The organism is Saccharopolyspora indica (genome assembly GCF_027853965.1).
Lineage (GTDB): Bacteria > Actinomycetota > Actinomycetes > Mycobacteriales > Pseudonocardiaceae > Saccharopolyspora > Saccharopolyspora indica.
In genome coordinates, this window is record NZ_JAQGLB010000002.1 from 511,110 (window position 1) to 567,997 (window position 56,888).

General features: G+C 70.0%; 53 protein-coding genes (2 of these 53 cut by a window edge). 26 read left to right on the forward strand and 27 right to left on the reverse strand.

Translation table 11 applies throughout. The annotated features are described in order from the left end of the window. From dapA to OU416_RS06290, 3 genes are all read left to right on the forward strand, one after another. Positions 1-871, forward strand: the 3' portion of a protein-coding gene (gene dapA, locus OU416_RS06280; RefSeq protein WP_270925855.1) for a 4-hydroxy-tetrahydrodipicolinate synthase. 62 nt of this gene lie to the left of the window's left edge; the window shows 871 of its 933 coding nt (coding positions 63-933); its start codon lies beyond the left edge, outside the window; it ends in the stop codon at positions 869-871. A gap of 7 nt (positions 872-878) precedes the next feature. Further along, complete coding sequence (locus OU416_RS06285; RefSeq protein WP_270925856.1) at positions 879-2,603, forward strand: ribonuclease J; 1,725 nt, start codon at positions 879-881, stop codon at positions 2,601-2,603. A 260-nt stretch (positions 2,604-2,863) separates the two neighbouring features. Then, positions 2,864-3,103 (forward strand): hypothetical protein, encoded by a 240-nt coding sequence (locus OU416_RS06290; RefSeq protein ID WP_270925857.1) that lies wholly within the window; start codon positions 2,864-2,866, stop codon positions 3,101-3,103. A 76-nt stretch (positions 3,104-3,179) separates the two neighbouring features. Here the strand turns inward: OU416_RS06290 and OU416_RS06295 are convergent, their stop codons facing one another. From OU416_RS06295 to OU416_RS06315, 5 genes are all read right to left on the reverse strand, one after another. After that, the gene (locus OU416_RS06295) at positions 3,180-5,072 is read right to left on the reverse strand and encodes a DUF2075 domain-containing protein (RefSeq protein ID WP_270925858.1); all 1,893 of its coding nucleotides are present in this window, start codon (positions 5,070-5,072) and stop codon (positions 3,180-3,182) included. A 199-nt stretch (positions 5,073-5,271) separates the two neighbouring features. Next, the gene (locus OU416_RS06300; RefSeq protein WP_270925859.1) at positions 5,272-6,096 is read right to left on the reverse strand and encodes an ESX secretion-associated protein EspG; all 825 of its coding nucleotides are present in this window, start codon (positions 6,094-6,096) and stop codon (positions 5,272-5,274) included. A gap of 2 nt (positions 6,097-6,098) precedes the next feature. Further along, positions 6,099-7,385, reverse strand: coding sequence for a hypothetical protein (locus tag OU416_RS06305; protein ID WP_270925860.1), 1,287 nt, complete (start codon positions 7,383-7,385; stop codon positions 6,099-6,101). Between the two features lie 18 nt (positions 7,386-7,403). After that, on the reverse strand, positions 7,404-7,967 hold the full coding sequence (locus OU416_RS06310) for a DUF3558 domain-containing protein (protein WP_270925861.1): 564 nt from the start codon (positions 7,965-7,967) through the stop codon (positions 7,404-7,406). Positions 7,968-7,994: 27 nt separating this feature from the next. Then, a complete protein-coding gene (locus OU416_RS06315) occupies positions 7,995-8,321 on the reverse strand; it encodes a hypothetical protein (protein ID WP_270925862.1) in 327 nt (108 codons plus the stop codon). Positions 8,322-8,785: 464 nt separating this feature from the next. On the opposite strand from OU416_RS06315, the gene OU416_RS06320 reads away from it, so the two are divergent. After that, complete coding sequence (locus OU416_RS06320) at positions 8,786-10,576, forward strand: hypothetical protein (protein WP_270925863.1); 1,791 nt, start codon at positions 8,786-8,788, stop codon at positions 10,574-10,576. 31 nt (positions 10,577-10,607) lie between these two features. Here OU416_RS06320 and OU416_RS06325 read toward each other — a convergent pair whose 3' ends face one another. Next, on the reverse strand, positions 10,608-11,468 hold the full coding sequence (locus tag OU416_RS06325; RefSeq protein ID WP_270925864.1) for a helix-turn-helix transcriptional regulator: 861 nt from the start codon (positions 11,466-11,468) through the stop codon (positions 10,608-10,610). 86 nt (positions 11,469-11,554) lie between these two features. Here OU416_RS06325 and OU416_RS06330 point away from each other — a divergent pair, with 86 nt between their 5' ends. Further along, a complete protein-coding gene (locus tag OU416_RS06330) occupies positions 11,555-12,313 on the forward strand; it encodes an SDR family oxidoreductase (RefSeq protein ID WP_270925865.1) in 759 nt (252 codons plus the stop codon). Between the two features lie 77 nt (positions 12,314-12,390). Continuing rightward, positions 12,391-12,600, forward strand: coding sequence for a tautomerase family protein (locus OU416_RS06335; RefSeq protein WP_270925866.1), 210 nt, complete (start codon positions 12,391-12,393; stop codon positions 12,598-12,600). Positions 12,601-12,660: 60 nt separating this feature from the next. Here the strand turns inward: OU416_RS06335 and OU416_RS06340 are convergent, their stop codons facing one another. The 3 genes from OU416_RS06340 to OU416_RS06350 all read right to left on the reverse strand — a co-directional run bounded on the left by OU416_RS06340 (position 12,661) and on the right by OU416_RS06350 (position 16,226). Continuing rightward, the gene (locus OU416_RS06340) at positions 12,661-14,208 is read right to left on the reverse strand and encodes an alpha/beta hydrolase (RefSeq protein ID WP_270926084.1); all 1,548 of its coding nucleotides are present in this window, start codon (positions 14,206-14,208) and stop codon (positions 12,661-12,663) included. 375 nt (positions 14,209-14,583) lie between these two features. Continuing rightward, positions 14,584-15,231, reverse strand: coding sequence for an HNH endonuclease family protein (locus tag OU416_RS06345; protein WP_372907159.1), 648 nt, complete (start codon positions 15,229-15,231; stop codon positions 14,584-14,586). 158 nt (positions 15,232-15,389) lie between these two features. Continuing rightward, positions 15,390-16,226: a lysophospholipid acyltransferase family protein gene (locus tag OU416_RS06350; protein ID WP_270925867.1), complete on the reverse strand. Its 837-nt coding sequence runs from the start codon at positions 16,224-16,226 to the stop codon at positions 15,390-15,392. Positions 16,227-16,347: 121 nt separating this feature from the next. On the opposite strand from OU416_RS06350, the gene OU416_RS06355 reads away from it, so the two are divergent. Together OU416_RS06355 and OU416_RS06360 are read left to right on the forward strand one after the other, a co-directional pair. After that, positions 16,348-18,834, forward strand: a complete 2,487-nt coding sequence (locus OU416_RS06355) for a DNA translocase FtsK (RefSeq protein ID WP_270925868.1) — start codon at positions 16,348-16,350, stop codon at positions 18,832-18,834. 221 nt (positions 18,835-19,055) lie between these two features. Continuing rightward, the gene (locus OU416_RS06360; RefSeq protein WP_270925869.1) at positions 19,056-20,312 is read left to right on the forward strand and encodes a sialidase family protein; all 1,257 of its coding nucleotides are present in this window, start codon (positions 19,056-19,058) and stop codon (positions 20,310-20,312) included. A gap of 17 nt (positions 20,313-20,329) precedes the next feature. On the opposite strand, the gene OU416_RS06365 is transcribed toward OU416_RS06360, so the two are convergent. From OU416_RS06365 to OU416_RS06380, 4 genes are all read right to left on the reverse strand, one after another. Next, positions 20,330-20,866, reverse strand: coding sequence for a hypothetical protein (locus tag OU416_RS06365; protein WP_270925870.1), 537 nt, complete (start codon positions 20,864-20,866; stop codon positions 20,330-20,332). 180 nt (positions 20,867-21,046) lie between these two features. Then, complete coding sequence (locus tag OU416_RS06370; RefSeq protein ID WP_270925871.1) at positions 21,047-22,261, reverse strand: alpha-hydroxy acid oxidase; 1,215 nt, start codon at positions 22,259-22,261, stop codon at positions 21,047-21,049. 103 nt (positions 22,262-22,364) lie between these two features. Next, positions 22,365-22,934 carry a phospholipase gene (locus OU416_RS06375; RefSeq protein WP_270925872.1) on the reverse strand — a complete coding sequence of 190 codons (570 nt, stop codon included), beginning with the start codon at positions 22,932-22,934 and terminating at the stop codon, positions 22,365-22,367. A gap of 142 nt (positions 22,935-23,076) precedes the next feature. Then, positions 23,077-23,433, reverse strand: coding sequence for a YbbD family protein (locus tag OU416_RS06380; protein WP_270925873.1), 357 nt, complete (start codon positions 23,431-23,433; stop codon positions 23,077-23,079). Positions 23,434-23,741: 308 nt separating this feature from the next. On the opposite strand from OU416_RS06380, the gene OU416_RS06385 reads away from it, so the two are divergent. Together OU416_RS06385 and OU416_RS06390 are read left to right on the forward strand one after the other, a co-directional pair. Continuing rightward, positions 23,742-25,064, forward strand: coding sequence for an AAA family ATPase (locus tag OU416_RS06385; RefSeq protein WP_270925874.1), 1,323 nt, complete (start codon positions 23,742-23,744; stop codon positions 25,062-25,064). 76 nt (positions 25,065-25,140) lie between these two features. Then, complete coding sequence (locus OU416_RS06390) at positions 25,141-25,671, forward strand: RloB family protein (protein ID WP_270925875.1); 531 nt, start codon at positions 25,141-25,143, stop codon at positions 25,669-25,671. Here the strand turns inward: OU416_RS06390 and OU416_RS06395 are convergent. Further along, positions 25,658-26,188 (reverse strand): amino-acid N-acetyltransferase, encoded by a 531-nt coding sequence (locus tag OU416_RS06395; protein ID WP_270925876.1) that lies wholly within the window; start codon positions 26,186-26,188, stop codon positions 25,658-25,660. The genes OU416_RS06390 and OU416_RS06395 overlap by 14 nt on opposite strands. Positions 26,189-26,222: 34 nt before the next feature. Further along, a complete protein-coding gene (locus tag OU416_RS06400) occupies positions 26,223-26,732 on the reverse strand; it encodes an amino-acid N-acetyltransferase (protein ID WP_270925877.1) in 510 nt (169 codons plus the stop codon). 138 nt (positions 26,733-26,870) lie between these two features. Here OU416_RS06400 and rimO point away from each other — a divergent pair, with 138 nt between their 5' ends. The 7 genes from rimO to OU416_RS06435 all read left to right on the forward strand — a co-directional run bounded on the left by rimO (position 26,871) and on the right by OU416_RS06435 (position 33,438). Beyond that, positions 26,871-28,310: a 30S ribosomal protein S12 methylthiotransferase RimO gene (rimO, locus tag OU416_RS06405; RefSeq protein WP_270925878.1), complete on the forward strand. Its 1,440-nt coding sequence runs from the start codon at positions 26,871-26,873 to the stop codon at positions 28,308-28,310. Further along, on the forward strand, positions 28,307-28,921 hold the full coding sequence (gene pgsA, locus OU416_RS06410; protein ID WP_270925879.1) for a CDP-diacylglycerol--glycerol-3-phosphate 3-phosphatidyltransferase: 615 nt from the start codon (positions 28,307-28,309) through the stop codon (positions 28,919-28,921). The genes rimO and pgsA overlap by 4 nt, the downstream gene beginning before the upstream one ends. Next, the gene (locus OU416_RS06415) at positions 28,918-29,409 is read left to right on the forward strand and encodes a CinA family protein (RefSeq protein ID WP_270925880.1); all 492 of its coding nucleotides are present in this window, start codon (positions 28,918-28,920) and stop codon (positions 29,407-29,409) included. Before pgsA ends, OU416_RS06415 begins: the two co-directional genes overlap by 4 nt. A 182-nt stretch (positions 29,410-29,591) precedes the next feature. Continuing rightward, positions 29,592-30,026 carry a helix-turn-helix domain-containing protein gene (locus OU416_RS06420; RefSeq protein WP_270925881.1) on the forward strand — a complete coding sequence of 145 codons (435 nt, stop codon included), beginning with the start codon at positions 29,592-29,594 and terminating at the stop codon, positions 30,024-30,026. 308 nt (positions 30,027-30,334) lie between these two features. After that, positions 30,335-31,168: a PspA/IM30 family protein gene (locus OU416_RS06425; RefSeq protein WP_270925882.1), complete on the forward strand. Its 834-nt coding sequence runs from the start codon at positions 30,335-30,337 to the stop codon at positions 31,166-31,168. Between the two features lie 11 nt (positions 31,169-31,179). Continuing rightward, entirely contained in the window at positions 31,180-31,998 is an 819-nt protein-coding gene (pspM, locus tag OU416_RS06430) for a phage shock envelope stress response protein PspM (protein WP_270925883.1), read from the forward strand. 162 nt (positions 31,999-32,160) lie between these two features. Further along, positions 32,161-33,438, forward strand: coding sequence for a uracil-xanthine permease family protein (locus OU416_RS06435; protein WP_270925884.1), 1,278 nt, complete (start codon positions 32,161-32,163; stop codon positions 33,436-33,438). Positions 33,439-33,459: 21 nt separating this feature from the next. Here the strand turns inward: OU416_RS06435 and OU416_RS06440 are convergent, their stop codons facing one another. Both OU416_RS06440 and OU416_RS06445 read right to left on the reverse strand, forming a co-directional pair. After that, positions 33,460-34,095 (reverse strand): LysE family translocator, encoded by a 636-nt coding sequence (locus OU416_RS06440; protein WP_270925885.1) that lies wholly within the window; start codon positions 34,093-34,095, stop codon positions 33,460-33,462. A gap of 151 nt (positions 34,096-34,246) precedes the next feature. Beyond that, a complete protein-coding gene (locus OU416_RS06445) occupies positions 34,247-35,071 on the reverse strand; it encodes a ParA family protein (RefSeq protein WP_270925886.1) in 825 nt (274 codons plus the stop codon). 226 nt (positions 35,072-35,297) lie between these two features. On the opposite strand from OU416_RS06445, the gene OU416_RS06450 reads away from it, so the two are divergent. Both OU416_RS06450 and OU416_RS06455 read left to right on the forward strand, forming a co-directional pair. After that, entirely contained in the window at positions 35,298-36,023 is a 726-nt protein-coding gene (locus OU416_RS06450) for a class I SAM-dependent methyltransferase (protein WP_270925887.1), read from the forward strand. Positions 36,024-36,319: 296 nt separating this feature from the next. Next, complete coding sequence (locus tag OU416_RS06455; RefSeq protein WP_093146483.1) at positions 36,320-36,736, forward strand: DUF3040 domain-containing protein; 417 nt, start codon at positions 36,320-36,322, stop codon at positions 36,734-36,736. Between the two features lie 231 nt (positions 36,737-36,967). On the opposite strand, the gene OU416_RS06460 is transcribed toward OU416_RS06455, so the two are convergent. From OU416_RS06460 to OU416_RS06470, 3 genes are read right to left on the reverse strand one after another with little or no spacing between them, the layout of a single operon-like run. Continuing rightward, positions 36,968-39,211, reverse strand: coding sequence for a transglutaminase TgpA family protein (locus OU416_RS06460; RefSeq protein ID WP_270925888.1), 2,244 nt, complete (start codon positions 39,209-39,211; stop codon positions 36,968-36,970). Continuing rightward, positions 39,208-40,455, reverse strand: coding sequence for a DUF58 domain-containing protein (locus OU416_RS06465; protein ID WP_270925889.1), 1,248 nt, complete (start codon positions 40,453-40,455; stop codon positions 39,208-39,210). The genes OU416_RS06460 and OU416_RS06465 overlap by 4 nt, the downstream gene beginning before the upstream one ends. 2 nt (positions 40,456-40,457) lie before the next feature. Continuing rightward, positions 40,458-41,468 carry an AAA family ATPase gene (locus OU416_RS06470; RefSeq protein ID WP_270926086.1) on the reverse strand — a complete coding sequence of 337 codons (1,011 nt, stop codon included), beginning with the start codon at positions 41,466-41,468 and terminating at the stop codon, positions 40,458-40,460. Between the two features lie 604 nt (positions 41,469-42,072). Here OU416_RS06470 and mraZ point away from each other — a divergent pair. The 4 genes from mraZ (at position 42,073) to OU416_RS06490 (ending at position 46,653) form a co-directional block, all read left to right on the forward strand. Next, positions 42,073-42,504 carry a division/cell wall cluster transcriptional repressor MraZ gene (gene mraZ, locus OU416_RS06475; protein ID WP_093344926.1) on the forward strand — a complete coding sequence of 144 codons (432 nt, stop codon included), beginning with the start codon at positions 42,073-42,075 and terminating at the stop codon, positions 42,502-42,504. A 295-nt stretch (positions 42,505-42,799) separates the two neighbouring features. After that, positions 42,800-43,786, forward strand: a complete 987-nt coding sequence (gene rsmH / locus OU416_RS06480; RefSeq protein WP_270925890.1) for a 16S rRNA (cytosine(1402)-N(4))-methyltransferase RsmH — start codon at positions 42,800-42,802, stop codon at positions 43,784-43,786. A 291-nt stretch (positions 43,787-44,077) separates the two neighbouring features. Further along, positions 44,078-44,794 carry an FtsB family cell division protein gene (locus OU416_RS06485; RefSeq protein WP_270925891.1) on the forward strand — a complete coding sequence of 239 codons (717 nt, stop codon included), beginning with the start codon at positions 44,078-44,080 and terminating at the stop codon, positions 44,792-44,794. Then, positions 44,794-46,653: a peptidoglycan D,D-transpeptidase FtsI family protein gene (locus tag OU416_RS06490; protein ID WP_270925892.1), complete on the forward strand. Its 1,860-nt coding sequence runs from the start codon at positions 44,794-44,796 to the stop codon at positions 46,651-46,653. The genes OU416_RS06485 and OU416_RS06490 overlap by 1 nt, the downstream gene beginning before the upstream one ends. A gap of 61 nt (positions 46,654-46,714) precedes the next feature. Here OU416_RS06490 and OU416_RS06495 read toward each other — a convergent pair whose 3' ends face one another. Then, on the reverse strand, positions 46,715-48,025 hold the full coding sequence (locus OU416_RS06495; RefSeq protein WP_270925893.1) for an MFS transporter: 1,311 nt from the start codon (positions 48,023-48,025) through the stop codon (positions 46,715-46,717). A 201-nt stretch (positions 48,026-48,226) separates the two neighbouring features. Between OU416_RS06495 and OU416_RS06500 the strand changes: the two genes are divergently transcribed. Continuing rightward, complete coding sequence (locus OU416_RS06500; protein ID WP_270925894.1) at positions 48,227-49,939, forward strand: IlvD/Edd family dehydratase; 1,713 nt, start codon at positions 48,227-48,229, stop codon at positions 49,937-49,939. Positions 49,940-50,036: 97 nt separating this feature from the next. Here the strand turns inward: OU416_RS06500 and OU416_RS06505 are convergent, their stop codons facing one another. The 6 genes from OU416_RS06505 to OU416_RS06530 all read right to left on the reverse strand — a co-directional run bounded on the left by OU416_RS06505 (position 50,037) and on the right by OU416_RS06530 (position 54,430). Then, positions 50,037-50,531 carry a CHAP domain-containing protein gene (locus tag OU416_RS06505; RefSeq protein WP_270925895.1) on the reverse strand — a complete coding sequence of 165 codons (495 nt, stop codon included), beginning with the start codon at positions 50,529-50,531 and terminating at the stop codon, positions 50,037-50,039. 166 nt (positions 50,532-50,697) lie between these two features. Next, on the reverse strand, positions 50,698-51,816 hold the full coding sequence (locus OU416_RS06510; protein ID WP_270925896.1) for a hypothetical protein: 1,119 nt from the start codon (positions 51,814-51,816) through the stop codon (positions 50,698-50,700). After that, positions 51,809-52,189, reverse strand: a complete 381-nt coding sequence (locus tag OU416_RS06515) for a hypothetical protein (RefSeq protein WP_270925897.1) — start codon at positions 52,187-52,189, stop codon at positions 51,809-51,811. Before OU416_RS06515 ends, OU416_RS06510 begins: the two co-directional genes overlap by 8 nt. A 2-nt stretch (positions 52,190-52,191) precedes the next feature. After that, positions 52,192-53,526 (reverse strand): WXG100 family type VII secretion target, encoded by a 1,335-nt coding sequence (locus tag OU416_RS06520; RefSeq protein WP_270925898.1) that lies wholly within the window; start codon positions 53,524-53,526, stop codon positions 52,192-52,194. Between the two features lie 4 nt (positions 53,527-53,530). Further along, complete coding sequence (locus OU416_RS06525) at positions 53,531-53,851, reverse strand: type VII secretion target (protein ID WP_270925899.1); 321 nt, start codon at positions 53,849-53,851, stop codon at positions 53,531-53,533. A gap of 9 nt (positions 53,852-53,860) precedes the next feature. Continuing rightward, positions 53,861-54,430: a YbaB/EbfC family nucleoid-associated protein gene (locus OU416_RS06530; RefSeq protein WP_270925900.1), complete on the reverse strand. Its 570-nt coding sequence runs from the start codon at positions 54,428-54,430 to the stop codon at positions 53,861-53,863. Positions 54,431-54,556: 126 nt separating this feature from the next. Between OU416_RS06530 and OU416_RS06535 the strand changes: the two genes are divergently transcribed. Both OU416_RS06535 and OU416_RS06540 read left to right on the forward strand, forming a co-directional pair. After that, complete coding sequence (locus tag OU416_RS06535; RefSeq protein WP_270925901.1) at positions 54,557-56,197, forward strand: UDP-N-acetylmuramoyl-L-alanyl-D-glutamate--2,6-diaminopimelate ligase; 1,641 nt, start codon at positions 54,557-54,559, stop codon at positions 56,195-56,197. A gap of 69 nt (positions 56,198-56,266) precedes the next feature. Continuing rightward, on the forward strand, positions 56,267-56,888 hold the beginning of the coding sequence (locus tag OU416_RS06540; RefSeq protein WP_270925902.1) for a UDP-N-acetylmuramoyl-tripeptide--D-alanyl-D-alanine ligase. 845 nt of this gene lie beyond the right edge of the window; only the first 622 of its 1,467 coding nucleotides appear in the window; its start codon is at positions 56,267-56,269; the stop codon falls past the right edge of the window.

Here is a 56,888-nt window from a genome sequence, read left to right on the forward strand (position 1 = left end):
CACGCCGTTCGACGAGGACGGGAAGCTCGATCTCAAACTCGCCCAGGAACTGGCGACGTACCTGGTGGACAGCGTCGGCAACGACGGGTTGGTCGTCAACGGCACCACCGGCGAGAGCCCCACGACCAGCGACCACGAGAAGGAGCAGCTGCTGCGCGCCGTGGTCGAGGCGGTCGGGGACCGCGCGACCGTCGTGGCCGGTGCCGGCACCAACAACACCGAGCACTCCACCGAGCTCGCCCGCGCTGCGGAGCGCGCCGGTGCGCACGGTCTGCTGGTGGTCACGCCCTACTACTCGCGGCCGCCGCAGGAGGGTCTGTTCCAGCACTTCTGGACGGTCGCCGACGCCACCGAGCTGCCCGTGATGCTCTACGACATCCCGCCGCGCTCGGTCGTGCCGATCCAGGTCGACACCCTCAAGCGGCTCGCCGAGCACCCGCGGATCAAGGCGGTCAAGGACTCCAAGCACGACCTGCTGGCGGGCAGCGAGGTCCTGGCCTCCACCGACCTCGCGTACTACTCCGGCGAGGACCCGCTGAACCTGCCGTGGCTGTCGGTCGGCGCGGTCGGCTTCGTCAGCGTGATCGGGCACGTCGTGGGCGACCGGCTGCGCGCGATGCTGGACGCCTACGAGGCCGGTGACATCAACGGCGCCAGGGAGATCCACAACGGACTGCTGCCGGTGTACCGGTCGATGAACTTCGTCGGCGGCGTCATCTTCTCGAAGACGGCGCTGCGGCTGTGCGGCTACGAGACGGGGCAGCCGCGGTTGCCGCTTCCGGCCGCTACCGAGGAGCAGGTGCGGTTGATCACCAGTGACCTGTGGGATGCTGGCCTGGTATTGGTCAATCCGGACGCCGCACAGAGGTGAACCAGCGTTGAGCGCAAAGGCGACAGCCACCGAGTACCACCCGGTGACGCCGATTTCTTCGGCCCCACCATCCCCGTTGGCCGAGGGTGGGCTGCGAGTCGTTGCGCTCGGCGGCATCGGCGAGGTCGGCCGCAACATGACCGTCTTCGAGTACGGCGGCAAGCTGCTGATCGTCGACTGCGGCGTGCTGTTCCCCGAGGACGACGCGCCCGGCGTCGACCTGATCCTGCCGGACTTCGGGGCGATCGAGAACCGGCTCGATGACATCGACGCGCTGGTGCTCACGCACGGCCACGAGGACCACATCGGTGCGGTGCCGTTCCTGCTGCGGCTGCGCCCGGACCTGCCGGTGGTGGGCTCGAAGTTCACCCTCGCGCTGCTGGCGGCGAAGTGCCGCGAGCACCGGCTGAGCCCGGTGCTGGTCGAGGTCACCGAGGGCCAGCGCAGCCAGCACGGCGCCTTCGACCTGGAGTTCTTCGCGGTCAACCACTCCATCCCGGACGCGCTGGCGGTGGCCATCCGCACGCCGGCCGGAGTGGCCCTGCACACCGGTGACATCAAGCTGGACCAGCTGCCGCTGGACGGCAGGCTGACCGACCTGGCCGGGTTCTCCCGGCTCGGCGACGAGGGCGTGGACCTGTTCCTGGTCGACTCCACGAACGCCGAGGTGCCCGGGTTCGTCACCCCGGAGCGCGAGATCGGGCCGGTGCTGGACCGGGTGATCGGCAAGGCGACCCAGCGGGTGATCGTGGCCTGCTTCGCCAGCCACGTGCACCGCGTTCAGCAGGTGCTGGACGTCGCCGAGGCGCACGGCCGCAAGGTCTGCTTCGTCGGGCGCTCGATGGTGCGCAACATGGGCATCGCGGCGGACCTGGGCATGCTGAACGTGCCGGAGGGCCTGCTGGTCGACCTCTCCGATGCGCTGGAGATGCCCGAGCACGAGGTCGCGTTCGTCTCGACCGGTTCGCAGGGCGAGCCGCTGTCCGCGCTGTCCCGGATGGCGCGCGGCGAGCACAAGCAGATCAGCATCCGCGCCGGTGACACGGTGGTGCTGGCCAGCTCGCTGATCCCCGGCAACGAGACCGCGGTGTTCGGCGTGGTCAACGGCCTGGTGCGGTTGGGCGCGCAGGTGGTGCACCAGGGCCACGCGAAGGTGCACGTGTCCGGGCACGCCTCGGCCGGTGAGCTGCTGTACCTCTACAACGCGGTGCGGCCGAGCAACGTGATGCCGGTGCACGGCGAGTGGCGCCACCTGCGGGCGAACGCCGAGCTCGCACGGCTGACCGGCGTGCCAGCGGACCGCGTGGTGATCGCCGAGGACGGTGTCGTGGTCGACCTGCTCGACGGGATCGCCAGCATCGCCGGGCGGGTGGAGGTCGGGCACGTCTACGTCGACGGGCTGTCCGTCGGCGACGTGGGCGAGTCGACGCTGTCCGACCGCCTGGTGCTGGGCGAGGGCGGGTTCATCGCGATCACCGTCGCGGTGGAGGCCGCGACGGGCCGCGCCGTGTCGTCGCCGACGATCTCCGGCCGCGGCTTCTCCGACGACCCGAAGGCGCTGGACGACGTGGTGCCGCTGGTGGAGATGGAGCTGGCCCGCACCGAGGCGGAGGGCATCACCGACACCCACCGGATCGCGCAGGCGGTGCGCCGGGTGGTCGGCCGCTGGGTGGCGGAGAAGTACCGCAGGCGCCCGATGATCGTGCCCAACGTGCTTCCGGTCGGCCCCTGATCCTGCCGGACGTGCTCCCGATCGGAGTCTGATTCGCTCACTCGTCCGAGGGGTGAATTCGGCTCGTTGATCCGAATTATCCGATTACTCCGCGTTGCGCGAATCGCCACCGGGTGGTCTGCGATCCACTTTGGAGGGACACGGCAGGCCCCGGTGGAGATCGGCTGCCAGGGTGGATGACGCCGGTGCGGGAGGTGCCCACCCCGACGTGGGACCAGCGGACCGGCGGAACCACCAAATCGGAGGATTGGGGTCTTCAGGTGCGTACTTCGACTCGGCTTCTCGGTGCTGCGGCTGCAACTGCTGCCCTGCTGGCGATCGGTTCCCCGGCCTTCGCCGACAGCTACGACAACGACGGGATCAACCTGCTGAACGGCAACAACGTCAGCCTCCTGCCGATCCAGCTGTGCGGCAACAACGTGGGCGTGCTCGCCCTGGTGGCCCCGATCGGCTCGCCGCAGGTGAACTACTGCGTCAACGCCCCGATCGTGGAAGGCTGACACCAGCCTCACGCACACCAGAAGGGCCGACCTCCAACCGGAGGCCGGCCCTTCTGCTGTGCGGTGCGGAACCCGCTCAGCGCGTGATCTGCTCGAGGTACTCCTGCGTTTCGGCGTCCGTGGAGTGGACGCAGACTCCGTTCATGCCCCGGGTGAGGAGCACCTTGTAGGTGTTGCGGATGAGCCCGGCGAAGTGGAGGTCATCGGCCTTCCGGACGGCGGGGTCGCGGGAGTGGTCCCGGCGGGCCACCCATTGCCCGTCGCGGCGGACGAAGTCGGGACCGATGATGACTCCGGCCCAGTCGTACTCGAACCCCTGCGCGGTGTAGATGCAGCCGACCTGCCCGAACCCGCGCGGATCCGAAGCCCAGAAGTAGGACTCTGGTGCGTCGGGGACGCGCTTCTTCGGTTTGGCGTTCCAGGGGCGTTTCCAGTCGTGGATCACGACGTCGTCCACCAGGCGTTTGCCGGTGGACGTCTTGGCGGGGTCGCTCCAGGGCCAGCAATAGCCTGCAGCGATGCGAGCGGTGCCGCCGTGCGTGGCTTGCTGCGCGTGCAGCCACGCTTCCATCGCCCGAGGGGAAGCGGCGCTGGTGACGACGAAGTCGTCGTCGGTAGGCGAGGCGAGCTGGGTCCATTCCACCGGGGCGGCCTGTTCCAGTCCGAGGAGCCGGGACACCCACACGTCGTAGGCCGTGGAGCCGCCGCAGCGGAACTGGCCTTCGAGGCGGACGAGCTCGACTTCGCAGCCCTTCGACTTCGCCGACGCGGTGATCTCCTCCAGCGATCCCATTTCTCCGGGCCGCACGTTCTGATGCTCGTCGAGGAGGAACACCGGCACCGATGCGACGTCGATCAGCTCGTCGATCTGGCGGCCGGCCGCTGCACGCACGTCCTTCTTGGTGAAGCGGTTGACGCTGGTTTCGCGGATCCGGTGGGCTTCGTCACAGATCAGGACGTCGAGTTCGCGAGGTTCGGAGTCGACGTAGTTGTTGAAGTACTTGAACAGGCCCTGCACGCGGGTGTTGCGGCTGCCCGCGATCTTCCGGAGCGTTTGGGTGAAAGCGCTGGAGCCGGTGGCGTGGTGAACGGTGCGGCCTTGCCGGGCGAGTTCGCCGACGAGGCTGAGCGCGATGACGCTCTTCCCGGAACCGGGGCCGCCGAGGACGATCACAGCGGTGCGGGTGCTGGCGGCACGAGCGTTCCGCACCGCCCGCATGACCGTCTCGAAAGCGATCTTCTGCTCGTCGAGCAGGACGAACTGCTCTCGTTCCTGAATCTCCTTGGCCGCGACGTTGAGCAGCGGTTTGGACGGGGCGTGGTGGAAGTTCAAGAACTCGTCGGCGGCACCGCGAGCGGCTTCGCGATCGCCTGACCGGTCGAGGACGGTCCGCAGGTGATCGACCAGCTCGCCGCGGTCGTCGAGCGTGAACAGGCGGCCGTATCCGTTCGAGGTGTGGTCGCGCAGTGCGGCGACCCCCGAGCTGCGCGCGTTGTGCAGGTAGGCGATGCCGTGGACGGCGTGGGGCCTCGCCGCGAGGGCTGGTGTCGAGTCGACGAGGTAGTCGCAGTAGCGGCGAACCTGTTCGACGGGGTGCAGGACCGGATCTGGCCCGTAGGCGGCGATGCGAACGAGGTCGCCGAGCGCTTCTTCGACGCGGGACCACTGCTTCAGCTCGACCAGCACGTAGCTGGGATCACCGGTCTTCGGGTGCGTTCCGCAGAGCACGACGTCGACCCGCCGAGGGCTGTGCGGAAGTTTTTGCTCCAGCAGCACTTCCACGTGGCTGAGCCCGGCATCGGCCAGATCGGCGAGCAGCACGGGGAGGCTGCGCTGCCAGGACCGCACTTCCGAAACCGCCACCCGGGATTCGAGCTGGAACTTGGCCTGCTCGTTGAGGAGCAGGTGCAACCGGTCGGCTTTCGCCTCGTCGAGCAACTCCGCCGCACTCCGGCGAACGAGCGCCACTTCCAACCCCCACTGGGCACGCGTGATCCACGCGCGGGTGGGGGCAGCGACGGAGTGATTGCTCCGGTGCCCGTCGGGCCGCGATCTTTCCGGACAAGGCTAGTCGGTCGGTCGTGGCCGAGGTGGCCAGGGTTGGAGGATCGTGAGTGCTTCGGGTTGCTAGGGCGTCCCGAAGCACTCACGACCCTGGAGCTGGAGCTCAGATCCGCGCTGCGGGCCTGGTCAGCACCTTGATCATCTCGTCGATGGCGGAGCTGAGCTTGCGGCTGTCGGCGGGGGCGAGCGTGTACCACTCGCGGCCGTCGCGGCCGGGTTTGCGCTGGGCCAGGAAGCAGCCCGCTTCGGTGGCGAAGAACTGGACGTTGAACGGCAGCGTGTGCATCCGGCGCACCTTCTGGTCGTACGCGCGGACGGTGAACAGCCCTTCCAGGGTTCGCTTCGCGGAGAAGGCCTGCGCCAGGGTCTTCGCGTCGTTGCCGCGAATCCCGTTGGCGGACAACGCGGAACCGAAGGTCCCCTCGCCGCTGCTCATGCGCTTGCCCGCCCGGTCCAGCTGCTCGTAGGGCACCGAAACCGAGACGCCCTCGCCCGCGGTGATCGGGCCGAGCAGGTTCACCGCGTTGCCGGCCGGGCCCCCGTGCTCGTGGCGCTTGATCCGGATGTCCCGCAAGGCGTTCTGCGCGTCGCCATCGGCCTGGTAGGCCTGGATCGTGCTGCGACCGTGCTCCACCAGCACGGCGTTGAAGCTCTCACCCTCCCGGGAGTTGACCGCGACCCCGACCGCCAGCGGCGGCCGGGCCAGCAGCTGGATGGCGTCCTCCAGGAACGGGTGGAGTTCACCGCCGTCGAGCAGGCCCTGCTGAGCCAGCTGGTGCCGCCCGCGTTCGGCCGCCGCGCGACGATCGTCGTCGGTGGCCTCGACGGGCAACCAGCCGACCCGCAGCAGCGGGTGCAGCTGCAGGTCGAACTCGGTGCAGAGGTAGCTCGCGGCGGTGGGGGAAAGGCTGAGTTCGCGTCCTGCCACGTTCAGCGTCCCCCGTTGGACTGGTCGCCGAAGACTGGGGGCGCGACCTTGTCCATGTCATTGGTGAAGACGTCGTCCTGCTCCTGCAGCCAGCCGGGACGCTCGTGCTCCTGGTCCTCCTCGCCCTGCTTGCCGCGTGCGGCGCCACCAGCGCCGCCCATGCCACCGGCAGCACCGCGCCCACCGGCGCCCGCTGCGCCGGGACCACTGGCGCCCGAGCCGGAGCCCATGCCGCCACCGAGGCTGCCCGCGCCCGCGCGCCCACCGGCGCCGAGCTGGTTGCCGCCACCGGCGCCGCCACCGCGGCCCATGCCGCCGCCGGGACCACCGCCAGGACCGCGGCCCCCACCGGGACCGCCGTTCGGCGACGGAGCCCAGCGACCGTTGTAGGGGTTCTGCCGTTCCCACGCGCCGGTCTGCGGGTTCTGCCGGTAGAGCGTCCCGTCCGGCCCGCGGACGACCCCGGGCGGAAGACCCTGCCCCTGCCCCGGAGTCGGCGTCGCCCACACCGGCGAGGTGCCAGCCGGAGGAGCGGAAGGAGTGGGGGAGTAGGACGGCGTCGGAGTCGGTGCCGAAGCCCACGAAGAGGAAGTGCCCGCCGGGGCGGAGGTGACCCCGCTGCCGCTGGTGTAACCGGACGGGGTGTTCGAGTAACCGCTGGGGGTGCTCGGGTACGGAGTCGAGTTCTGCGGCGGCGGAGGCGGCGGCTGGTCTTCCGGCTTGAACTCCGGCATCCGCGCGATCGCACCCTCGGTCTGCGACTTGTAACGAGTCATGGCGTCGGTGGCCTGCTGATTGGTCTCAGCGAAGGCCTGCTGCCGGTCTTCGTAGTCGCTCATCCACCCCGTGATCGGGTTGGAGTCGAGGCCCCAGTCCTCGACCCATCCCTTCTCCGGCGGATCGAGAATGGCTTCCTTGCCGCTGGGCAGCGTCTCGCCCTGGGCGGGCAACGCGGTGAAGGTCTCCCGCTGGTAGCTGTTCTGTTCCTCGAGCGCGGAGCGGATGACCTGTGAGGTGTTGGCTGCCGCATCGGCCATCGGCATGACTTCGGCAATTGAAGCGTTAGCGGCGTCAGCAGCCTTGCCTTCATGCGCGGCCTCAGCCTTGCGCAGCGCGCCTTCGATGTCGCCGACCAGTTCCTTGAAGTCGTCGGCGACTTCACCCCACTGCGCTGCGCCGTTACCCGTCGGCGAGGGAAGTGCGGCAGCGTCAGGGGCGCCGCCCATCTGGGTGCGATATTCCTTAGCCGCGCTGAGGTAGCACGGTTCCATCTGCAGTGAATTGGTCAATTTATCCCCCTGGGCAAGCTATTTCGCTGCTGGTAGTTCCGGGACGGTGGCCTCAAGCGCCTGCTGGGCAAGGCTGCACGGATCCTCGGACTTGTCGAAGAAGTCGACCTGCGAGCTCAGGATCTGGCTGTCCTTCGTTGCAAGGAAGATGGCGCAGCTGCCAGCTTCCTTGGGGTCGTTCTGGTTAGCGCGAACGGCTGGGTGGCCGGCGATGGTCAGCTCTTCGAAGTCTGCGTACTGCGATCGGTTATCCAGATATTCCGAAAGAGTGCGGTTGGGGAGGGCTGACAAGCCCACGCTGCGGCTTTGATCAGAGGAAAACCACGCGCAGGACTTGCGCCACTCTTCGGACTCTTCTGCTCCCTGCGGGTCGACCCCGAGGCGCGTAGCGGCGTCGCGGGGGAGCAGGTCGCAAGGTGGAACCGCCGCAGCGTCTTTCGGGTCACTGATCTGCGAACCGGATGGTGCCTGGCTGGTCTGCGGCTGTTCCTCGCCGGTGCCCGGTCCGCCTTGGCTTCCGCATGCTGCCAGGAGAGCGGTCATGGCCAGGCTTGCGCCGAGAATGGCACCACGTTTCAACACGTCACTCCTCGTGATCAACTTTGGCTCTCAAGCCTGCTGGTTGGCCCGAGTCTGGTCGACGCTTGCGGCTTCGTCCAGCGCGCCGTATTCCCTGAGCGTTTCTTCGTAGCTCTCGATCTTCGCATCAAGCTTCTTGACGAGCTCCTTGGTGAAGACCTCCAGCGACCCGACATCGCCAGTAGCCCGCTTCTGAATCTCATCCTTGAACGCCTGCGTCGCCTGGTCGCCAGCCGTGAGCTCGGCTGGCTTGATGTCGCGGGCCTTCCTGAGCACGCCCGTGATGCGCATGCGGGCCTTCTTCAGATCCGCGACTGCTTCCCGCAGCGCGTCCGGATCTACCCGGAACCCGGTCATGTCAATGTCCCCCTTCGCATGACAGTCTCTGGTTGCTGATCCATTCTCAGTGATCACCGCGCGTGACTACAGCAGCTTGGTGCGGTCAACACTATGGCGCTGATCACCATATCGAGGGTGCGGAGTCGGCTCGCCGTTCACCTGAACGTCGCAGCGCACGGCCACGGCTGCGCTGAGTGGTGGTGGTTCCAGCGCGCGTGGGACTGTGCTGGCTGTCTCGGCGAGCAGCTCGATCCCGCTGGTGACCCGGCGCTCGACGAGCGGCGCCAGTGCTTCGGTATCGTCGAATGTTTCTCGCGAATTCGGGACCGATGTGGGGCGTTGGTCTTCTCGTGTGAATGGTCATCACGGGGTGATCACGTTCTTCCGCCCTGGTTTTCGGTTCTGCTGGGATGCCTGGACCTCCCCTGGCTGATCGGGGTTCTGGTATATCCCACCGGTGATCGAGAGCGACGGGAAACTGCATGCTGGGTTATCGCAGCGTCTTTCAGGTCGAGCAGGGAAGCGTCGACATCCTTGCCCGGGTCAGAGAACAGCTGCATTCGTGGTTGCGGCGCAAGCAGTACGACGGCGACGCCCTGAAACCGGGCTCATTGGTGAGCCTGGGGCCCAACGCTGATGGGGTGATGCTGGAAACCGAGGGGAAGGACGGTTCCAGCGCGCTTCGGGTGCGGGTGACGGAGAAGCAGCCCGGTGGAATCTGGACCAGTCAGCTGACCGTGCACGTGCCCGGCAGCGGTGATCCGGCGATGGTGTGGGTGGACATCATCAACCCCGAAGTGATTTCCGAAGACGGCGACCAGCCGCAGCGGCGGCAGTGGACGGCCACCCCGAGGCTGGTGCGCGACCTGCTGATGGTGCTCCCTGCCACGGACGGCAAGGCACGACTGGATTCCAGGCCGGAGCGAGTGCGGGGCGAGGAAGCCGAGGAACTCGTCGGCATCATCCGGGATCCCGGCCGCCGCGGGCCGGTCTACCTCGTGGGCAGCGAGGAATCGCTGCCGCAGGAACCCTGGTTCAGGCTGGCGAGCAAAGTACTGCACGAGACGGTGGGCATCGGTGCCGGGTATCTGCTGAATCCCGAGGCGACCAGGACCTTCGCGCGGGCGGTCGGCAAGAGCCACGAAGTGCGGCCCGGAACCATGCGGACGTTCCTGCCGGGCGCTGAGCCTGGCGATACCACCGATGCCCTACGGCATCGCGTGCTCAGCACCGGACGCATCGTCAAGGACGAGCAACGGAGACTGACCCGCCTGCTCGGCTGGCGAGCGCGGGACGTCGCGATCGAACAACGATTGCCCAAGACCGCAGTGCGGTTGGACCGGCAATTCGAGGAGCAGCTCGACGAGCTGCTCGTGGGTGGTGCAGCCGCGGCACCGGCCGCACCGCGGATCACCGAAGTGACTCCGGCGATCCTGGGACGCGATGTGGAGATCGTGCAGGTCCTGCGCGAGGAGCTCGGCGAATCCGAGCTCACCGTCGACCGGCTGCGCGAGGTCGTCGCCTTCGCTCGCGTCGGCCAGGGGGAGCAGGCGAAGCGGCAGGCGCTGTCCGAGCGCTTCGCGGAGCTGCAGAAGCGCAACGCCGAGCTGCAGGAATCGCTGGACGAGGTGAGCAAGCAGCTCGACGACGAGACGCTGGAACTCGCCGAAGCCAACACCGAGCTGAACAAGGAGAAGGCCACCACCAGACACCTCCGAGGTCTGCTCGGAGCGGAGCGCCGTTACGAGGATGCCTGGTCGGAGCCGACCCAAGCCGAGTACGAGCTGCCGGACTCCTTCCTCGACGTGCTGCCGATGATCAAGGACCTGAAGCACGTCGAGTTCACCGGAGACGACGAACCGACGTTCAAGCTGGAAGAGCGCGACCGGGCGGGGGTCTGGGCCAGCAAGACGTGGGAAGCGCTGGTCGCTCTGGAGGATTACGCGCGGGCATCCGCGGAAGGCCGCTGCGACCGGGACGTCCACGGCTACCTGCTGCACTTGCCGGATGGCTGTCGCGGTTTCTCGGCCAACAAGCACGCCCGGGACGAAACCGACGACGTGCGCAGCAACACCAAGCTCTCCCGGGTCAGGACGTTCCAGGTGCCGCCCGAGTTCGTCGCCGAACGAGAGATCTTCATGGGCGCCCACTTCAAGATCGCGAACTCCGGGATGATCAGCCCTCGCATGCACTACTACGACGCCACCAACATCACCGGCAAGATCTACGTCGGCTACATCGGCGTCCACCTGCCCAGCAGGATGACCAACTGACGAACGGGGCCGGAGGCCCACCCCGGTGGCTTCAGTCCCCGTGGTCGGTGAGTTGTTGGGTGGTGATGACGGCGAGGAGGTCCAGTTTGTCGGCGCTGTCCGTGCCTACCGCGGGGGTGAACCAGAGGAGTCGTTGGCGGCCGTCTTCGCTGAACAGGTGGAGGCAGTTGACGTCGAGCTCTCCCAGGGCGGGGTGGATGAGGCGTTTTCGGTCGTTGCGGCGGAATGCCACGTCGTGCTCGGCCCAGAGCTCGGCGAATTCGGGGGAGCAGTGGAGCAGGGTTGCGATCAGCGAGCTCGCTTCGGTGTCCCGGGCATCCCGGCGCGCTGCTGCGGCTCGCAGGTCGGCGGCCAACGCCCGGGACTGCGTCGGGTGGTCCTCCTCGGGGTAGATCCGCCGTGCCCCGGGGTCGGTGAACCACCGGTGGATGAAGCTCGCTTCCTGACCGTGGAAGCCCGATTGGTCGCCGAGCAGGGCGACGGCGAGCGGGTTCTGCACGAGGGTGGCGTGCAGATCGGTGATGACCTGGGCGGGCGTCGAGGTCAGCCGGGTGAGCAGGTCGAGCATGCCGGGGTGGACGTGCGAGGAGAGGCCGCCCTGCACCGGGACCGGGCGATCGGCGAGGTGGTAGAGGTGATCGCGCTCGTCGGCGGTCAGCCGCAGGGCCCGCGCGAGGGCCGCGAGCATCTGCTCGGACGGTTGGGAGCCGGCGCCGCGTTCCAGCTCGTTGTAGTAGTCCACCGACGCGTCCGCGAGCTGGGCCACCTCGTCGCGGCGCAGCCCGGGCACGCGGCGCCGCGGGCCGCGGACGAGCCCCACGTCCTCGGGGCGGATGCGCTCGCGCCGGGATCGGAGGAACGCGCCCAGCTCGGTGTGTTTCGCGGACTTCACGGCCACCAGTCTGGGGCAGCCGGGGCAGCTGGCACAGGGGACGCCATCCCCTGGCACCGCCCGCAGCCGCCCCGCACCGTGGAGGCATGACTTCCACCGACACCACCAGTGCGGCGGTCGGCCGGGTCGCGGTCGTCACCGGAGGCTCGCGCGGTATCGGCCGGGCCGTGTCCCACCGGCTCAGCTCCGACGGCTGGACCGTCGTCGTCAACTACGTCACCGACGCCGCTGCCGCGCAGGAGACGGTGGCCGCGCTCACCGCCGCTGGCGGTACGGCGCTCGCGGTCCAGGCCGACGTCGCCGACGAGAACGCCGTCGCAGCGCTCTTCGACCAGACCGAGGCGGCGTTCGGGGGCGTGGACGTCGTCGTGAACGCTGCGGGGCGCTTGGCGCTCTCGCCCATCGCCGAGCTCGACCTGAACGTCCTCGACCAGCTGCACCGGACCAATGTCCGCGGAGCTTTCGTCGTCGCCCAACTGGCCGCCCAGCGCCTGCGCGCAGGCGGTTCCCTCGTGTGCTTCTCCAGCTCCGTCGTCGGCACGCAGTTCCCCGGCTACGGTGCGTACGCCGCCAGCAAGGGCGCGATCGAGGCGATGACCCTGATCCTGGCGCGCGAGCTGCGCGGGCGCGACATCACCGTGAACACCGTCGCCCCCGGCCCGACCGCCACCGAGCTCTTCCTCGCGGACAAGACGGAGGAACAGGTCGAGTCGCTGGCCAAAGCACCGCCGCTGGAGCGCCTGGGCACCCCGGAGGACATCGCCGCTGTCGTCGCATTCCTGACCAGCGCCGAGGGCCGCTGGGTCAACGGCCAGATCCTGCGCGCGAACGGCGGCATGGTGTGACGCCCCGCTCTGTTCCGCGGACACCGACGCAGCGGTCCGCCGGACCGCTCGCCCAACACAACCCCAGGAGGACGACCGTGCCATTCGCGCACTTCAAGGTCCCTGCCGACACCATCACTGCGGCGGACAAGAAGAAGATCATCGAACGCACCACCGACCTGTACGCCGAGATCTACGGGGAGCGGGCGCGGCCGACCACGGTCGTTCTCGTCGACGAGGTCGTTGACGGCGGCTGGGGCGTGGCCGGCAACGTCCTGACCGCCGCCATGCTCAACGGCGACGTCTGATCGCCACGTGCGACGGCCCGGCGCCGTGGTGCCGGGCCGTCGCGCAGCGGAGAACCCGCATCAGCGCCAGTTGGCCTGGAGGGCCTCCTGGAGGAATTCCGGTTGCTGCGGGCGCTTGCTGAACAGGGTGTTCACGCCCTCCGGGGTGGGCTGGGGGAGGGGTTCGCACGTGGTGTCCGGGCCTTCGCCGGGCTTGCGCGGCGGGAGCTCGCCCGTGAGGAGGTAGTCCGCGATCTGGTCGTCGAGGCAGGTGTTCCCGCTCAGGGAGCCGGAGTGGGTCGTGCCACCGGGGAGGCTGATCAGGCTCGCTCCGGGGAAGCGCTCGCGGGCTTCCAGAGCTCCCGGGAACGGGGTTGCCGCGTCCAGCTCCTCGCTGATCAGGAGGGCGCTCTCGACCTTGCTGCCGTCCACCTCGACCGGCTTGCCCGGTTTCGCGGGCCAGAACAGGCACGGGGCGTTGTACCAGGCGTTGGCCCAGGTCTCGAAGGGCGCCTTCTCGTGGGTCTCCCAGTTGTCCTCGCGCCACTTCGGCCAGCTCTGCGGCCACTTCACGTCCGTGCACTGCACCGACAGGTAGACCGCGTAGCCGTTGTCGTCGCCCGGCGGGTTCGCGCTGTCGTAGATCTTCTTCAGCGTTTCCCAGTCGCCGTCGTGCACCCAGCCCGCGAACGCCTTGGCGCGGCTGTCCCACGCCGACTGCGAGTAGCCCGCGGTCAGGAACAGGTCGGTCCACTCGTCGGGGCCGATCACGCCGCCTGCCGGTTGCGCGTCCAGGGCGGCCTTCTGCTCGTAGTAGAGCTTCTCGACGTCCGCGCCGGTGGTGCCCAGGTGGAAGGTCGAGTCGTGCTCGGCGATCCAGTCGAAGAAGATCTTGATGTTGCGGTCGAAGGCCACGTCCTGGTTCAGGTTGGCCTGGTACCAGACGTCTTCGACGTCGACCACGCCGTCCATCACCACCCGGCGCATCCGCTCCGGGTGCAGGGTTCCGTAGACCTGGCCGAGGTAGGTGCCGTAGGAGAAGCCGTAGTAGTTGATCTGCTCGGCGCCCAGCGCCTCGCGGATGCTGTCCATGTCCTCGACGACGTCGGTGGTCTTGATGTGGTCGAGGAGCTTGCCGGTGTTGCCGCAGGCGCGGGCGTAGCCCTCCGAGCGGTCGAGCCAGGTCTGCTCCAGCTCCGGCGTCGTGGGCAGGTAGTTCGGACGGTCGTAGGAGAAGTAGCCCGGATCGCAGGAGATCGCGGGTTCGCTGGCGCCGACACCGCGCGGGTCGAAGCCGATCCAGTCGTAGGCCGCTCCGGCGTTCTTGGGCACGTACGCGCCGAGCGCGGACAACCCCAGCCCCGAACCGCCCGGCCCGCCCGGGTTGACCAGCATGACGCCCTGGTACTGGTCCTCGGGCACGGTGTGCTTGACCCGGGATACGGCCAGCGAGATCTGCTCACCCGCCGGATCGGCGTAGTCCAGCGGGACCTGCAGCGTCCCGCACTCCGCACCGGCCTTCTGCAGGCCTTCGTCGGGGCAGGGGCCCCACTGGATCGGTGCCGGGTCGAACTCCGGTGCCGCACTCGCGATCCCCGGCGACAGACCCGCCAGCAGCCCGGCCGCCATCGCGGCGGTGACGACTTTTCGCACGATTGCTCCCCGTCCATCCGCTTGCGCCCACCAACCAGGTGAGCAATGTGGACAGTAAACGCGATGCCACGCGCGAGAGCTGCGCGATTGGCGAGAAATGCTCTGCCCAGGCGACTCTCGCTCGGAGAGACCCGGGTGAGGCTCCGTTTCCGCTGTTCAGTGCCCGTGAGCGTTTTGTGGTGCCATAGCCCCCCAAACCACTCACGGGTCTTTACCAGCGGAAACGGAGCGCATCAAGGTGCCGAGTCCCACCCGACCGCACCTCAGGGGACCGTGACGCGACCCAGCCACGAGGAAGCCCGAAGGCGCGAGTTCAGCCCCAAGGCGTCACTACCACTGTGCATCGCGGATTTAGTACGAGCAGCGGTTGAGCATGGTTTGCAGGGCCGACTTCTCCGCGGTCTGCAGGGTGAGCTGCCAGCGGTGCTTGGTGTGGATCCAGAACTTCGCGTAGCCGCAGTGCGCGCTGGTGCGCGGGGGTTTCCAGGACGCCGGGTCGCGGTCGCCCTTGGTGCTGTTGATCTCGGTGGTCACCGCGATCAGCTGCGGCCCGTCGAGGTCGTTGGCGAACGCCTCGCGCTTGGCGGTGCTCCAGCTGCTGGCCCCGGAGCGCCAGGCCTCCGCCAGCGGGACGATGTGGTCGATGCTGATCTTCGAGGGCGAGGTCCTGGTGACGCCGTCGAAGTAGCTGTACCAGCTGCCGGAGGTGGGGTAGCAGTCCGAGCCCACCTTGACGTTGTCGCCGTCGCGCTTGAGCACCTGCTCGCGGGTGCTGCAGGTGCCCGAGACGGTCTTCCAGTGCGGGAACTTCTCCCGGGAGTAGCCGTTCATGGAGCCCTCGGTGCGCACGGTCAACCCGTTGAGCTCGGACTGGACCTGTGCCTTGCCGGGCACGTCGGGCGGGAAGGCGAGAGCGGTCGGGGCGCCGGCGACGGAGAACGCCAGGAGTGCGGTGAGGGCGAGTGGTAAGAGGAGCGCGAGTCTGCGTGACGATCGCACGGGCGTGCCTTCCGATCAGGAGGAAGCGGACATAACACGATCTCCTCGGAATGTGTCACGCCCTCGCCCGCGGTGTGACCGCACAACTACCGGTAGTTGAACAACGTCCGATGTGGATGCCCGCCGAAAGGCCGCACGGCCTCGGCCGATCGGGGCAATCAGGGCCGCCAGGGGCTCGGCTTGTCCGTGGCCGGGCGGGTCGGGTCCTGGTGGTGGGGTGCGCCGAGCTCGCCGTCGCGGAGCGGGGTCAGGCCCTCGGTGATCGCTCGCATGATGCGGTCGCGGGCCCGGGCCGCGTCGCCGATGCGGTCGGCGGAGAGGTCGCCGAGGTCGACCGGCGGTCCGAAGTGGACGCGCAGGCGCGGGCGGCGGCGGACCGCGCGCAGCCACGAGGTGAGCAGGATGCGCAGGTCGGCGGCGCTCTCCACGCGGACCATGCCGTAGCACATCGCCTCGTGGGCGCCCCACTGGCTGATCGGCACCACGGTCGCGCCGGAGGCCAGCGCCATGCGGGCCGCGCCGGTCTTGCCGCGCTCCGGCCACATGTCCGGTTCCAGCGTGATGCGGCCTTCCGGGTACACCAGCACCGGGTGGTGGTCGCCGGTCAGGGCCGCGACCACCTTGTCCATCGCCTCGCCGGCGGTGCTCTTGCCGCGATCGGCGCGGACGTGCCGGCAGCGGCGCAGCACACCGCCCAGCACCGGGGCGTCGAACAGGCCGCCCGTGGCCAGGAAGCGCGGCGCCAGCCGGCGGCTCCGGCAGGCAGCGATCAGGACCAGCGCGTCCAGGTTGCCGATGTGGTTGGCGGCCAGCAGCAGCGGCTTGCCGCGCAGCTCGTCCGGCACGTCGCCGGTGACCTCCAGCCGCCCGGTGATGCCGATGATCGCGCGGTCCACCCGCATCAGGGTGCGCCAGAGCAGCGGCGCGCCGCGGAACAGCTTCTCGCGGTCGGTTCGGCGTGTCGGCTCGTGCGGACCGGTCGGAAGGGCAACCATGATTCTTGAGGATCTCACGCCCGATGCCCCGATTGGGGGAGAACGCCCGAGAAAAGCGTCCGAGCCGCCGTTCGCCGTGGCTGTTGTGACGGGAGAGGCGGGTGCGGATACCGTGTGGGGTATGGCGAGCCGGACATCGAACGGGGGACGTGGCTCGGCGCGCAGCAAGAGCGCCACGAAGAGTAGCGGCTCCGCGTCCCGCAGTGGCGGATCGGGCCAGGGCAAGCCCCGCGCGAAGTCGGGGACCGCACGGAAGAGCACGGCCAAACCGCGCGGTTCGACGCACACGCCGCGCAGGCAGCCCGCGAAGCGCCCGGCGAAGTCCCGCGGTGGGGGTGTGGCCCGCGGCGTCGGCAGCGTGGTGCGGGCGATGGGCAAGACCCGCGAGCTCGATCCGGCGCACCGGCGCGACGGGCTGGCGCTGGTCTTCCTGGCCACCGCGGTGATCGCGGCCGCCGGGGTCTGGTGGCAGGCGGGCGGGCCGGTCGGCCACGGCTTCGACCTGGCGCTGCGCTCGATCATCGGCTCGGCCGCCGTGGTGCTGCCGCTCGTGCTGCTGGGCGTGGCGATCGTGCTGATGCGCACCGAGAGCACCGCCGAGGCCCGGCCGCGGGTGGTGATCGGGTCGATGCTGCTGATCCTCACCACGCTCGGCGTCATCCACATCGCCTCCGGCGCGCCGCTGGAACCCGAGCAGTGGCCCAACGCCGGTGGTGCGCTCGGCTTCGTCTCGGGCGGGCCGCTGGAGTACGGGCTCACGCCGTGGGTCGCCGTTCCGGTGCTGGTGCTGGTCGGGCTGTTCGGGCTGCTGGTGCTCACCGGCACCTCGGTGCGCGACATCGGTGATTGGCTGCGGGGCGGCGAGCCCGGGGAAGAGACCGACGAGCCGAAGAAGTCGCGCTCGAAGGCGGAGGACGCGGAGCCGACCGAGGTCAAGCTGCGCCGCCCGTCGCGGCGGCGGCAGGCGGCGATGGCCGACGAGGACCCGCAGCTGTCCATCGAGGACGTTCCGGAGGAGCCGAAGCCGCCCAAGCCGAAGGCGGCGGCCGCTGTTCCGGCGAACCAGCCCGCTCCGGAGAAGCCGAAGAAGAGCGACAAGCCGCAGATCAGCCGCAGCGTCGAGGGCGATTACAAGCTGCCGCCGCTGGACGTGCTCACCGACGGCGAACCGCCGAAGAACCGCAGCCGCGCCAACGACGCGATGATCGAGGCGATCACCGCGGTGCTGGAGCAGTTCAACATCGACGCCCAGGTCACCGGGTTCACCCGCGGCCCGACCGTCACGCGCTACGAGGTCGAGCTCGGCCCCGGCGTGAAGGTCGAGAAGATCACCGCGCTGACCAAGAACATCGCCTACGCGGCGGCCACCGACAACGTGCGGCTGCTGGCGCCGATCCCGGGCAAGTCCGCGGTGGGCATCGAGGTGCCCAACAGCGACCGGGAGATGGTGCGCCTCGGCGACGTGCTGCGCTCCAGCCAGGCCACCAAGGACAGCCACCCGCTGGTGATGGGACTGGGCAAGGACATCGAGGGCCACATGGTCACCGCGAACCTGGCCAAGATGCCGCACCTGCTGGTGGCCGGTTCCACCGGTTCCGGCAAGTCCAGCTTCGTCAACTCCATGCTGGTGTCGCTGCTGGCGCGGGCGACGCCGCAGGAGGTCAGGATGATCCTGATCGACCCGAAGATGGTGGAGCTGACGCCCTACGAGGGCATCCCGCACCTGATCACGCCCATCATCACCCAGCCGAAGAAGGCCGCCGCCGCGCTGGCCTGGCTGGTGGAGGAGATGGAGCAGCGCTACCAGGACATGCAGGCCAACCGGGTGCGGCACATCGACGACTTCAACCGCAAGGTCAAGTCCGGTGAGATCACCGCGCCGCTGGGCAGCGAGCGGGTGTACCAGCCCTACCCGTACATCCTGGCCATCGTCGACGAGCTCGCCGACCTGATGATGACCGCGCCGCGCGACGTCGAGGACGCCATCGTGCGCATCACGCAGAAGGCGCGCGCCGCGGGCATCCACCTGGTGCTGGCCACCCAGCGGCCGTCGGTGGACGTGGTGACCGGTCTGATCAAGACCAACGTGCCGTCCCGGCTGGCGTTCGCGACCTCGTCGCTGACCGACTCGCGGGTCATCCTGGACCAGCCCGGTGCGGAGAAGCTGATCGGCATGGGCGACGCGCTGTACCTGCCGATGGGCGCGTCGCGGCCGGCCCGGGTGCAGGGCTCATTCGTCGGCGACGACGAGATCCACCGCATCGTCTCGTTCACCAAGGACCAGGCCGAGCCGGAGTACACCGACGGCGTCACCGCGGCCAAGGCGAGCGAGAAGAAGGAGGTCGACTCCGACATCGGCGACGACCTCGACGTGCTGCTGCAGGCCGCCGAGCTCGTGGTGACCAGCCAGTTCGGCTCCACCTCGATGCTGCAGCGCAAGCTGCGGGTCGGGTTCGCCAAGGCCGGCCGGCTGATGGACCTGCTGGAGTCGCGCGGCGTGGTCGGCCCGTCGGAGGGCTCGAAGGCCCGCGAGGTGCTGGTCAAGCCCGACGAGCTGGAGAACGCGCTGTACTCGATCCGCGGCGGGCCGTCCCCGGACGAGGAGTGAGTCCGTGAGCGCTTCGGGGCGCCGCAGCACCCCGGAGCGCTCACGGTTCTTCCCGTTTTCACCGGCATTTCCACCGGCTTTCCCGGTCTCTTCGCACTGCTCCGTTTGCGAATCGGGATTGCGCTGAACGGAATGCTCGAACCGGCCGAATTTCACGATGTTTGAGATATTCTCCGGCGCGCTGACGGTATTTGTCCGCCGCGATTTCGTGAGGTTCGCGCATGCTCGTCCGGAAATTACGCGCTGTCCTGTCGGTTTCGTTATCGGTGCTGCTGCTGGCCGGATTCCAGTCGGTCGCCGCCGGGGACGCCGGTCCATCCGATGTGGACAGAGGGGAGCTGTTGCGCACCGGGGGCAGCAGCTATCCCAGGCTGGTGCGGTTGCAGAACTCCGGTGACGCCAACGGCCGGGTGCTGGTCAGCATGACGACCTACGCCGACCGGACCGGATTCGCGGTCGTCTACGAGAGCACCGACGACGGAGCCACGTTCCAGCCCGTCGGCGAGATCCGCGACCCGGAAGGCGCGGACGAGAAGGGCATGTGCTGCTCGACGCTGTACGAGCTGCCGCAGCAGGTCGGCGACATGCCCGCCGGAACGCTGCTGTGGGCGGGCACCGCGGGCGTCGGCGCCGACCCGGAGGAGCGGCGCAGCAGCATCCGCTTGTGGCGCAGCGACGATCACGGCCGCACCTGGAGCTTCCTGTCCACCATCGTGCAAGCACCGGTGGGGCCGGGCGTCTGGGAACCGGAGTTCACCGTTTCGAAGCAGGGCGACCTGGTCGTGTTCTACTCCGACGACGGCGATCCGAAGCACGACCAGAAGATGGTCCAGATGCGCTCCGCCGACGGCCGGAACTGGACGGACCTGCGGGAGACCATCAAGAACGACAAGTTCACCGTGCGACCCGGCATGGCGGGCGTGCGGCAGCTGCCCGACGGCACCTACGTGATGGCCTACGAGGTCTGCAACTACGACCCGGTGCACATCTGCACGATCTGGACGCGCACCTCCCGGGACGGCTGGGACTTCGGCGATCCGTACGACCTGGGCACCGAGGTCCTGTCGGAGACCGGTGGCCAGCCGCTGGGCACGCCGACCATCGCCTGGGCGCCGGGCCCGAACCCGAACGGCCGGCTGCTGCTGGCCTACCAGATGCTGGCGGGCGACGAAGGCGGCTGGGCGCCGGGCAACGGGCGCACGCTGATGGTCAACGACGACCCGTCCGACCTGGCGCGCGGCTGGCGGGAGATCCCGTCGCCGGTGCAGATCAGCTACAACCAGGGCAGCGCGTGCCGGAACTTCAGCCCGACGCTGCTGCCGACCAGCGACGGCCGGTCCGTCATCCACGTGACCACGGACTTCGAGAAGTACATCGGCGGCCCCTGCGAGGCCTTCCACGCCACGGGCCCGGTCGACGGCGCCACGACGGCCGCACCTCCGCAGATCCACCCGATCGACCCGCGCCCCGGCCGTTAGGGGCGCAGGCCCGGTCGTCACTTGACGGTGAGCGGGCCTTCGATCGGCTCGTACCGGTGCGTCACGAGCTCGAAGTACCCGTACTGCAGCTTGCCGTTGTGGGGCCTCGCCCTGCTCAGCGTGAGCTGCACGCCGTCGACGGAGTCGGTCTTGGTGTCGGGCTCGCCCTCGCCGAGGGGCGTGTAGCTGTGGACGTAGGTGCCGGTGGCGACCGCGCCGTCCTCCGCCCAGCTCGACCACGTCAGGTTCGTGAGCCGCACGTCGTCCTTGCCCATCGAGGACAGGACCAGCTCGCCGGGACGCTGCACCAGCGTCCCGCCACCGCCCTGGGCGAAGCTGACCACGTAGGCGTCGGGCGATTCCGCAGCGGTGGTCTCCGCTGCCGGTTCGACGTCGGTGCCCGGTGATGGGGCGCTCGTCGCGATCGAGGGCTGCTGCCCCGGGTTGTCCGAACTCGGTGCGCCGGCGTCCTGGCCGCAGGCGGGGAGCAGCAGGACGGCGCCCAGCGCCATCACCGGGCTGAACGCTCGCACGACTGTGTGCAACTGAACCATGCCTCCTCGGGCGGTGATCGAAACGTCCGTAGGACGTCCGGAGGAGGCGCGGGTTCACTCCCGTCGCGCGAAAAGCGCGAGTACACCGGTATTGGGGCTGAACGCGCCAACCGGTTGAGCTGAACGGCGGCGGAAGCCCGCCACCGGCCTCGCTGCCGCGAGAACCGGTGGCGGGGTTGCTCAGCGGCGCAGGACGGCGTGCGTGCGGTCCAGGTCCGCGATGGAGCGGACGCCGAGGAGCTGGAGGGTGCGGACGATCTCGGTGCCGAGGATGTCCACCGCCTTCTGCACACCTCGTTCACCGCCGGCCATCAGGCCGTAGAGGTAGGCGCGGCCGATGAGGCACGAGTCGGCGCCCAGCGCGATCGCCGCGACGATGTCCGCGCCGCTGGTGATGCCGGTGTCCAGCAGGATCTCGGCCCGGTCGCCGACCGCTTCGCGCACCGCCGGGAGCAGCTCCAGCATGGTCGGCGCCCGGTCCAGCTGGCGTCCGCCGTGGTTGGACAGGATCACGCCGTTCGCGCCCAGCTCGACCACGCGGCGGGCGTCGTCGGGGTTCTGGATGCCCTTGACGATCAGCGGGCCCTGCCAGAGCTCCCGCAGCCACTCCAGGTCGGCGTAGTTCAGCGACGGGTCGAACATCGAGTTGATCAGGTCGTGCACGGTGCCCGACCAGTGGTGGAAGGAGGCGAACGTCAGCGGCTCGGTGGTGAGCAGGTTGAACCACCAGGCCGGGTGCATCGCACCGTCCACGATGGTCTTGAGCGTGAGCTCCGGCGGGATGGTCAGGCCGTTGTGGGCATCGCGCAGCCGCGCGCCGCCGACGGGCGTGTCCACGGTGAGGATCAGCGCTTCGTAGCCGGCGTCCTGCGCGCGCTGGACCAGTTCGCGGCTGGCCTCGCGGTCCTTCCACAGGTATAGCTGGAACCACTTGCGGGCCTCCGGCGCGGCGGCGGCCAGGTCCTCCACCGAGGTGGTTCCCATCGTCGACAGCGCGTACGGGATGCCGGTGCGCTCGGCGACGCGGGCCACCGCCGGTTCGCCCTCGTGGTTCATCATCCGCGTGAAACCGGTGGGCGCGAAGGAGAACGGCAGCTTCGACGGCTTGCCGAGGATCTCCGTGGAGGTGTCCACAGCGGACACGTCGCGCAGCACCGAGGGGCGGAACTCGACATCGCGGAACGCCCGGCGGGCGCGGCGCAGGCTGATCTCGGCCTCGGCGGCGCCGTCGGTGTAGTCGAACACGGCGCGCGGCGTGCGCAGGCGGGCGATGGTGCGCAGATCGGCGATGGAGTGCGCGGCCGACAGCCGGCGCTCGGTGGGGTTGAACTGCGGTGGCTTGACCCGCAGGAGCGGACGCAGCTCGGACCAGCGCGGAAGTTGCCGCTTGACCATTCGGGCTCCCTTCGTCGGGGAGCGACATTACCTCTGCGAACGAGTTGTGGGACCCGAAGATCGAGGAGGGGCGCGCCACAGGCCCGGCGCGCCCCTCCCGGGGTCAGCTGGTCGCGGTGAGCTGCACGAGCTCGCCCGCGGCGTTGACCGCCTGGAACCTCAGCGGCTCGCCGCTAGCGGACGGCAGCTGCTGGATCTGCGCGTGCTCGACGGCTTCGGCGGTGGAACCGCTCACGCCGCCGAACTGCCGCACCGCGAAGTAGTAGATGTTCGCGGTGCCCTTGCACGCCACGTTGTCACCGCAGGCGGTGTACATGTCGTCGCGGAAGTTGTCGTCGATCTCCTTGCGGTTCGGCTCGCTGAACCGCTCCTGCTTCTTGTAGTTGCGGTAGCCGAAGTCGTGCCGGTCGCAGCTGGTGCGGAACTCGAAGCCCAGCGGCTCGTCCGGCGACATGGAGCAGCCGTCGGAGGACCAGTCGAGCTGGTCGGCGTGCGGCTGCTCGGCCCTGGTCCGGGTGAAGTCGTCGATGGAGAGCTCGAACAGGTACTGGTCGGTGGTGCTGCGCAGTTCGCCCGGGCTGAGGTCGGCGTGCGCGGTACCTGCGGTGAGCAGCAGCGCCCCGGCGGCGACGACGGTGGTGAACAAGCCACGGCGAGCGGGAGATCGTTCCACGGCAGAGCTCCTCGGTTCCGGAGTGATCACTCACCGTGTTATAGCCGGTGCGGGTGATGTTCGCGGGAAACCTGAGCAACCTGCACGAGAAAGGTGGAACCTGAGCCGCTCGGCGGCGCCGCCGGGGCGTGCTGGGCGCTCGTCAGCCCTGCCAGGCGTAGACCTGGTCGCCGTCGGCGACGGCGAAGAAGTCCCCGCAGTGGTAGGTGGTCGACTGGGGAAGCGGGTTCGGCCACCAGTCGGCCGTCACCTTGGGCGTGGCCGTCTCCGCGGCGGGCTTGCAGGCCTGCTCCGGCAGCGGCGCGCCACCGAGCTTGCCCGTGATGATCGAGACGTTGGTGTCCAGGTTGAACTTCACCTTGATGTCGGTGGTGCTCTCGGGCAGCCACGGCGGGACCCAGCCCGCCGGTCCGTCGTTCGCCTGGCGGACCGCGGCGACGTCGGCGAAGGAGTGCTCGCTCTCGTCGGCCGACGCACAGCCCGTCAGAACCGTGGCCACGGCCGCCAACCCGATCAAACTCCGCTTCACGTGCATCCCTTCGACGATGTTCTGCCGCGCCCGGTGATCAGGTTACGTGAGAATCATTCGGGTCTAGCTGATGGCGCGGGTGCGTCGCCGCCCGTGCCGGAGCCGGTACGCGGGGTGATGGGCGGAGGAATCCGGGAAGGGCGGACGTGCGGAGCCGGACGCGGTCCACCTCTCCTGGTGATCTTCGGTCCAGCTGCTCTCTTTTCATAGTCACAAGCCGTCTTGTGCGGTTTACTTGCACAGAAGGCCGTGAAGCTGTTTGTACGGGAGGTGTCTGCATGCTCCGAAGCTTCCGATTGGGCAACCACAGGTCGTTCCTGACCGAGCAGGAGCTGCTGTTGATGCCGCGCTTCGACAAGAGCCGCTACGTGCTGCCGGTGACTGCCGTCTACGGGGCGAACGCTTCGGGGAAGTCGAACCTGCTGAGCGGCTTGGCATTCATGCAGTCGGCCGTTCGATCGTCCTTCCAGCGCTGGGACGCGCTGGAAGGTGTTCCGCGGACCCCCTTCAAACTGGCCTCTGCGGCGGCCGGCACCCCGTCCGTCTTCGTCGTGGAGTTCAAGACCGGCGGAGTGGCCTACACCTACGGTTTCGCGATGGACGATGAACGGATCGGCGAGGAGTGGTTGTACTCGTATCCGGAAAAACGGAAGCGAATCGTCTTCGAGCGGACCGGGAGTGAAGTCAAGTTCGGCAGCACGTTGCGGGATGCCAAGGGTGAGCTGGGCGTGCTCGGGCAGATGACGAGGGGCAATGCGCTCCTGCTGAGCGTCGCTGTTCAGCTGAACCTCGAATTCGCGATGCCCGCGTACCGCTTCATTACCCGCGACCTGATTTTCTCGAGCTCCGAGGGGTTGTCGAATCCTCGGACTGAGGCGCTTGGCCGGTTCATCGTGCGGGATCCGAATAACCAGAGGCGAGTGGTGGACCTGCTCCGGGCCGCTGATCTGGGGATCACCGACCTCCTCGTGGAGGAGGATGAAGACCCGATGTGGTCGAGATCGGTTGAACGCGCCGAGGCGGAGTTGCAGAAGATCGATGCCAAAATGGCGGACGACGTCGATGAGGAATACCGCAATTCGGTCCGCGACCGGCTGAATTTCCTTCGCGACTCCGGTCCCAGGAAGATCCATCGGGTGAAGACCGTGCACGGTGACCTCGCTGCGCCTTTTGACGTTGCGGAGGAGTCACAGGGAACGAGGTCGTGGCTGCGGCTCATTCCCATTGCGCTAGGCGCGTTGGACAGGGGATCGGTGTTGCTCGTCGATGAGATCGATTCCAGTCTGCACCCGCTGCTGACGGCCAGGCTGGTCGGTCTCTTCCGCGACGAGCGGACCAATCCGAACGGTGCGCAGCTCATCTTCACCACTCATGACACGAGCCTGCTCGGCACGATGCTCGGCGACGAGGTGCTCAAGCGTGACGAAGTGTGGTTCGTGAGCAAGGAAGAACGCGGCGACACGAGCTTGTACGCGCTCAGTGACTTCAAGCCCCGCAAGGAAGAGAACGCGGAGCGCCGTTACCTCCAGGGCAGTTACGGTGCCGTCCCCTTCGTCGACCACGACGAGTTCGTGATGGCCGTCCGGGGTGAGCGTGACTAGACGCGGTATCACCAGGCGGGAGAACAGAAGAACGCGCGGGGCTCCGAAGTTCGATTCGGCCGATAGCCTGCTCGTGGTGTGCGGGGCGGATTGCACGGAGAGCCAGTACCTGCGCGCGCTGAACCGGAATTACCGAGGCCGCTCAGCCAAGTTGACCGTGGTGACGGATGGCGTCGACCCGCGAACGCTGGTGCGGAAGGCGGCCAAGGTCCGGGGCCTGCAGCCCAACGAGTTCGACGAAGTCTGGTGCGTGGTCGACGTCGACGAGTTCGATGTCGAGCCCGCAGTCCGCTCAGCCAAGGCGGAGGGCGTGCAGTTGGCCGTGTCGAACCTGTGCTTCGAGTACTGGCTGCTGCTCCACTTCGAGGACTGCGGGACCGCCTTCCGGACTCCGGCGGATGTGGACGAGCGCCTCCGCAGGCACGTGCCGACCTACGACAAGACGAGGCTGGACTTCTCCGACTTCGAATCCGGCGTGCGCGAAGCCGTGGCGCGGGCGAAGCGGCGCTGCGATTTCGGCAGCGAGCATCACCGCAATCCGTCCAGCGGGGTGTGGAAGCTCGTGGAGAAGGTGGTTCCGGCGGAGTCCGGGGTCAGGTCAGCGTGAGGAGCATCCGGGTGTTGCCGAGGGTGTTGGGCTTGATGTTGGCCAGGTCGAGGAATTCCGCCACTCCCGCGTCGACCGAGCGGCGCATCTCCTCGTAGACCTCCGGGGTGACGGGCGCGCCGTCCACCTCGCGGAAGCCGTGCCTGCCGAAGAACTCCGTCTCGAAGGTCAGCACGAACAGGCGGACCAGGCCCAGTTCGCGGGCCAGCTCCACCAGCTGGCGCACCAGGCGGTGGCCGATGCCGGTGCCCTTGGTCGCCGGGTCCACCGCGACGGTGCGGATCTCGGCGAGGTCCTCCCAGAGCACGTGCAGGGCGCCGCAGCCCACCACGCGGGCCGGGCGGTCGGGCTCGGTCAGCTCGGCGACCCAGAACTCCTGCACGTCCTCGTAGAGCGTGACGAGGTTCTTGGCCAGCAGCACTTCGCCCGCGTAGGTGTCGACCAGCGTCTTGATCGCCGGGACGTCGGCGATCCGCGCCCGCCGAATCGCTATCGCCGATGGCGCATAGTCATTCATGAAGGCATGGTAGCGCCGCGCGCCACCGGATTGCTCAGCGCGCGCCGAGGCGCAGCAGCATCCGGGTGTTGCCGAGGGTGTTCGGCTTGACGTGGGCCAGGTCGAGGAACTGCGCCACGCCCTCGTCCGGCGAGCGCCGGATCTCCTGGTAGACCTCCGGCGGGACCGGCGTGTCGGCGATCGGCAGGAAGCCGTGCCTGCCGAAGAAGCCGGTCTCGAAGGTGAGCACGAAGATCCGGGCCAGGCCGAGTTCGGCGGCCGTCGCGATCAGCCGGGCGACGATCGCGTGCCCGACGCCGCGCCCCTTGCTCATCGGGTCCACCGCGACGGTGCGGATCTCGGCCAGGTCCTCCCACAGCACGTGCAGGGCGCCGCAGCCGACGAGGGCGCCGTCCGCTTCGGCGACCCAGAACTCCTGGACGTCCTCGTAGAGCGTGACGAGGTCCTTGCCGAGCACCACCTTCCCGGCGTAGTGGTCGATCAGCGCCTTGATGCCGCGGACGTCGCGCACTCGGGCCGGGCGGATCTCTACCGGAGCGTTCACGTTAGGTAAGCCTAACCATAAGTCGAGCGTCCCGGGTGGTAATCTCGACCACCACCGCTCGCCACCCCGGGTGACGCCGGGCGGTGCCGAGTGCCGGGTTCAGGCAGGGCCGCAACACCTGGACGTTAGGCTCGACGCATGTCAACCGAGCAGAATCACCGCCGAGTCGCCATGGTCACGCTCGGTTGCGCCCGCAATGAAGTCGACTCCGAAGAGCTCGCCGGGAACCTGCACAGCCGCGGCTGGGACCTGGTCGAGGCGGAGGACGCCGCCGACGTGGTGGTCGTGAACACCTGCGGCTTCGTCGAATCGGCCAAGAAGGACTCCGTCGACACGCTGCTCGCCGCCTCCGACACCGGCGCGAAGGTCGTCGCCGTCGGCTGCATGGCCGAGCGCTACGGCAACGAGCTCGCCGAGCACCTGCCGGAGGCCGACGCGGTCCTCGGCTTCGACCACTACGGCCAGCTCGCCGACCGCCTCGACGACGTCCTCGCGGGCAAGGCCATCCAGGCCCACCAGCCGCAGGACCGCCGCAAGATGCTGCCGATCTCCCCGGTCGCCCGGCCCGCCGCGGCCGCCGAGGTCGCGGTGCCCGGCCACGGCTGGGTGCCCGCAGCGCGCTCGGTGGCGCGCCGCCGGCTCGACGACTCGCCCGTGGCCGCGCTGAAGCTGGCCTCCGGCTGCGACCGGCGCTGCTCGTTCTGCGCGATCCCGTCCTTCCGCGGCTCGTTCCTGTCCCGGCAGCCCGAGGAGGTGCTGGGCGAGGCGGTGTGGCTGGCCGAGCACGGCGCCAAGGAGCTGTTCCTGGTCAGCGAGAACTCCACCTCCTACGGCAAGGACCTCGCCGACCCGCGCGCGCTGGAGCTGCTGCTGCCGCGGCTGGCCGAGGTCGAGGGCGTCGAGCGGGTCCGCGTCTCCTACCTGCAGCCCGCCGAGACCCGGCCCGGCCTGGTTCGCACCATCGCGAGCACGCCCGGCGTCGCGCCCTACTTCGACCTGTCCTTCCAGCACTCCAGCGAGTCGGTGCTGCGGCGGATGCGCCGGTTCGGCTCCACCGAGTCCTTCCTGGCGCTGATCGAGCAGATCCGCGAGCTGGCGCCGGAGGCGGGCATCCGCAGCAACTTCATCGTCGGGTTCCCCGGCGAGACCGAGGAGGACTTCGCCGAGCTGCAGGACTTCCTCACCCGCGCCCGGCTGGACGCCGTCGGCGTGTTCGGCTACTCCGACGAGGACGGCACCGAGGCCGCCGGGTTCACCGACAAGCTCGACCCCGAGGTCGTCGACGAGCGCGTCGAGAAGCTCTCCGACCTGGTCGACGAGCTGATCGCGCAGCGCGCCGAGGACCGCGTCGGCAGCGAGGTGCGGGTCCTGGTCGAGCGCATCGACGACGGCGAGGTCGTCGGGCGTGCCGACCATCAGGGGCCGGAGGTGGACGGCGAGTGCCTCGTCGAAGATGCTGGAGAGGTCGGCGTGGGTGATGTGCTGCGGTGCCGGGTGGTGGACAGCGAGGGCGTGGACCTCGTCGTGCGCCCGGTCGGCGGCGCGCCCGCGGAGGACCGGTCCGGGGAGCAACCATGACGGCCGATGGCGCGGCATCCAACCCGCAGGCGGTGGGGCCCGAGCCGGTACCCGTGGTCAACATCGCCAACATCCTGACCGTGTCCCGGCTCGCGCTGGTGCCGGTGTTCCTGGTCGCCCTGTTCTGGGACGGCGGGCACGACGACCTGTGGCGCTGGATCGCCACCGGCGTGTTCGCGGTCGCCTCGATCACCGACCGCATCGACGGTGACCTGGCGCGCCGCCGCGGCCTGGTCACCGACTTCGGCAAGATCGCCGACCCGATCGCGGACAAGGCGCTCACCGGTGCCGCGCTGATCGGCCTCAGCATGCTCGGCGACCTCGGCTGGTGGGTCACCTGGGTGATCATCGGCCGCGAGCTGGCCATCACGCTGCTGCGCTTCTGGGTCATCCGGCACGGCGTGATCGCGGCCAGCTACGGCGGGAAGGTCAAGACGCTGCTGCAGGCGCTGGCCATCGGCCTCTACCTGATGCCCTTCGGGGCCTGGGCCGATCTGCCGCGCTGGATCCTGATGGGCGCGGCGGTGCTGGTCACCGTCGGCACCGGGCTCGACTACGTGATCCGGGCGATCCGGCTGCGCGCCGCTGGGCGGGCCAAGGCCGACGCATGATCCTGGAACCGGTCGGCCTGCCGTTCTCGCAGGTGGCGGAGCTGCTCGACACCCTGCGCACGCGCGGCGAGACGGTCGCCACCGCGGAATCGCTGACCGCCGGGCTGGTGGCCGCCGCGCTGACCGACGTGCCCGGTGCCAGCGACGTGGTGCGCGGCGGGCTCGTCGTCTACGCCACCGATCTCAAGGCCGAGCTGGCCGGCGTCGACGCCGAGCTGCTCGCCGAGTGCGGCGCGGTGCACCCGCGGGTCGCGGAGATGCTCGCCGACGGTGCGCGCATCAAGTGCCGGGCGGACTGGGGCATCGGGCTGACCGGCGTGGCTGGGCCGGATCCGCAGGACGGCGTGGCACCCGGCACCGTGCACCTCGGGTTCGCCGGGCCGGGCGGCGCGGCGGTGCACTCGGTGCGCCTGCCGGGTGATCGGCACGGCGTGCGGGCTGCGGCCGTTCGGGTGGCGCTGGAACACTTCGCGGATCTGCTGCGTTGATCCAGGAGGATGTCGTGCGCAGGCGGAACGCGGCGTCCTGCCGGACCGGATCGATCGGGCGCCGGACGTTCGCCCTCGGCGGACTTGTCCACGATCGTTCTCGTTCGGGCCGTGGGATGAGTAACGTAGGGAGCGTTCACGCGTGGTGCACGCGGTAGGCGACGAAGGAAGGGAGGCGCGCGATGACCGTATTGTTGCGGGAGGCGGTCGGTGACCGACTGCGCCGCGCCCGGACCGCACAGTCTCGGACCTTGCGGGACGTTTCGCGCGCTGCCCGGGTGAGCCTCGGATATCTCTCCGAGGTGGAACGGGGCCGCAAGGAGGCGTCCAGCGAGCTGCTCGCCTCGATCTGCGACGCCCTCGACCTGCCGTTGCCGGAGCTGCTGGTGACCGTGGCCGGTGACCTGGACGAGACGATGCTGGTGCCCTCCGGCGTCGACCGGGCCGCCGAGATGGTGCCCGGTCTGATCGGCGCCGAGCTGACCGAGACCGAGCTGGCCCAGCAGCAGCTGGCGGATGCGGACGCGCGCGCCTGCGCGGAGCGCCTGCAGCCGGTGCTCAGCCAGCGCATCAGCGCCCCGGTGCGCAAGCCGGGCGGAGTCGTCGTAGCAGCGTAGGGACCTGTTCCCAGGCTCGTCCGGCGCGGTGGCAGGCGCTGGGCGTACAAAATCAGATGTCAGGTCGTGGGTGCCGGAGCGGGTTCCGCCCGTTTCGGCACTCACGACCGTTTTTCCGGTACCCGGTGCGCGGCCCCCGGGGGCGGGCTGGTTCGATCTTAGGCGTGACTCCGGGCGATCCCGGAGATCTACCGTGTTTGGTGGAAGCGGACCCGACTACCTGACACGATGGAACCAGCCGACACGCCTGGTGCGTTGTGTCGGCGGTGGGGCAGCCGAGCAGCAGCAGAAGAAGGCAGGCGGAGGAGATGGCCAATCCGTTCGTGAAGGCGTGGAAGTACTTCATGGCGGCGTTCTCGTCGAAGGTCGACGAGCACGCCGACCCGAAGGTGCAGATCCAGCAGGCCATCGAGGAAGCCCAGCGGCAGCATCAGGCGCTTTCCCAGCAGGCCGCCTCGGTGATCGGCAACCAGCGCCAGCTGGAGATGAAGCTCAACCGCCAGCTCGGCGAGGTCGAGAAGCTGCAGGCGTCGGCCCGGCAGGCGCTGGTGATGGCGGACCAGGCGCGGGCCAACGGTGACGAGGCGAGCGCGCAGAAGTACGAGGAGACCGCCACCCAGCTGGCCAGCCAGCTGGTCACCGCGGAGCAGGGCGTCGAGGACATCAAGACGCTGCACGACCAGTCGCTGGGTGCCGCCGAGCAGGCCAAGAAGGCCGTCGAGCGCAACGCCCAGGTCCTGCAGCAGAAGATCGCCGAGCGCACCAAGCTGCTCAGCCAGCTGGAGCAGGCGAAGATGCAGGAGCAGGTCTCGGCCTCGATGCGCCAGATGACCGAGGTCGCCGCGCCGGGCAACACGCCGTCCCTGGACGAGGTGCGGGACAAGATCGAGCAGCGCTACACCACTGCCCTGGGGCAGGCGGAGCTGGCGCAGAACAGCGTGCAGGGCCGGATGCTGGAGGTCGAGCAGGCCTCCATCGACGCCGCCGGTGCCAGCAGGCTCGCGCAGCTGCGCGCCTCGATGGGTACCGGGCAGCAGCAGGTCACGGGCGGTCAGCAGCAGCAGATCGGTGGCGCGCAGAGCCCGGCCGAGCCCGCTACCAACCCCCAGCAGCAGCAGAACCCGCAGGCCGGACAGGCCTGAGCGAGCGCAGGGTGAAGTCGTCCCGCAAGCAGGAGCTGGCGCAGCTGGGCGAAGCCGCATTCGAACAGCTGCGCGGTCCCGGCATGGCCGCGGTGCGCCGGACGATCGCCAAGTGGCGGGATCCGCGCGCGCGGGCGATCCGGCAGCGGAACCGGGCGAGGCGGACCGCGACGGGCAGCGCCGCGTCCGCCGGTGTGCTCGGTGCCGGGGCAGCGACCTCTGCGTACGTTCCCGCGCTGTGGGAGTGGGGCGGTTCGGCCGGCCTCTTCCTGCAGGACGTGACGACGTTCGGACTCGGTGGCCTCGCCGTGCTCGGCGGGGCCACCGCCGTCGGCGCCGGGATGAGGTACCGGCGGCTCAAGCGGACACCGCTTCCCGAAGCGCCGCCGGAGCCGGTTTCGCTCCCGGCGCACGGTTCGGCCGCGCGGGAACCGATGCAGCGGCTGCGCGATGCGGAGCAGAGCCTGCACGGCGCACTGGCGCAGTTGACATCGGCCGGTGCGGGCAGCGCCGCGGTGGACGCGCGCGGCACGGCGGACAGCGCGGCAGCTGAGCTGCGGCGTGGTGCGCAGCGGTTGATCGCCGTGGAAGCGGCGATCCCGCACGCGCCCGCGGGGGAGAAGGCCGCGTTGCGCTCGGACGTCGAGCGGCTCCGGGCCGAGCTGGACGAGGGCGTCGACGGGTACGGCGCGCTGGTGGCCGCTGCGGGACGCGCGGTCGCGGCCAGCGGGGCCTCCGAGCAGAAGCACCTGTTGCAGGACGCGACCGATCGGCTGGCCGGATTGGCGGACGGGTTGCGCGAGCTGTTCGGTCCCGAGGGACGCCGGTAGCCGTTCGGGGTGGAAAGCGCCCGCTGCGACACGCCATCACTGCTGGTAGTGGTGATTCTGCTGGTGCATGTCTTGATTGTGCGATGCGAAATAGTAATCTTCCCTCATCATCACAGGCCGTGACATGAGATCCGCCTGATCGGGTGGCTCGGGGGAGGCGACGTGGCGTTGTGGACCGTGCACGGCAACGGTCGACGCCCGGTGCGCGATGCGGTGGTGGCCTCCGAGGAGCGGCTGAGCTGGCCGCTGACCATCGGCTTCGGCGTGCAGCACCTGCTGGCGATGTTCGGCACCACCACCCTGGTCCCGCTGCTCACCGGGTTCCCGGTCGGCACGACCCTGCTGCTGTCCGGCCTCGGGACCCTGCTCTTCCTGCTGCTGACCCGCAACCGGGTGCCCAGCTACCTGGGCGCCTCGGTGGCCTTCGTGGTCCCGCTGAACGCCGCGGCCAAGGAAGCAGGCGCCAGCCCCGCCGCGCTGCTCGGCGGCATCGTGGTGGTCGGCATCGTGGTGTTCAGCGTCGGCGTCGCGGTCAAGGCGCTGGGCGTGCGGCTGCTGGAGTCGGCGATGCCGCCGGTGGTGACCGGCGCGATCATCCTGATGATCGGCCTGAGCCTCGCCCCGCAATCGATGTCGTCGTTCGACCAGCAGCGGGTGCCCGCCGCGCTGACCCTCGGCACGGTCGTGCTGCTGATCGTGATCAGCCGGGGCATGGCGGCGCGGGCCGCGGTGCTGATCGGCGTGCTGGTCGGCTGGAGCTACGCGGCGCTGGCCGGGCACCTGGTGCCGGAGCGCATCGCGGAGCTGTCCGACGCGCCGTGGATCGGGCTGCCGCAGCTCATCGCGCCGCAGGTGCACATCGCGGTGATGCCGTTCGTGCTGCCGCTGGTGATCGTGCTGGTCGCGGAGCACGTGGCGCACCTCAAGGCGGTGGCGGCGATGAGCGGCCGGGACCTCGACCCGCACGTGGGCGACGCGCTGATCAGCGGCGGGCTGGCGACCACGCTGTCCGGTGCGGCGGGCGGTTCGTCGCTGAGCAGCTACGCGGCGAACGTCGGGGTGATGGCCGCGACGCGGGTGTACTCCACGGCGGCCTGCATGGTCGCGGCGATCGCCGCCATCGTGCTCTCCTTCTCGCCGAAGCTCGCGGCCCTGATCAACACCATCCCGATGGGCGTGCTCGGCGGCGCGACGCTGGTGCTGTTCGGGATGCTGGCCATGGTGGGCGTGCGGATCTGGCTGGACGCGAGGGCCGACTTCGCCGACCCGGTGAACCTGGTGGTGCTGGGCACCGCGGTGATCGCCGGCGTCGGCGACCTGACCCTGCACCTCGGCGAGCTCCGGGTGACCGGCATGGTGTGGGGCTCGGTGGGCATCGTGCTGGTCTACCCGGTGCTGCGCCACATCGCCGACCTGCGCGACAGGCCCCAGGAGGCCTGACGGCCGGTGTCCGGGCGGAATTCAGCCCTGGACGGCCATTTTGAGGCCGAGGCCGACCAGGACCGTCGCGGTGATGCGGTCCAGCCAGGCGCGGACCCGGCGGCGCTGGAACAGCGCTCGGGCGCGGCCCGCGACCCACACCAGCGCGGTCGACCAGAGCAGGCCGATCGAGATGTGCGTGGCCACCAGCAGCGGGCCCCAGGCGAACGCCGCCGGACCCGCGGGCAGGAACTGCGGCAGCAGGCTGATGTAGAAGACGCCGACCTTGGGGTTGAGCAGGTTCGTGGTCATCCCGGACCGCAGCGCCGCCCAGCTCGTCAGCCCGGCCGACGTGGTCGGCAGCTCCTCGGGCTGCTCGACCTGGTTGCGCGGCAACGACTTCCACAGCGCCGAACCGCCCAGCCACAGCAGGTAGGCCGCACCCGCGATGCGCACGATGTCGTAGGCCAGCTGGGACGCGGTGAGCAGCGCGGTCAGCCCGGCGATGCTGGCGGTGCCCCAGATCAGGCAGCCCAGGTTGATCCCGAGGAACGTCGCCACCCCGGCCCGGCGCCCGCCCAGCAGCGAGTGCCGGAGGATCAGCATGGTGTCCAGGCCGGGCGTCACGACACCGATCAAGGCGACCAGTGCGAAAGCAGTGAATGTCGCAGTGCTCACCGGTCCCGCCTCTCAGTTCCGCCTCTCCGCGATCCACAGCGGTGGTCGCGTTCGGAGGTTGATCTCGCGTTTCGTGGTCTCTTGGGGCTGGGTTGCGCCACGTTCCCCTGAGGTGCGGTTGAGCGGGTCTCAGGACCGCGACGCAGGAGGCTCACTCGTCCTCCTCCAGCTCGTCCTCGTCCGTGTGGCGCTGGCGGCCTGCGCGGAGGGTTCGGGCGAGCACGAGGTTGAAGGCGAGCGCCACTTCTCGCGCACCCGGGGTTCCCCACTGGTGGATCGGCATGCACGCGCCTTGGGCCTGCTGCACCGCCAGGCGGTCCGGCAGCGCGACGGGCAGCACCAGCGGGCCGAAGATGTCCCGCAGCTCGTCGATGCGGAACTGGTGCTCGTGGGACCGCGGGCGCACCCGGTTCACGATCACGCCGAGCGGCTGGAGCTTCGGGTTGGTGGACTTGCGCTCGGCCTGCACGGCTTCGAAAGCCCGCTGCACGCCGGACACCGCGAAGATCGTGGGTTCGGTCACCAGCAGCGCGCGATCGGCGGCGACCAGCGCCGAACGGGTCAGCCTGCCGAGCGAGGGCGGGCAGTCCAGCAGGACCAGCTGGTAGGGCAGCTCGCCGTCCTCGATCAGACCGTCCAGTTCGGACAGTGCGGTGGTCAGCCGGGCGAGGTGCTCCTCGTCGTGGTGGCCGTTGTGGCTCTCGGCGTCCTCGGAGCCGACCAGGACGTCGACCTCCTCGCCCCACGAGCTGCCGCTCACGGCTTCCCGGAGCACCTCCGGACGAGGATCGGCGAGCACGTCGCTGAGCCCCTTGGTGGTCTCCTCCGGTTCCAGGCACGAGGTCGCGTTGCACTGCGGATCGAGGTCGACGACCAGCGTCCGAACGCCGCGACGCATGGCGGCCGAGGCGAGACCGAGCACCACGGTCGTCTTCCCCACGCCGCCCTTGAGACTCAGCACTGCCACGGTCTGCACGCACGTAGCCTACGGAACCCGACACCATCTCAGAACTCGTCCCTGAAACTGGGTTCCGTTGCGGCCGAGGTTCGTGTGCCGGAACCCCCGGCATTGCTCCGATCGAAGCAGACCGGATGCTGCGACCGGGTTTTCGCCCGCGATCCGCCGAAGCGCTCGCGCGACGCGCTGAGGCGATCGCCACGCCGCCGCGAGATGCCCGCGACCGGCCATTACGCTGCTTGCCATGAGATCCGACGCCGTCCACCAGGTGCTGGAAGCCGAACTCGCCGACGTCCGGCGCCGACGTGGCGGGGAATCGCCGCGCGTCCTCGACGTCGGTGGCGGCAGCGGGGTGTGGGCGGTGCCGCTGGCCTCCGAGGGCTGCGCGGTGACGGTCGTCGACCCCAGCCCGAACGCGCTGGCCACGCTGCAGCGGCGCGCGGTCGACGCCGGGGTGGCCGACCGGATCACCCCGCTGCAGGGCGACACCGACGCGCTGGCGGCGCTGGCCCCGGAGGGCGGCGCGGACCTGGTGCTCGCGCACGGCGTGCTGGAGGTCGTCGACGACGTCGAGGCCGCGATCGCGGCGCTGGCCGCGGCAACGGCTCCCGGCGGCGCGCTGTCGGTGCTGGTCGCCAACCGCTACGCCGCGGTCATCGGGCGGGCGCTGGCCGGCCGGGTCTCCGACGCCCTGCAGCTGATCCAGGACGCCGACGGCCGGCTCGACCCGGCCTCGGACACCCTCCAGCGGCGGTTCGACGCCGAAGGCCTGGAGCGGGTGCTGACCGCAGGCGGGTTCGCCGTCGAGCGGATCCAGGGTCAGGCGGTGCTCAGCGATCTGGTGCCCGGCTCGGTGCTGGACAACAACCCGCGGGCGGCCGACGCGATGGCCGAACTGGAGCGCGTCGCGGCCGTCCGGCCGCCGCTGCGCGACATCGCGACCCGCCTGCACGCGCTCGCGCGCGCCTGATCTTCGGCCACCGGGCGTGATCGGCGATGCGGCCGGACCGGTGGCGGGATCGCCCGGCAGCCGGGTGAGCTGGGGCGATGCGTCGTGAGCGGGGAACGGTCGCGCGGCGATCACTGCCCCGAGGGGATGATGTCGGCAACCTCGCACAGCTACCTGCCGGGACCGGGTAGTACTCGCGTCGCGGGAACCGTATCCTCAGTGGTGACGCCCCCAAGCGTTCGCCGGTCCCCAAGCCCGGATGAGTCGATCATCCCGGTCTCCGGCGCCACTGAGACCCCTGTGCCGGAGGAGGAGTCATGCCACTCTCCGAGCACGAGCAGCGACAGCTCGAACAAATCGAGCGCGCGCTCTACGCCGAGGACCCCAAGTTCGCCTCCACCGTGCGCGGAGGACGACTGCAGCGCCCATCCCGACGCCGGCGGATGCAGGGCATCGCCGTCTTCGCGCTGGGATTGGCCCTGCTGGTAATCGGTGCGGTGATCCCGGCTCTGCGGCCGGCCGACATCCCCGTGTTGAGCGTGGTCGGCTTCCTCGTGATGTTCGGCGGAGCAGTGATCGTCCTGTCCGCGTTGCGCGGTGGCGGGGACGACATCGAGTCGGTGCCGGAGAACGGCGGTGGCGGGCGCCCCAAGCGGGGCTCGAACCGCAGCACCGGACGGAGCTCCTTCGCCCAGCGCATGGAGGAGCGCTTCCGAAAGCGTTTCGAGCAGTAGAAGATGAGCGATGATCGCCGCCAGCCACCTTGGCGGCGATCATCGCTTTGTGCTGTCCACGACCGCCGCTCGCAGGGTGCTCCCGGTCAGCCCGAAATCGCCCGCTATGGCTCCGTTTCCGCTGGTAAAGACCCGTGAGTGCTTTGGGGTGCTATAGCCCCACAAAACACTCACGGGTTCTGAGCAGTGGAAACGGAGCCGCGGTGGTGTCTCGCGGGCCTGGCCAGGGCGTCAGGGACTGGCCGGGCGGAGCTGGAGGACCGAGCGCGGGAACAGGCGGGAGCGGAGGTCCAGCGGGGCCGCTCGGCGGAGGCTGGCCAGCACCTCGTGCAGGGTTTCCGGCAGCGAGTCGTCCGGCTGGCCGCCCTGCGGGGCGTACCACTCCCGCTCCACCGCGCTGACCAGCGCTCGCAGCGCCTTCGCCCCGGATTCGTCCAGGCCGTGGTGCTCGAGCAGCTTGGTGGCCACCTGGCGCGCCGTGTCCGTCGTGGCGGGCCGCGCGCCGCGGTCCTGGAACTCGTCGAGCACCTCCTGCCAGGCCGACCCCGCCGATCCGGCGGCGACCGCGCTCAAGCGCTGCCGCCGGCGCACTTCCCGCACCACGCCGGGCGCGGCGAGCAGTGCGAGACCGACGGCCAGCACGCTGAGGACGATCGGCCACGGGCTGCTCTGCTCGGTCTCCCGCGGATCGGCGGGCGCGACGTCGGAGCCGTCCTCAGGGCGCTCGTCGCCCGGCGCGGGATCCGTCGTCGGCGGCGTGCTCGGCAGCTCCTGGCCGGGCGGCGGAACCGGCTGCTGCTCCGGCCGCAGCTCGCTGTCCAGGTACTGCGGCAGCGCGGTCCGGCCGTCGCTCAGCGGCGTCGGGTCGAAGGTCTGCCAGCCCCAGCCGGGGAAGTAGGCCTCCACCCAGGCGTGCGCGTCCTCCGTGGTGATCACCCGCTCGTCGCCGTCCCGGTACCCGGCGGTGAACCCGACGGCCACCCGCGACGGGACGCCGACGGCGCGCAGCAGCGCGGCCATCGACGAGGCGTACTGCTCGCAGAACCCGCGCTTGCCGCGGAACAGGAACTCGGAGAGGGCGTCGCCGCCGCCTGCCGGGGCGGTCCGCAGGTCGTAGCGGAAGCCGTTGCGCGGATCGGTGAAGTAGCGGTTGATCGCCACCGCCTTGTCGAAGGCGGTGGGAGCGTTCGCGGTCAGCCTGCGGGCCAGGTCGGTGACCTGCGGCGGGATCCCGGTGGCGTCCAGGTACTCCGGCGCCATCCGCAGCGGCCCGTCGGCCTCGCGCAGCTGGTCCGGCGTCGGATCGGGCACGATCAGCTGCTGGATGTAGGCGCGGCTCTCCTGGTTGGTCTGGGTGAACACGATCCCGGCGGCCGGGTCGTAGCGCCAGTTCACGCCCATCCCGGACAGGAACCGCGGCATGCCGAACACCGGCAGCCACGGATCCCGGTAGCCGACGGGCTGGATCTCGACCCGCTCCGCGCTGCCGTCGCCGATGTCGGTGCCCTCCGGCAGCGGGAGCTCGCCGTTGGCCTCGACGCCCTGGGTCAGGCCTTCCAGCTCCCACCCGCGCTCCGGGTTGAACTTGCGCAGCGTCAACGCGCGCAGGTACGTCGGCTCCCGCAGGCCGCGGACGCGGAACAGCTCCACCTCCCGGTCCCGGTTGAGCTGGCCGCGCAGCGAGGTGAACGGCTGCAGCCCGATCCCGTCGGTACCGCCGCCGAGCTGCTCGGGCATCGCTCCGGGCAACCGGCCCTCGGTGCCGACGCCGGTGAACACCACGCCGGTGAGCAGTGCGATCACCCCGGCCACGCCGGCGACCGATGCGGTCGTCGGGCCGAGCAGCGCGCGCGTCAGCTGCTCGCGGTCCTCGTGGCTGCGCCACCGGCGGTGCTGACCGCCCGAGGCGAGCAGCACGGCGAAGCCCAGCCCGCCCGCGACGAAGGTCCACCACGGCAGCATGGTCTCGGACAGCGACGCGGGGATCGCGAACACGCACAGCAGCAGCAGACCGCTGACCGCCGGGCTGCGCAGTCCCACCACGATGACGTCGATGAGCACCGCGATCACGCCCAGCCCCACGCAGACCAGGGCCTGCAGGGCGGGTTCGGCGGGAACCGGGGGGACACCGGTGCGGATCAGCTCGCCGGCACCGGACAGCAGGCCGCCGAGCTCGCCGATCGCCGCCGGGCCGGGCAGCAACCCGAGCAGCGCCCGCTCGGTGAACTGCGCGGTGAGCACGACCAGCACCCCGGCCAGCTGCGCGAAGGCGGTCGCGGTCAGCGGCCAGCGCAGCTTGCGCCCCAGCACCCCGATCGCCGCGACGACGAGGACCGTGAGCACCGCGGGGAACACCCAGCGGCTGTCGGCCAGCACGCCGGCGAACGCCGTCGACGCGCACAGCACCGAGAAGGCGGCGGCGGCCGTCGTCACCAGCGAGGTGTCGATGGCAGCCGTCATCCGGTGCTCGGTCACGGCAGCACCTCCGATTCCGGTGCGGTGGTCTCCCGGCACAGCTGCTGCCAGACGGTGTCGATCGCGGTCGCCGGGCCGGACGCGACGACCGCCGTCCAGCCCGCCGCCCGCAGCCGCCGCGCGGCCAGCCGCGGGTCGTGGCCGCCACCGTCGCCGTTCCAGGAGCGGACGTCGAGCAGCACCGCCAGGCTCCGCGCGCCCTGCGGCCGGAGCTTGGTCAGCTCGTCCACCGCCGCGGTCGTGGTCTCGCCGAGCACCGCGATCAGCTCCTGACCGGCGCCGGGGTCGCGGGTGAAGACCAGGTCGCGCTGCGTCGAGGTGCGCACCGCGGCCAGGGCGTCCAGCACCGCGTCGTCGTGCCCCTCGCCGGAGGCCTCCGCACCGGTCGCCAGCTGCGCGCAGTCCTCGGTGATCAGCTGCACCTGCTGGCCGTGCTGGTGCAGGTGCAGGCAGAAGCTGGCCACCGCGGACACCGCCCACTCCAGGCTGCTGCGCGCCCCGGTGCCCCGGTGCGCCGCGGAGCGGCGGTCGAGCAGCACCGTGACGCCCGCGTGCCACGGTCGTTCCTCGACGCGCACCATCAGTTCGTCGCGCCGCGCGGTGGACTTCCAGTGCACGCGCCGGATGTCGTCGCCGTGCCGGTACTGGCGCACCACCGCGTCGTCCTCGCCGTGCCCGGCGCGCAGCCGCGTCGCGCCGTCCTCGCCGGTGCCCAGCCCGGAGCCCGCGGGCAGCCCGGTGAGCCGGACGACGTGCGGCACCGCGATGAGCCGGCTGCGGTCGGCCAGCTCGCGCTCGAACTCGGCCAGCCCGAAGGGATCGTCGATGCGGGTGCGCAGCGGTCCGATGTGGTGGATGCCGCGCAGCGCCGGGGACACCGGGTACTCCAGGATCTTGCCGCCGTGCCTGGGCACCGCGTCCAGCCGGAACCGGTGCCTGCCGCCGAGCGCGTGGGGCGTGTTGTCCTCCAGCGCCAGCCCGCCGATCGGCAGCCGGCCGCTGGCGGAGAGGTGCAGCCGGACGGTCGCCCGGCCGCCGACCGGGATCCGCACCGGCAGCACTTCGCGCCGGGCGGCGATGCCGAACCGGGTGCGGCTGGTCAGCAGCAGGGCCAGCAGCGGGAGCGCGATCACGAACGCGGCGACCCGCAGGAGGTCCCGCTCGTCCAGGACCAGCGCGCACACACCGGCGGCCACGCCCGCCGCCAACAGGCAGCGCCCGCGGATGGTCAGGCCGGAGAGCACCCTTACCTGCGTTCGCGTTCGGTGTCGCCGCGCGGCACCGGGGTCCGGCTCAGCAGCTGCCGCACCAGCTCGGTGGTGGAGCGGCGGGCGGCGCGGGCCTCGCTGGTCAGCACCAGCCGGTGGGCCAGCACCGGGATCGCCACCGCTTGCACGTCGTCCGGGATGGTGAACTCGCGCCCGGCCAGCGCGGCCTGCGCGCGAGCGGCGCGCACCAGCTGCAGCGTGGAGCGGGGCGAGGCGCCGAGCCGCAGCTCGGTCAGCTGGCGGGTGGCGGTCACCAGTTCGACCGCGTAGCGGCGGATCTCGGTGGAGACGTGCACCCGGCGCACCGCCTGCAGCAGGCCCTGCACCTCGGCGGCGTCGGCGACCGGCTGGAGGTCGGCCAGCGGGTCGTGCCCGGCGTGCTCGTCGACCATCGCCAGCTCCGCCTTGAGGTCCGGGTAGCCGATCGACACCCGGGCGGTGAAGCGGTCCCGCTGGGCCTCCGGAAGCGCGTAGGTGCCTTCCATCTCGATCGGGTTCTGGGTGGCGATGACCATGAACGGCGCGCTCAGCGGGTAGGTCTCGCCGTCGACGGTGACCTGCTTCTCTTCCATGCACTCCAGCAGCGCGGACTGCGTCTTCGGCGAGGCGCGGTTGATCTCGTCGCCGACCACGACGTTGGCGAACACCGGGCCGGGGCGGAACTCGAAGCTCTCGGTCCGCCGGTTGTACACCGACACACCGGTGATGTCGCTGGGCAGCAGGTCGGGGGTGAACTGGACGCGGCTGACCGTGCAGTCGACGGACCGGGCCAGCGCCTTGGCCAGCGAGGTCTTGCCGACCCCGGGCACGTCCTCCACCAGCAGGTGGCCTTCGGCCAGCATGGTGACCAGCGCCACCCGCACCACCTCGGGCTTGCCCACCAGCACCTGCTCGACGTTGGCGGCGATGCGCTGGACGGTCGCGTGCAGCTGGTCCGCACCGGGCGTCACCGGTGCGGCGCCGGCACCGGTCGTCGGGGCACCGGACAACTCGGCTCTGGGCGTCACGCCACCTCCTGCTCGTCGCGGCGCCCGGGTCCGCCCGAGCGGGTTTCCGCTGCCACTCGCGGGGCACCCGCACCAGCGGAAAGCGCGCGAGTGTCGCTCAAGGCGCCTCCATGTCTCTGCGGGTCACCTCGCGCCCGGCGCCTGATCCGGGGCGGAGTGCACGTGCAGTGTGCCAAACCGGCGGTACCCGGCGGGCCACCCCGCACCCATCCGCCGTCGCCCCACTCCTCCCCACCGGACGGGCCGCGACGGGGGCGGGGCTGGGCGCGCACTGAGCATAACCGCGCACCCGAAGGGGTTGATCAAGGTCGGGCGGGTGACGCCCCCCACTTCCGGACCACGGGGCACTACCTGCGCAAATGGGGTGGATGGGGGTGGATGGACTGGTGCGTTTCGTGTTGACGGTGGTGTGAAGTGGGGTACTGTGGGGGAAGGTGGGGCAAACGGGGGTCCTACCGGCTTTGTCAACACTGCTTTGCTGACACTGGCCTTCACCGGCCACCGGTGGAAGGCCCTCGTCGGGGCCGCAGTGCGGCGGGTCCGGGTCGCAGGACGAGCGGTCCGGAGTCGGGGGAGGTGGACCGGGATGTTTCTCGGCACCCATCACCCGAAGCTCGACGACAAGGGGCGCTTGACGCTGCCGGCGAAGTTCCGGGAAGCACTGGCAGGGGGGCTGATGGTCACCAAGGGACAGGACCACTGCCTCTACGTCTTCCCGCGCGACGAGTTCGAGCAGATGGCGCGCAAGGTCGCCGAGGCCCCGTTCACCAACGAGGCGGTCCGCGCCTACCAGCGCTACCTGTTCGCCGGGACCGACGAGCAGGAGCCGGACGGGCAGGGCCGGATCAAGATCGCGACCGAGCTGCGGCGCTACGCCGGGCTGACCAAGGAGTGCGTGGTCATCGGCGCGATCAACCGGCTGGAGATCTGGCAGGCGGAGAGGTGGCAGAGCTACCTCGACGAGCACGAGGAGGGCTATGCGCAAGCGCGCGAGGAGGTGCTGCCGGGCGTCTTCTGACCAGTGCAGGCGTTGATGGCGACGATTCGGGTTTCGTGAGGCCTCGGTCCGCTCGGCTTTCGCACGCCTGGTGCATCTTCCCCGGCACCAGGACGCGACGGGCGGGCGGGGACCTGACGGGATCCGGACGTCCACGCGAGACACTGGGACACCAGAACATGTCCAGCCGGATCCCGGCACGGCCGAGCCCTTGACCGGGCCGGCAATACCGACATCGCCACGCGCGGGCCTGCGGGCCCGCGCGTGCCGGTTGGCGGAGCAGGTCGGGAACGGCACGCGGGAGGGAGGGTCCGCCGTGGCCGAACAGCGGTATGAACAGGGCGGGTCCGCCCGCGACAAGCACGTGCCGGTGCTGCTGGACCGGACGTTGGAGCTGCTCGGACCAGCGCTGTCCCGGGAGGGCGCGGTGGTCGTCGACGCCACGCTCGGCATGGGCGGGCACTCCGAGGCGATGCTGACCGCGCACCCGGGGCTGACGCTGGTCGGCCTGGACCGCGACCCGGACGCCCTGCGGTTGGCCGGGGAACGGCTCGCGCCGTTCGAGTCGCGGATCCACCTGGTGCACGCGGTGTACGACGAGTGGTCCGAAGTGCTCGTCGACTTGGGACTGTCCGAGGTGGACGCGGCGCTGTTCGACCTCGGGGTGTCCTCGCTGCAACTGGACGAGGCGGACCGCGGTTTCGCCTACGCGCAGGACGCTCCGCTGGACATGCGGATGGACCCGGGTGCGCCGCGCACCGCCGCGGACGTGCTCAACACCTACGCCGCGGACGAGCTGGCGCGCGTGCTGCGCACCTACGGCGAGGAGAAGTTCGCGGGCAAGATCGCCGCGGCGATCGTCCGGGAGCGCCAGAAGGAGCCGTTCGCCAACAGCGCCCGGCTGGTGCAGCTGCTCTACGACGTGGTGCCCGCGGCCAGCAGGCGCACCGGCGGGCACCCGGCCAAGCGCACCTTCCAGGCGCTGCGCATCGAGGTCAACGCCGAGCTCGACGTGCTGGAGCGCGCGCTGCCCGCGGCGCTGGACTCGCTGGCGGTGGGCGGCCGGATCGCGGTGATGTCCTACCACTCGCTGGAGGACCGGATGGTCAAGCGCGCGCTCGCCGACCGGGTGAAGTCGCGCACGCCGGTCGACCTGCCGGTGGAACTGCCCGGCCACGGGCCGGAATTCCGCCTGCTCACCAGGGGCGCCGAGGTCGCCGGTGAGCAGGAGGTCGAGGTGAACCCGAGGGCTGCCTCGGTGCGGCTGCGCGCCGCGGAGCGCGTCGGCGGGGGACTGGCATGAGTGGCCTGTGGCAAGCCGAGTTTCGCGTCACCGCACCTCAGGGGACCGTGACGCAACCCGGCCACAAGAAACCGCGCAACGTGAGATCACTCCGGATCGCGACCACCACCGTGAATCGCGGAGAGGCGGGACTGGCATGAGCGGCCTGTGTCGAGCCGATTTTCTCTCAACCGCACCTCAGGGGACCGTGACGCAACCCGGCCACAAGAAACCGCGCAACGAGAGATTGCTCCGGACCGTGACCACCACTGTGAATCGCGGAGAGGCGGAACCGGGAGAGGCGGGACAGCCATGACAGCACCTGCACGCGCCAAGAAGTCCGCTTCGCGGTCGGGGGCGCAGACGGCCGCCAAGAAGACCACTGCCAAGACCGCCGCGACGAAGTCGGACAAGCCGCGGTCGCGGTCGGCGGCAGCGGAGCGCGCCTACGCGCGCCGCGAGGAGCGGCGGGAGCGTTCGACGCGGGAGCCGTCCGTGCGGCGACCGCGGCAGCTGCGCACCGGCGCGGAGGAGCGGCGGCCCACGTCGGCGAAGCCGAAGACCCGGGCGAAGCAGCTGCAGGAGCGCGTGGCGCACGCGCGGTTCCCGCTGGTGGTCGTGGTGATGTCGGTGCTGGCGGTCGGGCTCGCCGCGACGCTGTGGCTGTCCATCGCGGCGGTCAGCGGCAGCTACGAGCTGCAGCACGGCGAGGCCGAGATCGCCAGCCTGAACGAGCGCCGGGAGCAGCTGCTGCGCGAGGTGAGCTCGCTGGACTCGCCGCCGGCGATCCAGCGGCGCGCGGTGGAGGAGCTCGGCATGGTGCCCGGGCCGACCCCGGCGTACCTGGTGACGCTGCCGGACGGCACCGTGGTGGTGGTCGGGGAGCCGGAGAAGGCCACGGCCCCGCAGCCCCCGGCACCGCCCGCCGAACCGCCGCCCGCTGAACAGCCCCAGGGCCAGCCGCCGGCGGGCGAGCAGCCCCCGGCAGGGGAGCAGCCGCCGGTCGAGGCAGCTGCGGAGGCGCGTTGATGGCTCCTCGCAGGCCGACCAGGGCCATCCGCGGCCGCACCGCGCGCACCAACGTCGCGGGCAGCAACCGGCGACTGCGCGTCGGGCGGATGCTGATGGTGATCGCGCTGGTGCTCACCAGCGCCAAGCTGATCCAGGTGCAGGGCTTCGAGGCCAGCGCGCTGTCGGAGCAGGCGGTGAAGCAGCGGCTGGACCGCTCGGTCATCCCGGCCGATCGCGGGTCCATCATGGACCGGACCGGCAACGTGCTGGCCTTCAGCAGCGAGGCGCGGCAGCTCTACGCGAACCCGCGCCTGCTCGACAAGGAGCTCGACGAGCAGCGCGCCAAGGACCCCAGCAAGCCCACCGCGGCCGAGTACAAGCAGGAGATCGCCCGCTTCATCGCCGCGGAGCTGCCGGGCGTGATCTCCGAGCAGGAGGTGCTCGACGCGCTGTTCCGCGACGTCGGGTTCACCTACTTCGGCCCCCGGATCGACCCGGGCAAGGCCCGGGAGATCACCAAGAAGTACCCGCAGATCGGCTCCGAGTACCAGGCCACCCGCGAGTACCCCGGCGGGGACCTGGCCGCGAACATCATCGGCGCGGCGAACTGGCGCAAGGACGAGGTGCCCGGCAAGCTGCGCGGCCAGATCGGGCTGGAGTTCTCGCTGGACTCGGTGCTGGCGGGCAAGGACGGCCAGCAGGTCTCCGACACCGCGCTGGGCTCGGACCTGGTCATCCCCGGCACCCGGGAGCTGGAGCCGGCGGTGCCGGGGTCCGATGTGGAGCTGACCATCGACTCCGACGTGCAGTACATGCTGCAGCGCGAGCTCGCCGACTACGCCCGCGAGGCGCAGGCCAAGAACGCCAGCGCGGTGGTGCTGGACGCCAAGACCGGTGAGGTCTACGCGCTGGCCAACGACAAGACCTTCGACCCGAACGGTTCGTGGGGCGAGAACACCGGGAACCCGGCGGTGACCACGCCGTACGAGCCGGGCTCGGTGGCCAAGCTGATCACCGCGGCCGGCGCGATCGAGACCGGCGTCATGAAGCCGGACACCGTGCTGCAGGTCCCGGGCAGCATCAAGGTCGCGGACCGCACGGTCGGCGACGCGTGGTCGCACGGCACGGTGCCGATGACGTTCACCGGCGTGATGGGCAAGTCCTCCAACGTCGGCACCCTGATGGCCGCGCAGCAGATGGGCGAGCAGCGCTGGTACGACTTCGCCCGCGCCTTCGGACTGGGCCAGCGCACCGGCGTCGGCCTGCCGGGCGAGAGCGCGGGAGTCCTGCCGCCGCCCGACCAGTGGTCCGGCTCGTCGTTCGGCAACTTGCCGATCGGCCAGGGCTTCTCGATGACGGTGCTGCAGATGGCCAGCATGTACCAGGCGATCGCCAACGACGGGGTCCGGGTGCCGCCGCGGATCATCGCCGCGGAGATCGGCGAGGACGGCAAGCGCGTCGAACGCCCCCGGCCGGAGGGAATCCGGGTGGTCAGCCCGGAAACCGCGCACACGGTGAACGGCATGATGCGCTCGGTGGTGCAGGACGCCCCGCAGCCGAACCGCGGCACGGGACCGGGAGCGGCGCTGCCGGGATTCCAGGTCTCGGGCAAGACAGGAACGGCCCAGCAGTACGACCCGGCCTGCAAGTGCTACAGCAACTCGAAGCACTGGATCACCTTCGCGGGCGTCGTCCCGGCGGACAGCCCGCGCTTCGTGATCGGCCTGATGCTGGACCGCCCGGCCTACGGCACCCAGGAGGGCTCCTCGGCGGCACCCCTGTTCCACAACATCGCCGCCTTCCTCACCCAGCGCTACCAACTCCCGCTGTCCAAGGAAGAAGCCCCCTTCCAGGTCCTCCAACTCCCGACCCCGTAGCGCGTTTCGCGCGGCTGTGCCGGAACGTCGGCGGAGGGAGAGGCTTTGGTGCCGTTGGTGTTCAGGAGGTTTCGTCGGCTGGGGTGCGGGGGAGGGTGAGGAAGAGGGTTGCTGCGGTGAGGCCGCAGAGGGCCAGGAGGTAGAGGCCCGCTGTTTCGGAGTTCAGGGTCTGCTCGATCCAGTTCTTCGCCACCGGAGCGACGAAACCGCCCAGGTTGCCCAGCGAGTTGATCAGGCCGATGCCCGCTGCCGCGGCCGTTCCGGTCAGGTAGGCCGCCGGGAACGTCCAGAACACCGGTTGCACCGAGATGTAGCCTGCCGCCGCCACCGACAGGCCCGCTATCGCCAGCACCGGGTCGGCGAAGTACGCCGAGGCCGCGATGCCGATGGAGCCGCCAGCCGCGCAGGCCGCCGCGACGAAGCGCTTCTTCGGCTGGGCCAGGCGGTCCGCGCTGGTGGACACCGCGATGTTGACCAGCAGCGCGATGGTCCACGGGATCGCCGTCACCAGGCCGACGAGCAGCCCGACCTCGCTGCCCACCGCATCGGCCACCTGCGTCGGCAGGTAGAAGGTCATGCCGTAGACGCTGCACTGGATCAGAAAGTAGATCAGGCAGAAGTACAGCACCCGCGGGTCCACCAGCGCGGTCCGGAGCCGGTGCGGGCTGTGCCCCTGCTTCGCCCGGGCCTCCCGATCGACCGCGCCCTGCAGGGCGCTGCGCTGGTCAGGGGTGAGCCAGCGGGCGTTGGCGGGTTTGTTGTCCAGGTAGAAGAACGCCCAGACCCCGACCACGCAGGCGATCAGGCCTTCCACCGCGAACATCCACTGCCAGCCCAGGATTCCGGCCACCCCGTCGAGTTCCAGCAGCATCCCGGACAGCGGGCCGCCGAGCACCGAGGCCAGCGGGATGCCGAAGTAGAACATCGCGTTGCAGCGCGCCCGGTAGGCGTGCGGGACCCAGTGGGTGATGAACAGGATGACGCCCGGGAAGAAACCGGCTTCGGCGACGCCGAGCAGGAAGCGCAGCAGGTAGAACAGGAACTCGTCGTTCACCAGCGCCATCGCCGCGGAGATCAGGCCCCAGGTCACCATGATCCGGCACATCCACCAGCGGGCGCCGACCCGCATCATGATCAGGTTGCTGGGCACCTCGAACAGCGCGTACCCGATGAAGAACAGCCCCGCGCCGAGCGCGTAGGCGGCTTCGGAGATCCCGGTGTGCGCCTGGAACTCCGCCTTGGCGAAGCCGATGTTGACGCGGTCCAGGAACGCGATCACGTACATGAAGAACAGGAACGGCAGCAGGCGGAGCATCACCTGCCGGATCGCGCTGGTCAGTGCCTCGTCGGACGCCCGCTCTCCGGTGTGCACCCGGCCTCCTCGTCGAGGTGGTGTGGTTCGACATCCCGAACAACGTCCGTGATGTGGGTCACGAGGCTAGGGGTGCCGATCGGCGCGAGTCAATCGGCCGTTCGGCATCGCAATCGCTGTTCGACACCTCGGATGGACTGTTGCGCCACGCTGGCCGAGCTGGTTTCGTCGCGATCACAGGCCACCCAGCTAGGAGGGCGCATGCCGCGGCGCAGTGCGAGTTGGTTCGGAGCACACGGCAGGGCCGGGATGACCGCCCGGTCCTGGGTCAAGAACCAGGGCTACAGCGACGAGGTCTTCGACGGGCGACCGGTGATCGGCATCGGCACCACCTGGTCCGAGCTGGCGCCCTGCAACGCCCACCAGCAGCGGATCGCCGAGGCGGTCAAGCGCGGGGTGTGGCAGGCGGGCGGGTTCCCGCTGGAGTTCCCCAACATGGCGCTGGGCGAGACGCTGATGCGGCCCACCACGATGCTCTACCGGAACCTGCTGGCGATGCAGGCCGAGGAGACGATCCGCGCCAACCCGCTGGACGGGGTGGTGCTGCTGTCCGGGTGCGACAAGACCACGCCGGGCCTGCTGATGGCCGCGGCCAGCGTCGACCTGCCCACCGCGATGCTCACCGGCGGCCCGATGCTCAACGGCAAGTACCGGGGCGCCGACATCGGCTCGGGAACCGCTGTGTGGCAGGCGGAGGCCGACCTGGTGGCGGGCCGGATCACGCAGGAGGAGTGCTACTTCATCGAGGGCTGCATGTCCCGCTCCAACGGGCACTGCATGACCATGGGCACCGCCTCCACCATGGCGTGCATCGTCGAGGCGCTGGGCATGCAGCTGCCGTACGCGGCGTCCTGGCCCGCGGTCGACGCCCGCCGCTACGCCGCGGCGCAGCAGACCGGCCAGCGCATCGTGGAGATGGTCGAAGCGGATCTCAAGCCCTCCGACGTGCTCACCCGCGACGCGTTCGACAACGCCATCCGCGCGAACGCGGCCATCGGCGGGTCGACCAACGCCGTCGTGCACCTGATCGCGATCGCCAAGCGGGTCGGGGTGGAGCTGACCGTCGACGACTTCGACGCGCTCACCCGGGATGTGCCGACGCTGGTGAACCTGCAGCCCAGCGGCGAATTCCTGATGGAGGACTTCTGCTACGCGGGCGGGCTGCCCGCGGTCCTCGCGGAGCTCGGCGACCTCGTGGTGCGGTCGGCGATCACGGTCACCGGACGTTCGATGGGCGAGAACATCGCCGACGCCGAGGTGCACGACCGCTCGGTGATCACCCCGTTCGACGAGCCGTTCCAGGCCGTCGGCACCGGAACCGCGGTGCTGCGCGGCTCGCTGGCGCCCGACGGCGCCGTGATCAAGCAGTCGGCGGCGTCGGCCCGGCTGCTGGAGCACCGCGGCCCGGCGATGGTGTTCGAGGACGTCGACGAGTACTACGCGGTGTGCAAGGACGACGACCTGGACGTCGACGAGAACACGGTGCTGGTCGTCCGCAACGCCGGTCCGAAGGGCTATCCCGGCATGCCGGAGGTGGCCAACGTGCCGGTGCCGAAGAAGCTCCAGGACCGCGGTTTCGACGACATCGTGCGCATCTCCGACGGCCGGATGAGCGGAACCGCCTACGGCACGGTGATCCTGCACGTGACCCCGGAAGCGGCGGCGGGCGGCCCGCTGGCCTTCGTCCGGACCGGCGACGTGATCAGCATCGACGTCCCCAACCGCCGCCTGGACTTGGAAGTGCCGGAGGAGGAGCTGCACCGCCGCCGGGCCGAGTGGCAGGCCCCGGACAACCCGCACGCCCGCGGCTACCAGCGCCTGTACTACGACCACGTCCTCCAGGCCTCGGAAGGAGCGGACCTCGACTTCCTGGTCGGCCGCTCCGGCAGCTACGTCCCCAGGGACGGCCACTGAGCCGGGTCGGGCGGTGGTGGCGATTTAGCGCGCAAACCCCCCCACGCCTGCGTGAAGAACACCGGTTTCGCGCGAAATCGCCGCGCTCCGCCGGAAGTCAGCCGCGGCCTGGGACCTGGGGGTCGCTCCAGCCGAGGTAGTTGTTGTAGTAGGAGACGTCGTCGCCGTGGCCGATCGCGCCGCCGACGCTGGTGGCGTAGAAACCGCCGTTGCCGTCGGCGATGCCGACGTGGCCGTACTGGCTGGTGTTCCAGTAGACGAACGCGCCCTTGGGCGGCGTGGAACCGTCGGTGTGGGCCTTGCCCGCGCTGATGGCGCCGTTCCAGTGCGCGATGGCGGACGGCCAGACGCCGGTGACGCCGTAGGCGTTCTCGGCGGCCATCTCGCAGTAGCCCTCGAGGGAGCTGTCGCCGATGCGGGCCTTGTACCACTCGATGGCACCCTGCGGGGTGCCGTCGCCGGGTGCGGCGGCGACCTGAACTGCCTGCGGAGCGGGTTCGGCGAGCACGGCCGGGGCGGCGAGCGGGGCGAGGGCCAGCGCCGCACCGACACCGCAGGCGCCGGCTAATCGCGCGATCCGTCGGATGTTCACGAGAACCTCCTGGAATTCGTTGATCGGCAACATCCAGGAGGGACACGCTAGCGATCACCCCCGCCGAACACCAGGAAGTTGACCTGAACAGCCGATGAACCCGGGCCAGGCGGCGGCTAGATGCCGCGCTTGGCGTCGTCGCGGTCCCGGACCGCGTCCCGCAGGCTCACGGCATGGCGGGGTAGTCGTGGACGGTGACGGGGTCGTCGATGCCTTCTGCTGGGGCGTTCTGGAGCTCGGCGAGGACGATGTCGGCTTTGGCCGATGAGAGGTCGACGAGTCCGATGTGGATCGCTGCGTTGCGGGTCTTGCGAGTGGCGAGCGCGGCAGGCAGGGCGTGCAGCAGCTCGACAAGGGCCGGGCGGTTCTTCACCCCGAGCTGCTCGACCTTGGTGAACAGCAGGGCTTTCGCTCGAATCTGTACGAGTGCCTCGGCGAGGGTGCTCGCGCCGGGCGAGATCGCGTGCGCGAGTGCTTGGGCGGAGGGCACGTTGCGAACGTCGACCTCTACCGCTTGCCCGGGGCCTCGGCCCAGGTGCTGGAGCCACTGGTTCACTTGCGAGTGCGGCAGGTCGACGTGGATCGCGCCGCTGGCGGGGGTGAATCCCGGGATGTGGTCCGGTCGGACCTCGTGCACGGCCACGGCCGGGCGGGGCATCTCGATGGTGAGGATGCGGTCGCTGAAGTTCTCGGCGTACTCGACTGCGATTTCGGGCGGTAGCGCGGCTCGGAGGTGCTTGGCCAGCGCGAATCCCGTGCGCCGGAAGCGGAGAGCGGCGCTGTCGGACTGGAACTTCGAGTCCGGCGGGTAGTTCTCGTCGAGGATGCGCTGGTAGTCGTGATCCCAGCGGGCGATGTCGAGCAGGAGGGCGGCTGGGAGATTCAGGACGTCCCGGATCTCCTCGGGGAGGTAGTTCGCGGCGACGGTCTCATCGGTCGGGCCGAACGAAACCCAGAGCGGACCGGCTCCCCACTCGGCTGCGAGGCGGATCCTTATCGGGCGGCTGTTGGCTGGGGGCCACTGCGAACCGTCGGTGCGAGCCAGCGGTTCGGGGTGGGCGGAGATGATGTATCCGCTGGTGGCGATGCTGAGTGCGACCGGGATCCGCTGGTTGCCGAACTCGACCAGGCGAGTCGGTCGGCTGTGCCCGACGACCGTCGACACGTCGGCGCCGCCGGTGGCGGTCTGCATGATCAGCTTGCTGATCGATTCACTGCTGACGCCGTACCGCCGGAAGTCCTCCCCGTGGCGACCCTTGATCAACTCCGCGCCTGATTCAGTCATCGTTCCGTTCTCTGGTCGTTGCGCCGGGCTGGATTACTTCCTTCTTGTGGCGGTAGGTTACCCGTACGTCCGGTCCTAGTTCTGCCGCCAGCCTGTGCGCCAGCTTTCGCCCGTGATCGACCCACTGTCTTTCGATTTCGGGACTTGGGAATTCGGCGGAAGCGGGGTCGGCGGGATCCCAGATCGCCTGGAACTCGTCGTCCCACTCTTCGATCTCGGCGAGGAGGCTGGATGAAACGCCATATTTCTGTTCCAGCTCGGAAGGGGGGAAGTCGATCGATGTTGTGTCATCCGACCTGGTTAACCAGTACGGGTAGGCTCGCCACTCGGCGGCTAGGTGGACTTCTATCAGTTTCGGTGCGGATTCGCTCATGGTCACCACCCTCGATAGTTTGGATTGTCCGATTCTGGAGCCTCCCAGGCTCCGGAGAATGGGTCTTTGCTGCTTTTCATCGTTGCTCCGACGATGAAGCCGTTGCTGCCCACCGTAACTGCTACATAGTGGGTAGCTCCGCCGTACTCTAATTCGAAGATTGGTCGCCCTGGCTTGGCTCCTTGCATGAATCCGGTAAATCTTCCTTCGGTGGCAGCTCGGTGTACAAAAGTTCCGATCTCGTCGTAAGGTATTCCTTTGTCGGTGTAAGCCTTGGCCTTTTCTTTGATGTGCGCGAGGCCAGCTGGCCTATCTCCTCCTGTATGGCCCTCTTCCAGCCAGACTATGCGTCCGTTGGGGTCCTTGCCGATTTCGAGGACCTTGTCCGGGCTGACCTTGTGGCCCTGGGCTTGGGCTTCTTCGATCAGGCGTTGACGATCTTCCGGGTTGTCCGCCGGGCCGATGTCGTCGTTGTCCGGTGGGTCTTCCGGTGGATCGTTGGGGTTTCGAGGCGTGTTGGGATCCCGTGGCGGCGGGTCGTTCGGGGTGTTCGGGGGTTTGGCCGGTGGGTCTGGGAGGGGGTTGCCGTGGGTTATCTCGTTGAGGATCTTGCGGATTCTGGTCAGGAGGTCCGCTAGTTTGCGGATGAGGGGGAGCAGGTTCGACAGGGCTCGCAGGAGCTTTTGGACTACCTCCATGATCCTGGCGCCCCAGCGGGCTATGCGGGTCGTTGCCTGGACCGCCACCACTGCGATGCCGACTCCGGTCATCGCTTCGATGGCCCACGAGACGAGTCTTCCGACGCAGTCCGCGATCAGGTCGCGGACCACTTCGCGGATCGTTCCCACGAGCATGCCGGAGATCTCGGTGCCCGAGGCGAGTCCCTTGGCCGCTTCCGATTGCGCGCGGATGAGTTCGGTCGTCGTCGCCAGGCGGGCGCGGTAGGCGTCTGCCGCGGCGCCGGTCCAGCCCGCCGTGTCGCGGGCGACGTCGGCCTGCAGCGCGTCGGCCGTGGATTGCAGGGAATCGCCGACGTTGCGCCAGGTTTGGGCGTGGGCGGCTACCGCGTCGGCGTTGCCCGCCAGCCAGTCGAGGATGTCGGTGAGCGGCTGGACGTACTCGATCAGCCAGCCGACCGCCCAGGCCACCGTCGTCCCGATGGGGTCCAGGACCACTGACAGGGCTTCGAGGCCTGCGCCGAGCACGGCGTAGCCGATCTGGGCCCAGTCGCCCGATTCGATGGCCGCGCCGACGTCCGCGACGGCTTCGGCGATGCCGATGCCGGTGTACCACTCGGAGGAGTCCTGCGGCTGGGCCACCAGGGGGTTGTCGCTCACCCGCTCAGCCGCCGAGCTCGTCGGCGATGCGGTCCAGGGCGACGGCGATCTCGGCGTCGGTCGCCTCGTGGTCCGCGACGGCATCGCGGAGCGATGTCGACAGCGCCGAAAGCGCGTCGTGCGCTGCCGATGCCGTCTGCAGCACGATGTCGCTCGCGCTGTTCAGGGCGGGCGGCAGGAACTGGCAGATCAGCCCGTAGGCGTCCGTGTCGAGCTGGACGCTGCGCCCGGCGTCGGCGGCTTGGCCGAGCGCGGCGGCGTGACCGTCGAGCCGATCCGCGTGCGCGCGCAACTGGTCCGGCGGGATCTGGAATCCCCCAGCCATCGATCCCCCTCAGTTCAGGAACGTCTCGTCGCTGAAGTCGCCGTCGTCGTGCGGGCCGTGGGCCTGCGCCGGACCGGTTTGCGTCGGCGGAGCGGTCGGCGGCGGAGTGGGCGCGGCAGGCGGCCCGGGTGGCGGCGATGCCGGAGTCTCCGGCCCGGTTCGCGGTTGCACCGGAGCCGTTGGCCCCGGTGGTGGGGAAACGGCCGGTGCCTCTGCCGGGAAGCGCTGGCGGTAGTTGGACGTCACCGCGTTCGCCGTCGTCGGGTCCTGGTCGCCGAGGGTGGTGCGGGTGGTTTCCGTCACCGCATCCGCGATGCGCGACTGGGCTCGGCGGAGCACGGCCATGAACTCCGCGCTCAGCTCCGCTCCGGACGCTCGCTGATCCGCGAACCGAACGTCGACCGGGATGCCTTCGGCGTCGATCGTCACGGTCACCGAACGGCTTCGCTCCGTGATGCGGATGCGGCCGATCTCCTGCTGCATCGCCGCCACCCGGTTGGCCTTCTCCTGCAGGCCTTGCGCCCACGCGCGGACCGCGCGGTCGGCCTGGGCCGGGTCCGCGCCGAAGTCTGGTGGCATTCCTCCCCCTGGAATTTCGAGTCGGAGGAGTTCTACTGCACCTGCGCAGCGCCGATGCGCGGTTGAGCGGCGGTTGGGCTGCTCGGCTCAGCCGATGTTCGGCCGAACGCGCGGGCGACCATCGGGATGCGGGCTCAAGGGGTACCGGTAGCCTGTCGCGACGTGCCTTCCGCGGTTGCCACAGCTCCGCCGCGCCCGTCCCACGTGGAGCCGGTGGAGATCGAGAAACTCGCCGATTCCGTCGGCGCGCGAGTCCTTCGCGTCCCTGGTCGCAGCGCTGATCCAGTGCCGGTGTCCGGGGCGACGCTGCGTGCTCAGCACGTCCGGCCCGGCGATCTGTTCGCCGCCCTGCCCGGCACTCGCGTGCACGGTGCCGACTTCGCGCAGAGCGCGTTGGACTCCGGGGCTGTGGCGGTGCTCACCGATCAGGCCGGGGTCGACCGCGCCGGGCTCGCCGAGCACCCGGCGGTCCGCGACGGCAGCGTGTCCGTGCTCGTGCACGACGATCCGCGCGGCGTGCTCGGGACCGCTTCGGCGCTGATCTACGGCGACCCGTCGAGCAAGCTCAAGATCCTCGGCGTCACCGGCACCTCCGGCAAGACCACCACGTCCTACCTGCTGGAGTCCGCGCTGCAGGCCGCCGGGTTCTGCACCGGGCTGGTCGGCACCGTCGAGACCCGCATCGCCGGCGAGCGGCTGGACAGCGCGTTCACCACCCCGGAAGCTCCCGACCTGCAGGCGCTGCTCGCGGTCATGGTCGAGCACGGGGTCACGTTCGTGCCGATGGAGGTCTCCAGCCACGCGCTGGCCATGGGCCGGGTGTCCGGCACCCGGTTCGCCGTCGGGGCCTTCACCAACCTCTCCCAGGACCACCTGGACTTCCACCGGGACATGGAGGACTACTTCCAGGCCAAGTCGCTGCTGTTCGACGGCCGCGCCGAGCACGAGGTGGTCTGCGTCGACGGCGAGTGGGGCCGCCGCCTGGTCAAGGACGGCACCGTCACGGTGTCCACCGACGGCGACGCCAGCTGGTCGGCCACCGACGTGCAGGCCTTCGCCACCGGTGAGCAGACCTTCACCGCGCACGGGCCCGACGAGCTCGAGCTGCCCATCCGGCTGCGGCTGCCCGGCCCGTTCAACGTCGCCAACGCGCTGCTGGCCATCGGTGCGCTGCACGCCGCGGGCGTGCCGACCTGGGCCATCGAGCGCGGGCTGGCCGAGGTCGACGTGCCCGGCCGGATGGAGCGGGTCGCGCTGGGGCAGGACTTCACCGCCGTCGTGGACTACTCGCACAAGCCCGGCGCGGTCGCCGCGGTGCTCGACGCGGCGCGCGCGCAGGTCGACGGCGACGTGATCGTCGTGCTGGGCTGCGGCGGCGACCGCGACACCGCGAAGCGGCCGCTGATGGGCGAGGCCGCCGCCCGGCGCTCCGAGCTGCTGATCGTCACCGACGACAACCCGCGCAGCGAGGATCCCGCCGAGATCCGGGCCGCCATGCTGGCCGGTGCCGAGGAGGTGCCCGCGGGCGAGCGCGGCGAGGTGGTCGAGATCGGCGACCGGCGCGCGGCCATCGCCGCGGCGGTCGAGCGCGCCGGGTCCGGCGACATCGTGGTCGTCGCAGGCAAGGGCCACGAGACCGGGCAGGAGGTCGCGGGTGTGGTGCACCCGTTCTCCGACCGGGAGGAACTGGCCGCCGCGCTCCGCCATAGGCTTAGGGACCCAGAAGGGACCGATGTTCGTCGGGGGCAGGTCAACGAAGAGGCGTAGCGGGCGCGCCAGTCGCGTTCGCGCAAGCCGACCGGGTGCGGGTGACCCGCAAGACGGAGTGGAGGCAAGTTGATCCGGCTCAGCCTCGCTGACATCGCGCGTGCGGTGGGCGGCGGGCTTCATCGTGCGGAAGGCTCGGAGATCGTCAGCGCGGGCGTCGAGTTCGACTCCCGCAAGGTCGAGACCGGCGGGCTGTTCGTGGCCGTGCCGGGCGAACGGGTCGACGGGCACGACTTCGCCGCGCGGGCGGTGGCCGACGGCGCGGTCGGCGTGCTCGCCGCGCGCGAGGTCGACGCACCGGCGGTGCTCGTGCCGCCCATCCCCGCCGCGGAGCGCTCGAGCGCGCTGGCGCTCGCTGGGGACGTCGACGGTTCCGGCGAGGCGGTGCTGGCCGGGCTGGCGAAGCTGGCCAGGCACGTGGTCGACCGGCTGCCGCAGCTCGCCGTGGTCGGCGTGACGGGCTCGTCCGGCAAGACGTCCACCAAGGACCTGATCGCGCAGCTGCTGGAACCGATGGGGCCGACGGTCGCGCCGCCCGGCTCGTTCAACAACGAGCTCGGGCACCCGTGGACCGTGCTGCGCGCCGACGAGACGACCAAGCACCTGGTGCTGGAGCTCTCCGCGCGCGGCGTCGGGCACATCGCGAACCTGTGCCAGGTCGCGCCGCCGCGCATCGGCGTGGTGCTCAACG

Bases quoted from the DNA above. Each gene is read 5' to 3' on its own strand.
- OU416_RS06320 (WP_270925863.1), top strand. From the start codon at position 8,786: ATGCTGGGTTATCGCAGCGTCTTTCAGGTCGAGCAGGGAAGCGTCGAC.
- OU416_RS06415 (WP_270925880.1), top strand. From the start codon at position 28,918: ATGATCCTGGAACCGGTCGGCCTGCCGTTCTCGCAGGTGGCGGAGCTG.
- mraZ (WP_093344926.1), top strand. From the start codon at position 42,073: ATGTTTCTCGGCACCCATCACCCGAAGCTCGACGACAAGGGGCGCTTG.
- OU416_RS06340 (WP_270926084.1), bottom strand. From the start codon at position 14,208: ATGGCGGCCGGGCTGCTGGCGGGTCTGTCGCCGGGGATCGCGAGTGCG.
- OU416_RS06515 (WP_270925897.1), bottom strand. From the start codon at position 52,189: ATGAGCGAATCCGCACCGAAACTGATAGAAGTCCACCTAGCCGCCGAG.
- OU416_RS06500 (WP_270925894.1), top strand. From the start codon at position 48,227: ATGCCGCGGCGCAGTGCGAGTTGGTTCGGAGCACACGGCAGGGCCGGG.
- OU416_RS06485 (WP_270925891.1), top strand. From the start codon at position 44,078: ATGACAGCACCTGCACGCGCCAAGAAGTCCGCTTCGCGGTCGGGGGCG.
- OU416_RS06455 (WP_093146483.1), top strand. From the start codon at position 36,320: ATGCCACTCTCCGAGCACGAGCAGCGACAGCTCGAACAAATCGAGCGC.
- OU416_RS06490 (WP_270925892.1), top strand. From the start codon at position 44,794: ATGGCTCCTCGCAGGCCGACCAGGGCCATCCGCGGCCGCACCGCGCGC.
- OU416_RS06530 (WP_270925900.1), bottom strand. From the start codon at position 54,430: ATGCCACCAGACTTCGGCGCGGACCCGGCCCAGGCCGACCGCGCGGTC.
- OU416_RS06315 (WP_270925862.1), bottom strand. From the start codon at position 8,321: ATGACCGGGTTCCGGGTAGATCCGGACGCGCTGCGGGAAGCAGTCGCG.
- OU416_RS06360 (WP_270925869.1), top strand. From the start codon at position 19,056: ATGCTCGTCCGGAAATTACGCGCTGTCCTGTCGGTTTCGTTATCGGTG.
- OU416_RS06420 (WP_270925881.1), top strand. From the start codon at position 29,592: ATGACCGTATTGTTGCGGGAGGCGGTCGGTGACCGACTGCGCCGCGCC.
- OU416_RS06395 (WP_270925876.1), bottom strand. From the start codon at position 26,188: ATGAATGACTATGCGCCATCGGCGATAGCGATTCGGCGGGCGCGGATC.
- OU416_RS06535 (WP_270925901.1), top strand. From the start codon at position 54,557: ATGCGGGCTCAAGGGGTACCGGTAGCCTGTCGCGACGTGCCTTCCGCG.
- OU416_RS06350 (WP_270925867.1), bottom strand. From the start codon at position 16,226: ATGGTTGCCCTTCCGACCGGTCCGCACGAGCCGACACGCCGAACCGAC.
- rimO (WP_270925878.1), top strand. From the start codon at position 26,871: ATGTCAACCGAGCAGAATCACCGCCGAGTCGCCATGGTCACGCTCGGT.
- OU416_RS06385 (WP_270925874.1), top strand. From the start codon at position 23,742: ATGCTCCGAAGCTTCCGATTGGGCAACCACAGGTCGTTCCTGACCGAG.
- OU416_RS06355 (WP_270925868.1), top strand. From the start codon at position 16,348: ATGGCGAGCCGGACATCGAACGGGGGACGTGGCTCGGCGCGCAGCAAG.
- OU416_RS06425 (WP_270925882.1), top strand. From the start codon at position 30,335: ATGGCCAATCCGTTCGTGAAGGCGTGGAAGTACTTCATGGCGGCGTTC.
- pgsA (WP_270925879.1), top strand. From the start codon at position 28,307: ATGACGGCCGATGGCGCGGCATCCAACCCGCAGGCGGTGGGGCCCGAG.
- OU416_RS06450 (WP_270925887.1), top strand. From the start codon at position 35,298: ATGAGATCCGACGCCGTCCACCAGGTGCTGGAAGCCGAACTCGCCGAC.
- OU416_RS06330 (WP_270925865.1), top strand. From the start codon at position 11,555: ATGACTTCCACCGACACCACCAGTGCGGCGGTCGGCCGGGTCGCGGTC.
- OU416_RS06510 (WP_270925896.1), bottom strand. From the start codon at position 51,816: ATGACTGAATCAGGCGCGGAGTTGATCAAGGGTCGCCACGGGGAGGAC.
- OU416_RS06525 (WP_270925899.1), bottom strand. From the start codon at position 53,851: ATGGCTGGGGGATTCCAGATCCCGCCGGACCAGTTGCGCGCGCACGCG.
- OU416_RS06365 (WP_270925870.1), bottom strand. From the start codon at position 20,866: ATGGTTCAGTTGCACACAGTCGTGCGAGCGTTCAGCCCGGTGATGGCG.
- OU416_RS06370 (WP_270925871.1), bottom strand. From the start codon at position 22,261: ATGGTCAAGCGGCAACTTCCGCGCTGGTCCGAGCTGCGTCCGCTCCTG.